53 protein-coding genes and 1 pseudogene (1 of these 54 cut by a window edge) are annotated in these 55,879 nt (G+C 61.7%); 22 read left to right on the top strand and 32 right to left on the bottom strand.

Going from position 1 to position 55,879, the window contains the following annotated elements:
- Positions 1-207 carry the 5' portion of a hypothetical protein gene (locus ACETII_RS12680; RefSeq protein ID WP_472785716.1) on the bottom strand. It extends 204 nt beyond the left edge of the window, so only the first 207 of its 411 coding nucleotides appear in the window; it begins with the start codon at positions 205-207; its stop codon lies off the left edge, out of view.
- A 505-nt stretch (positions 208-712) separates the two neighbouring features.
- Here ACETII_RS12680 and ACETII_RS12675 point away from each other — a divergent pair.
- The 4 genes and pseudogenes from ACETII_RS12675 to ACETII_RS12660 all read left to right on the top strand — a co-directional run bounded on the left by ACETII_RS12675 (position 713) and on the right by ACETII_RS12660 (position 4,826).
- Positions 713-931, top strand: coding sequence for a helix-turn-helix domain-containing protein (locus ACETII_RS12675; protein WP_472788161.1), 219 nt, complete (start codon positions 713-715; stop codon positions 929-931).
- A 158-nt stretch (positions 932-1,089) separates the two neighbouring features.
- The gene (locus ACETII_RS12670) at positions 1,090-2,037 is read left to right on the top strand and encodes a sensor histidine kinase (protein WP_472785715.1); all 948 of its coding nucleotides are present in this window, start codon (positions 1,090-1,092) and stop codon (positions 2,035-2,037) included.
- A gap of 157 nt (positions 2,038-2,194) precedes the next feature.
- A complete protein-coding gene (locus ACETII_RS12665) occupies positions 2,195-3,205 on the top strand; it encodes a sensor histidine kinase (protein ID WP_472785714.1) in 1,011 nt (336 codons plus the stop codon).
- Between the two features lie 371 nt (positions 3,206-3,576).
- A pseudogene (locus ACETII_RS12660) lies at positions 3,577-4,826 on the top strand (IS3 family transposase).
- A 497-nt stretch (positions 4,827-5,323) separates the two neighbouring features.
- Here the strand turns inward: ACETII_RS12660 and ACETII_RS12655 are convergent.
- Both ACETII_RS12655 and ACETII_RS12650 read right to left on the bottom strand, forming a co-directional pair.
- Entirely contained in the window at positions 5,324-6,415 is a 1,092-nt protein-coding gene (locus tag ACETII_RS12655; RefSeq protein ID WP_472785713.1) for a class I SAM-dependent methyltransferase, read from the bottom strand.
- A 40-nt stretch (positions 6,416-6,455) separates the two neighbouring features.
- A complete protein-coding gene (locus tag ACETII_RS12650; RefSeq protein WP_472785712.1) occupies positions 6,456-6,779 on the bottom strand; it encodes a hypothetical protein in 324 nt (107 codons plus the stop codon).
- Between the two features lie 321 nt (positions 6,780-7,100).
- Here ACETII_RS12650 and ACETII_RS12645 point away from each other — a divergent pair, with 321 nt between their 5' ends.
- Positions 7,101-8,351: an amidohydrolase family protein gene (locus ACETII_RS12645; protein WP_472785711.1), complete on the top strand. Its 1,251-nt coding sequence runs from the start codon at positions 7,101-7,103 to the stop codon at positions 8,349-8,351.
- 26 nt (positions 8,352-8,377) lie between these two features.
- Here the strand turns inward: ACETII_RS12645 and ACETII_RS12640 are convergent, their stop codons facing one another.
- Entirely contained in the window at positions 8,378-10,870 is a 2,493-nt protein-coding gene (locus tag ACETII_RS12640; RefSeq protein ID WP_472785710.1) for a TonB-dependent receptor family protein, read from the bottom strand.
- Positions 10,871-11,687: 817 nt separating this feature from the next.
- Here ACETII_RS12640 and ACETII_RS12635 point away from each other — a divergent pair.
- A complete protein-coding gene (locus ACETII_RS12635) occupies positions 11,688-12,212 on the top strand; it encodes a TetR/AcrR family transcriptional regulator (protein ID WP_472785709.1) in 525 nt (174 codons plus the stop codon).
- 100 nt (positions 12,213-12,312) lie between these two features.
- On the opposite strand, the gene ACETII_RS12630 is transcribed toward ACETII_RS12635, so the two are convergent.
- The 4 genes from ACETII_RS12630 to ACETII_RS12615 all read right to left on the bottom strand — a co-directional run bounded on the left by ACETII_RS12630 (position 12,313) and on the right by ACETII_RS12615 (position 16,440).
- The gene (locus tag ACETII_RS12630; protein ID WP_472785708.1) at positions 12,313-14,778 is read right to left on the bottom strand and encodes a TonB-dependent receptor; all 2,466 of its coding nucleotides are present in this window, start codon (positions 14,776-14,778) and stop codon (positions 12,313-12,315) included.
- 77 nt (positions 14,779-14,855) lie between these two features.
- The gene (locus ACETII_RS12625; RefSeq protein WP_472785707.1) at positions 14,856-15,242 is read right to left on the bottom strand and encodes a hypothetical protein; all 387 of its coding nucleotides are present in this window, start codon (positions 15,240-15,242) and stop codon (positions 14,856-14,858) included.
- Positions 15,243-15,405: 163 nt separating this feature from the next.
- Positions 15,406-15,594 carry a hypothetical protein gene (locus tag ACETII_RS12620; protein WP_363346445.1) on the bottom strand — a complete coding sequence of 63 codons (189 nt, stop codon included), beginning with the start codon at positions 15,592-15,594 and terminating at the stop codon, positions 15,406-15,408.
- Positions 15,595-16,059: 465 nt separating this feature from the next.
- The gene (locus ACETII_RS12615) at positions 16,060-16,440 is read right to left on the bottom strand and encodes a response regulator (RefSeq protein ID WP_363346443.1); all 381 of its coding nucleotides are present in this window, start codon (positions 16,438-16,440) and stop codon (positions 16,060-16,062) included.
- A gap of 475 nt (positions 16,441-16,915) precedes the next feature.
- Here ACETII_RS12615 and ACETII_RS12610 point away from each other — a divergent pair, with 475 nt between their 5' ends.
- The 5 genes from ACETII_RS12610 to ACETII_RS12590 all read left to right on the top strand — a co-directional run bounded on the left by ACETII_RS12610 (position 16,916) and on the right by ACETII_RS12590 (position 21,397).
- On the top strand, positions 16,916-17,758 hold the full coding sequence (locus ACETII_RS12610) for a histidine kinase dimerization/phospho-acceptor domain-containing protein (protein WP_472785706.1): 843 nt from the start codon (positions 16,916-16,918) through the stop codon (positions 17,756-17,758).
- Positions 17,755-18,384 carry a response regulator FixJ gene (gene fixJ / locus ACETII_RS12605; protein ID WP_363346439.1) on the top strand — a complete coding sequence of 210 codons (630 nt, stop codon included), beginning with the start codon at positions 17,755-17,757 and terminating at the stop codon, positions 18,382-18,384. The genes ACETII_RS12610 and fixJ overlap by 4 nt, the downstream gene beginning before the upstream one ends.
- A 127-nt stretch (positions 18,385-18,511) precedes the next feature.
- A complete protein-coding gene (locus ACETII_RS12600; protein WP_472785705.1) occupies positions 18,512-19,297 on the top strand; it encodes an SDR family NAD(P)-dependent oxidoreductase in 786 nt (261 codons plus the stop codon).
- A gap of 11 nt (positions 19,298-19,308) precedes the next feature.
- The gene (locus tag ACETII_RS12595; RefSeq protein ID WP_472785704.1) at positions 19,309-20,829 is read left to right on the top strand and encodes an FAD-dependent oxidoreductase; all 1,521 of its coding nucleotides are present in this window, start codon (positions 19,309-19,311) and stop codon (positions 20,827-20,829) included.
- A gap of 1 nt (position 20,830) precedes the next feature.
- Positions 20,831-21,397 carry a diguanylate cyclase gene (locus ACETII_RS12590; RefSeq protein WP_472785703.1) on the top strand — a complete coding sequence of 189 codons (567 nt, stop codon included), beginning with the start codon at positions 20,831-20,833 and terminating at the stop codon, positions 21,395-21,397.
- 39 nt (positions 21,398-21,436) lie between these two features.
- Here the strand turns inward: ACETII_RS12590 and ACETII_RS12585 are convergent, their stop codons facing one another.
- The 6 genes from ACETII_RS12585 to pdhA all read right to left on the bottom strand — a co-directional run bounded on the left by ACETII_RS12585 (position 21,437) and on the right by pdhA (position 27,975).
- Positions 21,437-22,312 (bottom strand): manganese catalase family protein, encoded by an 876-nt coding sequence (locus ACETII_RS12585; protein ID WP_363346431.1) that lies wholly within the window; start codon positions 22,310-22,312, stop codon positions 21,437-21,439.
- A 75-nt stretch (positions 22,313-22,387) separates the two neighbouring features.
- Complete coding sequence (glf, locus tag ACETII_RS12580) at positions 22,388-23,524, bottom strand: UDP-galactopyranose mutase (protein WP_472785702.1); 1,137 nt, start codon at positions 23,522-23,524, stop codon at positions 22,388-22,390.
- Positions 23,517-24,587: a glycosyltransferase gene (locus tag ACETII_RS12575; RefSeq protein WP_472785701.1), complete on the bottom strand. Its 1,071-nt coding sequence runs from the start codon at positions 24,585-24,587 to the stop codon at positions 23,517-23,519. Before ACETII_RS12575 ends, glf begins: the two co-directional genes overlap by 8 nt.
- A 223-nt stretch (positions 24,588-24,810) precedes the next feature.
- Positions 24,811-25,911 (bottom strand): dihydrolipoamide acetyltransferase family protein, encoded by a 1,101-nt coding sequence (locus ACETII_RS12570; RefSeq protein ID WP_472785700.1) that lies wholly within the window; start codon positions 25,909-25,911, stop codon positions 24,811-24,813.
- Positions 25,908-26,888, bottom strand: a complete 981-nt coding sequence (locus tag ACETII_RS12565; RefSeq protein ID WP_472785699.1) for an alpha-ketoacid dehydrogenase subunit beta — start codon at positions 26,886-26,888, stop codon at positions 25,908-25,910. Before ACETII_RS12565 ends, ACETII_RS12570 begins: the two co-directional genes overlap by 4 nt.
- Positions 26,889-26,898: 10 nt before the next feature.
- On the bottom strand, positions 26,899-27,975 hold the full coding sequence (pdhA, locus tag ACETII_RS12560; protein WP_472785698.1) for a pyruvate dehydrogenase (acetyl-transferring) E1 component subunit alpha: 1,077 nt from the start codon (positions 27,973-27,975) through the stop codon (positions 26,899-26,901).
- 190 nt (positions 27,976-28,165) lie between these two features.
- Here pdhA and ACETII_RS12555 point away from each other — a divergent pair, with 190 nt between their 5' ends.
- Complete coding sequence (locus ACETII_RS12555; protein ID WP_472785697.1) at positions 28,166-29,287, top strand: Glu/Leu/Phe/Val family dehydrogenase; 1,122 nt, start codon at positions 28,166-28,168, stop codon at positions 29,285-29,287.
- On the opposite strand, the gene ACETII_RS12550 is transcribed toward ACETII_RS12555, so the two are convergent.
- The 9 genes from ACETII_RS12550 to maiA form a co-directional block, all read right to left on the bottom strand.
- Complete coding sequence (locus tag ACETII_RS12550) at positions 29,284-30,468, bottom strand: acetyl-CoA C-acyltransferase (protein ID WP_472785696.1); 1,185 nt, start codon at positions 30,466-30,468, stop codon at positions 29,284-29,286. The genes ACETII_RS12555 and ACETII_RS12550 overlap by 4 nt on opposite strands.
- A 65-nt stretch (positions 30,469-30,533) precedes the next feature.
- Positions 30,534-31,592: an enoyl-CoA hydratase/isomerase family protein gene (locus ACETII_RS12545; RefSeq protein WP_472785695.1), complete on the bottom strand. Its 1,059-nt coding sequence runs from the start codon at positions 31,590-31,592 to the stop codon at positions 30,534-30,536.
- A complete protein-coding gene (locus ACETII_RS12540) occupies positions 31,589-32,758 on the bottom strand; it encodes an acyl-CoA dehydrogenase family protein (RefSeq protein WP_472785694.1) in 1,170 nt (389 codons plus the stop codon). The genes ACETII_RS12545 and ACETII_RS12540 overlap by 4 nt, the downstream gene beginning before the upstream one ends.
- A gap of 8 nt (positions 32,759-32,766) precedes the next feature.
- Entirely contained in the window at positions 32,767-33,702 is a 936-nt protein-coding gene (locus ACETII_RS12535; protein ID WP_472785693.1) for a hydroxymethylglutaryl-CoA lyase, read from the bottom strand.
- Positions 33,699-35,696, bottom strand: coding sequence for an acetyl/propionyl/methylcrotonyl-CoA carboxylase subunit alpha (locus ACETII_RS12530; protein WP_472785692.1), 1,998 nt, complete (start codon positions 35,694-35,696; stop codon positions 33,699-33,701). The genes ACETII_RS12535 and ACETII_RS12530 overlap by 4 nt, the downstream gene beginning before the upstream one ends.
- A 1-nt stretch (position 35,697) precedes the next feature.
- Positions 35,698-36,489 (bottom strand): enoyl-CoA hydratase-related protein, encoded by a 792-nt coding sequence (locus ACETII_RS12525; protein WP_472785691.1) that lies wholly within the window; start codon positions 36,487-36,489, stop codon positions 35,698-35,700.
- A gap of 7 nt (positions 36,490-36,496) precedes the next feature.
- A complete protein-coding gene (locus ACETII_RS12520; RefSeq protein WP_472785690.1) occupies positions 36,497-38,104 on the bottom strand; it encodes a carboxyl transferase domain-containing protein in 1,608 nt (535 codons plus the stop codon).
- A gap of 16 nt (positions 38,105-38,120) precedes the next feature.
- Positions 38,121-39,290, bottom strand: coding sequence for an isovaleryl-CoA dehydrogenase (locus ACETII_RS12515; RefSeq protein ID WP_363346404.1), 1,170 nt, complete (start codon positions 39,288-39,290; stop codon positions 38,121-38,123).
- Positions 39,291-39,353: 63 nt separating this feature from the next.
- Complete coding sequence (gene maiA / locus ACETII_RS12510; RefSeq protein WP_363346402.1) at positions 39,354-40,007, bottom strand: maleylacetoacetate isomerase; 654 nt, start codon at positions 40,005-40,007, stop codon at positions 39,354-39,356.
- A 103-nt stretch (positions 40,008-40,110) separates the two neighbouring features.
- Here maiA and hppD point away from each other — a divergent pair, with 103 nt between their 5' ends.
- From hppD to ACETII_RS12495, 3 genes are read left to right on the top strand one after another with little or no spacing between them, the layout of a single operon-like run.
- Positions 40,111-41,214, top strand: coding sequence for a 4-hydroxyphenylpyruvate dioxygenase (gene hppD / locus ACETII_RS12505; protein ID WP_363346400.1), 1,104 nt, complete (start codon positions 40,111-40,113; stop codon positions 41,212-41,214).
- A gap of 1 nt (position 41,215) precedes the next feature.
- Positions 41,216-42,523, top strand: coding sequence for a homogentisate 1,2-dioxygenase (gene hmgA / locus ACETII_RS12500; RefSeq protein WP_472785689.1), 1,308 nt, complete (start codon positions 41,216-41,218; stop codon positions 42,521-42,523).
- A complete protein-coding gene (locus ACETII_RS12495) occupies positions 42,520-43,527 on the top strand; it encodes a fumarylacetoacetate hydrolase family protein (RefSeq protein WP_472785688.1) in 1,008 nt (335 codons plus the stop codon). Before hmgA ends, ACETII_RS12495 begins: the two co-directional genes overlap by 4 nt.
- 3 nt (positions 43,528-43,530) lie before the next feature.
- Here the strand turns inward: ACETII_RS12495 and phhA are convergent, their stop codons facing one another.
- Entirely contained in the window at positions 43,531-44,403 is an 873-nt protein-coding gene (phhA, locus tag ACETII_RS12490) for a phenylalanine 4-monooxygenase (RefSeq protein ID WP_472785687.1), read from the bottom strand.
- Positions 44,404-44,589: 186 nt separating this feature from the next.
- Between phhA and ACETII_RS12485 the strand changes: the two genes are divergently transcribed.
- Entirely contained in the window at positions 44,590-46,083 is a 1,494-nt protein-coding gene (locus ACETII_RS12485; protein ID WP_472785686.1) for a CoA-acylating methylmalonate-semialdehyde dehydrogenase, read from the top strand.
- A gap of 17 nt (positions 46,084-46,100) precedes the next feature.
- Positions 46,101-47,027 carry a 3-hydroxyisobutyrate dehydrogenase gene (gene mmsB, locus ACETII_RS12480; RefSeq protein ID WP_363346390.1) on the top strand — a complete coding sequence of 309 codons (927 nt, stop codon included), beginning with the start codon at positions 46,101-46,103 and terminating at the stop codon, positions 47,025-47,027.
- Here the strand turns inward: mmsB and ACETII_RS12475 are convergent.
- From ACETII_RS12475 to ACETII_RS12455, 5 genes are all read right to left on the bottom strand, one after another.
- Entirely contained in the window at positions 47,024-47,290 is a 267-nt protein-coding gene (locus tag ACETII_RS12475) for a hypothetical protein (protein WP_363346388.1), read from the bottom strand. The genes mmsB and ACETII_RS12475 overlap by 4 nt on opposite strands.
- Before the next feature lie 350 nt (positions 47,291-47,640).
- Positions 47,641-47,871, bottom strand: a complete 231-nt coding sequence (locus tag ACETII_RS12470) for a hypothetical protein (RefSeq protein WP_363346386.1) — start codon at positions 47,869-47,871, stop codon at positions 47,641-47,643.
- 80 nt (positions 47,872-47,951) lie between these two features.
- Complete coding sequence (locus tag ACETII_RS12465; protein ID WP_363346384.1) at positions 47,952-48,182, bottom strand: hypothetical protein; 231 nt, start codon at positions 48,180-48,182, stop codon at positions 47,952-47,954.
- Between the two features lie 104 nt (positions 48,183-48,286).
- Entirely contained in the window at positions 48,287-49,114 is an 828-nt protein-coding gene (locus ACETII_RS12460; RefSeq protein WP_472785685.1) for a division plane positioning ATPase MipZ, read from the bottom strand.
- A gap of 246 nt (positions 49,115-49,360) precedes the next feature.
- Entirely contained in the window at positions 49,361-49,939 is a 579-nt protein-coding gene (locus tag ACETII_RS12455) for an HdeD family acid-resistance protein (RefSeq protein ID WP_363346380.1), read from the bottom strand.
- Between the two features lie 281 nt (positions 49,940-50,220).
- Here ACETII_RS12455 and ACETII_RS12450 point away from each other — a divergent pair, with 281 nt between their 5' ends.
- Both ACETII_RS12450 and ACETII_RS12445 read left to right on the top strand, forming a co-directional pair.
- Positions 50,221-50,619 (top strand): hypothetical protein, encoded by a 399-nt coding sequence (locus tag ACETII_RS12450; RefSeq protein WP_363346378.1) that lies wholly within the window; start codon positions 50,221-50,223, stop codon positions 50,617-50,619.
- Between the two features lie 477 nt (positions 50,620-51,096).
- Positions 51,097-51,792 (top strand): extensin-like domain-containing protein, encoded by a 696-nt coding sequence (locus ACETII_RS12445; protein ID WP_472785684.1) that lies wholly within the window; start codon positions 51,097-51,099, stop codon positions 51,790-51,792.
- Here ACETII_RS12445 and ACETII_RS12440 read toward each other — a convergent pair.
- Complete coding sequence (locus tag ACETII_RS12440; protein WP_472785683.1) at positions 51,786-52,973, bottom strand: acetate/propionate family kinase; 1,188 nt, start codon at positions 52,971-52,973, stop codon at positions 51,786-51,788. The two genes, ACETII_RS12445 and ACETII_RS12440, sit on opposite strands and share 7 nt — an antisense overlap.
- 247 nt (positions 52,974-53,220) lie before the next feature.
- Here ACETII_RS12440 and ACETII_RS12435 point away from each other — a divergent pair, with 247 nt between their 5' ends.
- Positions 53,221-53,430: a hypothetical protein gene (locus ACETII_RS12435; RefSeq protein ID WP_472785682.1), complete on the top strand. Its 210-nt coding sequence runs from the start codon at positions 53,221-53,223 to the stop codon at positions 53,428-53,430.
- A gap of 27 nt (positions 53,431-53,457) precedes the next feature.
- On the opposite strand, the gene ACETII_RS12430 is transcribed toward ACETII_RS12435, so the two are convergent.
- Together ACETII_RS12430 and ACETII_RS12425 are read right to left on the bottom strand one after the other, a co-directional pair.
- Positions 53,458-53,985, bottom strand: coding sequence for a hypothetical protein (locus tag ACETII_RS12430; protein WP_363346370.1), 528 nt, complete (start codon positions 53,983-53,985; stop codon positions 53,458-53,460).
- Positions 53,986-54,150: 165 nt separating this feature from the next.
- Positions 54,151-54,570 carry a hypothetical protein gene (locus ACETII_RS12425; RefSeq protein ID WP_472785681.1) on the bottom strand — a complete coding sequence of 140 codons (420 nt, stop codon included), beginning with the start codon at positions 54,568-54,570 and terminating at the stop codon, positions 54,151-54,153.
- A 433-nt stretch (positions 54,571-55,003) separates the two neighbouring features.
- On the opposite strand from ACETII_RS12425, the gene ACETII_RS12420 reads away from it, so the two are divergent.
- Positions 55,004-55,306, top strand: a complete 303-nt coding sequence (locus tag ACETII_RS12420) for a hypothetical protein (RefSeq protein ID WP_363346367.1) — start codon at positions 55,004-55,006, stop codon at positions 55,304-55,306.
- 112 nt (positions 55,307-55,418) lie between these two features.
- A complete protein-coding gene (locus ACETII_RS12415) occupies positions 55,419-55,763 on the top strand; it encodes a hypothetical protein (protein ID WP_363346365.1) in 345 nt (114 codons plus the stop codon).
- Positions 55,764-55,879: the final 116 nt, after the last annotated feature.

The following is a 55,879-nucleotide window of genomic DNA, read 5'->3' as shown; positions in this document are numbered from 1 at the left end:
CATCTCCAGAAACGTCGCGCAGAAGCGAAGTTGAGCGAATGCGCCACTCTTGGTTCGCGCTCTCATCGCCAATATCGCATCGGACTTCGCCACTAGAGCGGCATATGCCGTGAGCTCGGCCCCAGTCTCGCAGTTGGATTTCGCGATGTTATACAGCGACTCTAGTCGTGCCCATTCCCGCAAAGCGGAGAAGATATGTTCATCCATTCGAGGCCCCTACCCCGCGTGAAAGGCGCGGTGACCGCTGCTGTGACATAGAACTCTCGTGAGGGTGTCGAAACATCGGCACACACACACGACTTAGCTTAAAGCTGGACTGTGATCGGGCGCATTGTCAAGGTTCAAGGAGTGGAAAGCTTCCAAATCGTAATCAAACCGGAACCGGCGCCAGCCTCCCAGCCTTAGGGCGCGAGCATGGCTGCGATCAGACCCTTGATTGCCGCGGCCGGCGTTGAGCCTTCCCCATGAAATTCGCCGGGGCCTCGCTAAGCTTTGGCGACGCGGGGGAAACCGATGGCTAATGAATTAGTTGGCTGGCCGGAAGATCGGAAGCAACTATTCTTCTGTCAGGTGCCTGGTGGAGGCTTTCCAATCGGCATGGCTCGCGTTAGCCGGAGAAAGCGGCTGCCGGGCATTGCTCAAGGAGCGGGTGGTGACCCTGTCACTTGTAAAGGCAGCCCAGCGACGACTAGTGAAGCCTGCACAAGTAAGGATGGCTCGTGTAGCTCTTAATTGGTCCTCGGCCGATCTCGCGAAAGCGTCCGGCGTTCACCGCAACACCATTTCAAATATTGAAACGGGCAAATGTGCGGGCAACGATGCTTCGCTTGCCTCCATCCGCTCAGCGCTAGAAGCGGCTGGCGTCGAGTTCATTCCAGAGAACGGCGGGGGCGCGGGAGTACGGCTCAGGGAACCCGACAAGGCTGTCTGATCGCCACCAGACCGATAGCTTGGCGCTTCTTCCTTTTCCAGGTCTAGAGCCGATACTGATCTTCCCTTGAAGCCAGACAGCGCCTCCCCGCGGAACACATTGAAACCAGCTTGGTTTGAAGCATAGAGCCATACGTAGCTTAGCCATGGAGTTGGTCCATGCCTTGGGTGCATCAACTCAACAGGTTTTCAATCAAGCGCCAAGGCCTCTTGTCTTGGACGGTTACCCTCGGCCTTTTCACCACAAGCGTCACAGTCCATGCGCTGTTCAACCCGGCTATGGCCGGGATGAAATTCATGACCTTCTGGCCCTCGATAATCATCGCCACCCTGATATGCGGCTGGCGACAGGGAGGGGCTGTCCTAATCCTGTCGGCTCTCACGGCTAAGTATTTTTTCCTAGAGCCCGCGAATAGTGCTTCAATCGCGAGCTTTCTTGTCGTTGGCGGATTCTTGGTCCTTGTGATGGCGGCGTTGAGGGAGACAGTCAGGCGAGTTGAGTTGGCTAAAGCCGTTCAGGAACTCATGTTCGCTGAGCTTCAGCACCGAGTTGCCAACAATCTGCAGCTGGTTGTGGCCTTGCTTCGACACGCTCAGCGCAACCTTCGCAACCCGGTTCTGGCTGCCGAGACCCTCAACGACGCCGAGGAACGCATTTTGGCGATGGCCCAACTGCACCGTCGATTGAATGACGGAACAGCCTTTGAAAAGGGACTTGAGCCGCTTTTACGAGAGATGGTCGCCAATGCCTTTAGGGACTTGCCGGTCAGTGTACGCATCGATGTTAATGCAGCCTCAAACCTGACCATCGACCAGATGACCGCCATGACCCTCTTGGTGAACGAGGCGGCGCTCAATGCGGCCAAACATGTCTTCTCAAGAGGGCTCGGCACACGCTTCGACGTTTGTTTAGCCAAGGATGAGGAAGGACGCCTACACCTCAACGTGAGCGACGACGGGCCCGGCATGGCTGCTCAAGGAGCCGAGGCGGACGCAGACTCGATGGGTATGGGCATCATGGAGGCGTTTGCGACCCAGCTCGGTGGTTCTTTGGAGGTAGGCCGCAGCGGCGGCATGTCACTGACCGTGGATTTCAAGACTCATTGAGCCGCATCCCGGTAGCCCCCTGGAACCTTGCTGATTTAGCACGTTTCAGGCAGGCCAGTTCGTGGATCCGAATCAGAAAAGCTAGTGAGCCTGTCGCTCGCCGATGGTGACGCTTGCTACCCCCCCCCTCTGATTCTTCGTTTGCGGCGGAAGGGTTATGATGAAGGTTTCCAGCAACAAGGGAATGTCTCTGTTGAGATGGTTTCTTATCGTCTTAGTCTTCATCATCGACATGATGACACCCGCAAACGTGATCATCCCATTCTTTTACATATTCGTCTTGCTCCTGTTCCTCGGCCATGATGGGCGGCGGGAGATGTGGCTGATGGCTCTCGCCAGCGTAGCTCTTGCGTTGCTTGCCGCTGCTATTGGCCCTCCGCCGACAACAGTGGGGCTACATTCTGTCATGTGGCTGAACAGGGCCCTCGTATGCATGAGCATATTGGCCGCCACCTTCGTAATTGATAGGCAGCAACGGACCGACCGACAATTGCGGGAAGCGATACGAGCCAGAGAGATATTCCTTATGACGCTTGCTCATGAACTTCGAAACCCGCTTTCGACTCTCCACAATGGCCTCGCCGTCATGCTGAGGACCGGGGTCAATGCACCCGGAAACTTGCTCGAAATCATGAATCGGCAGGCAAGCCATCTCGTGAGATTGGTCGGTGACTTACTCGACGTCTCTCGCATCAGAGGCGGAAAGATACAGTTGCACCCAGAGCAAGTTGACCTGTCGCAGATTATGCGTACTGCCTTGGAAGGAAATAAGCCCTCAATTGAACGGGCGCGTCAAAGCGTTACATTCACCACCCAGCCAGATACGCCCACGATTCAAGCAGACCCAGTTCGTATGGCCCAAGTCTTCGTCAATCTTCTCGACAACGCCTCGAAGTTCACGCCGGCGGGCGGCGCCATCGCAGTTTCTATCAAGCGCCAAGGTGATTGCCTTGTGACTTCGGTGCGAGACAATGGGCGTGGGATTTCTCCAGAGGATTTGCCAACAATCTTCGAGCTATTCAAGCAGGCGGAAGGCGGTCCTACGGGTTTGGGAATCGGTCTGGCCCTTGCGAAGCAGATTGTCGAACTTCACGATGGAACCGTCGAAGCCCGGAGTGACGGCGTCGATAAAGGCAGTGAGTTTATCGTGCGGCTCCCGATTTTGTGACCTTGCGTTCTCGCCTTTAGGGTCAAGCGGATTATGATCAAGTCTGGACACAAGCCTGTCGCGTTAGCGTTGGTGAACCGTTCCAATTTTAGCAATCGAACAAACCTTTGGGAGCGGCGGGTTTGTCCGTTGCGTCGGCATCGGGGCGGGCTCGGGGATCCGAGCCGTACTCGAAGGCTGCTCTCGCGGCCGCGGCGTTGTCGTCGACGCCACCCTCCCCGGTAGAGCGTGCCACCCGCCTCCGTCTCAATTTGGACCGTTGTTTGGGACCAGATGTTTGTTAGTGGATGTAGATATTGCCGGCTAGTGCTGGGGTGCGGCACGGTTAGGTGAGACAGCCGGCTGCGGTAATTTGAACCGCAACCGGAGATTTGAAAGTGACCAAGGAAGAGAAGGTTAGCGCCAGGGGCCGGCGTTTTTCCGTTCAGCGCAAGATGGCGGTCGTGGCCCGCCTCCTACGCGGAGAGCCGTTGGAACTGGTGGCTCGCGAGACCAATGTCACCATCCAGAAGCTGACCGAATGGCGGGATCGGGCTCTGGCGGGGGCCGCCTCGGCTCTGAAAGAGCGCGAGCGGGATGACCGCGACGATGAGATCGCCCGGCTGAAGGCCAAGGTGGGCGAGATCACCATGGATAACGAGCTTCTCTACGCCAAGATTGACGTCCTGGAAAACAAACGCCCTTTGGCCCGCCGGAGGCCGAGGAAATGAGCCGGGCTCGTTCTCTGTCTTTCGGTCGCATCTATGGATTGTCGCGCGTGACGCGGGTGTGGGGCCTGTCGCGGGCAACCGTGTATCGATCTCGCGTGGAGACGCCTGAAGACACTCCCCGACGTCGACCCGGCCCCATTGGGGCATGTTCGGATGCCGAACTGGCGGATCACATCCGTCGCGAAATCGAGGCCTCTGAATTCCATGGCGAAGGCTACCGGAAGATATGGGCGCGGCTACGAGTCTCCAGCGTGCGCGCCAGTCCCCGACGGGTGCGGCGCGTGATGCGCGAACATGGATTGCTTGCGCCGCATCGAGTGGTGTCGGCGTCGGCCAAGACGCATGACGGCACGATCGTCACCGATCGTGTCAACGAAATGTGGGGAACCGACATGACACAAACGGTTACGACCGATGAAGGCAAGGCTTATGTGTTCGTCGCCGTCGAACACGCCAACTCGGAGGTCGTCGGCGTTCACGCCGCAAAATCAGCCAATCGGTTCGAGGCGCTGGAGCCTGTTCGACAGGGCGTGAAACGCTGCTTCGGCGCGATCGCTCCAGAAATCGCCTGCGGATTGAGACTGCGTCACGATCACGGGTCCAATTACATGTCGGAAGATTTTCAGTCCGAGGTCAAATGCCTGGGAATTGAAGCCTCGCCCTCTTTCGTGCGAGAGCCCGAGGGCAATGGCGTCGCCGAGCGCTTCATCCGGACGCTGAAGGAGAACCTGTTGTGGGTCAGGGCCTTCCGCACGATCGAGGACCTCAGGGTGGCGCTCATCGAATTCGCCGCGCGTTACAACAAAACTTGGCTCGTCGCCAGGCACGGCTACAAAACGCCCGATCAGGTGAGAGCCGAACAGCTTTCGGTTGCCAAGGCAAACATCGCAGAGCTACCCTTGGCCGCCTGAATAAGCGCAGTCGGTTGTCTCAAAACCGGGCCGCAGTACAATTGCCGGCTAGTGCGAGGGCGGCCAGTGCAAAAGCGATTTTCCAAATCGTTGCGGAGCGCTAAGACAAGGCGGTGCCGCAATTTTGCCGGCGTCCGCATTGGGAGAGCTAGCGGTCCGACTTCCGGAAAGAAGTCCGAATGAATTCAAAGGCAGCGTTGAGGGCGGTTCGACTTGCAGGGCATTGATTTCACATGGCCTTCCCCGGCCTGTCACGCCGGAGGTCGCGGGTTCGAGCCCCGTCTCTCTCGCCATAGAAATCAAGCGCGTCCCGTCTGATAATGTCCCAGAGCCGGAGCGGCCCGGCTGAACGTCGGAATTTGTTGCGCACTCGGGCGCCCATTTCCCGCTCTTCGGGGATCCTCTCGCGCTCTGACGGCTCGGCCCCGGCGTGTTTCCATCCGACCCGACATCCAAGCCAAACCTTTTATGCGTTCGGCTGATTCACTCGTTCGCGTTCACGAAACAGGTTTCTCCAAAACCATTCTATGCAGCTTGGCTTCTTCCAGCTGAAAAAACAGCCATGAAACCGGGAAAAAGATCATATAGCGGTTATACGTTCGCAGATCGACCAACTTCAGCGCTTCTTCTTGTTTTCCAGTAAGCCGTTCGTACCACGCTCTCAGGGTGGGTCTATAATCATGAATTGAGTCGCGCCTCACCGTGAAACCGGCCTTCTCTGCGGCTTTGACATGGACGTCGTGCATAACAAGGAGAGATCCTGGAAAAAATAGCTGTGACGCCACCATTGCACTGGGGTATGGCTCGAGCTCCAGCGAGAAGAATTGATGCACCGAGAGACCTCCTGGCCTAAGAGCGTCATAAATCTTCTGATACAAGCCCTCCAGCTCGTCAGGCTTTACATGTTCAATAGCGCCGATCGAGTAGATTCGGTCGTAAGGCGCACCTTCAAATGGATCTGTAACAAAATCCGACAAAGACGCATCAAGGCCGAGCGTGTCTTTGACGTAACTCAGCTGTTCCTTGGATAGTGTGACGCCCTTCAAGTGGCCTCGATGCCCACGGTCGCGCAAGAATTTGAGCATCGAGCCCCAACCACACCCCAGCTCCAGAATTTTTTCGTCTCCTTCCAGATCGAGAAGTGAGCGAATATGTTCAGCTTTTCTCTCTTGCGCCTTCTCTAGCGTGTCTTCACCGTTTTGAAACTCGGCGCAGGTGTAGAACCTGTATTTCTTATCGAGGAATAAAGCGTAAAAATCATTCGAAACATCGTAATGCGCTTCGATTCCCGATGCACGGTCCGCCTTAAGCATCGACGTTAGATATTTCTCTCGTGTGGATTTCAGTGGATAGGAACGAGCGAACCGAAGCCCGACCGGCGACTGTTTCGTCCAAAAATTCCAGTTGGCTTCTCCTCCCAATGGAGCGGCAGAGTCGATCGAATAGGCAATTTGCGCGTAAATCGGTCCGCGAGCTGCGAGATTCGCTGCGAACCGGGACAATCGTTGCAGATTGATCATTGATTTTCCTCTTCTCTTCAAACGATCTTTGTTTCCTGCCACGATATTCATCAAAAATAGTTTTTGCATGACGTTCGATGAGCCGACGCTGGCGTTGCAATATTTTCAATCACGGTGCAATCCCCAGCAAAGGAAGACTCAGCTGCACCAGCCGCAACCACATTCGCAATATGGATACAACGATTGCATCAAAAGACCATTTTGCAAATACCCTGAGAAGACAATATTTCGCTGTTCTCTTGACCGTCAGTATATTGCAATCGTTCAACAGCGACGATCTCTGTATCAAATCGAGCAGAAGCAAACGGCCGATGAGCCACGTCGTCTCGATATTGCGAGCGCCCTCGCGCAGGAGCCGCCGGCTGGACTGCACACCGTTCAGGCAGTCGTAGATGCCGAATGGCAGCTCGGGAGGGAGGGGTCTGATCGGCATCAGTAGCCCAGTCGTCCGGATGGTCGAGGCGGCGGCGAACAAGACGCTGCGGCGTGTTGCTTCGCTCTTCGTTCGCTTCTATTCCTCGAGGTCGAGATGGTCCCCGAACGGGGCAAGCGGCGGTTTGAATCTTGAAAAGAAGCCCGAATGCACTCAAGGCGGAGTTAGAGCGGCTCGCCTTGCTAAAACAGTGGTGGCGCATGGCCGTCTCCGGCCTGTCGCGCCGGTCGCCGCTTCTAGCTCATCTCTCTCGCCATCAGCGAGCCCCGACACGCCGACGTCATTGCACCGCCGGTTTCAAACCCTGAAAGTAAGCGAAGGATGTTCACTTCCAAGAAGCATCAGCATGGCCGCTCGAGCATCAAAGCTCGCCTCTGCTCCCTACTCGCCTTTGCTGCTTTGATCGGCGCCTCCATTCCGGCTCGCGCGGAAGATCAAACGCAGGTCGGCGAACGAATTTTGGTTGTGGGGCGTAGATTGTTCGACGGAGTCGACTTTCAGTCCGAAAAAGCTATTTTGATCGAGGGTCCCGTCATTGTCGATGTCGGCCCCCGCGAAGTTCTCAAAGAGCGCGCGAGCAGGATTATCGATCTCGGCGATGCGACAATCCTGCCGGGGTTCATCGAGCTCCACGCCCATTCCCTCGTCCGAAACCTGCCGCAGGAGGTCATACTCCGGCATGGGATCACAACCTTGCGGGACGTTGGCGGACCGCTCTCGCCGCCTACGGGCGGAACAGGCAGACTTCGAGTCCTGACAGCCGGCCCGATCATCACGGTTCAACAGGGCTATCCTCTCTCCGTGTTCGGGAAGGGCTATCTTGCCGAGACCGTTCAAACGGCTGAGGACGCGAAAGCGCTCGTTCGAAAGCTCGTCCAAGGAGGCGCCGCGGTCATTAAAGTCGCGCTGGAGCCAGGAGGCGAGCCTGGCGCGCCTTGGAGTCACGAACATGATGGAGCCGTCCCGCCTCCCTGGCCCATCGCGTCCGTCGACATCATTGCCGCTGTCGTCGAGGAGGCGCACCGACTCCACAGGATCGTCACGGCTCATGTCAGCGAAAATAAAGGCGCGTCGATTGCACTCGCGGCAGGCGTGGACGAATGGGCGCATGTGCCCTGCTCAGAGCTCGATGAGGCGCTTGTTCGGCAGGCGGTAAAGCAGAAAGTGAAGATCGTCACGACTCTCGACACGCTGTCCTCGTGCCAGGGCGCGTTCGCCAACGCCCGCAAGCTCGCAAAAGCCGGCGCGTCTTTCCTTTACGGCGCCGAAATCGCGCATCTGGAAATTCCCTGGGGCATCGACGCCCGGGAATTGCAGCTCATGCGACATATGGCCGAAATGTCCGATGTGGACATATTGAGGTCCGCCACCTCGGAAGCCGGGAAGGAACTGGGCCTGGCGCCGCTTGGCGCCTTGCGCGCGGGGGCGCCAGCCGATCTCATTGCAGTCAAGGGCGATCCCCGGACGAATTTCAAAGTCCTGGAATATCCCGATCTCGTCATTTCCGGCGGAAGGACAGTCGTCGACAATTTTGCCAGCCCTCGGTCGCCTGCGGATTTGCCGCCGCCTTGAGCGGCGGCGGCTTTGTCTCTCATGGGCTAAAAGCGGTATTTCAGGCCTGAATAGATCGACGCGCCATTCCCCGGATAAAAGGCCTGCGGATTTCCCGCGGGAAAAGCGTTGTCGACCGGCCTCTGGGCGTTCGCCACGCTGATGACGTCGCTGACGTAGTGAACATTGCCGAGATTTCGCGCATCGACATAGACCTCCAGACCGTTGGGGGTCTTTATGCCCGCCTGGAGGCCAATCAACGCATAGCCTGGCGCCCGCAGCGTATTGGCGTAATCCACATATGCCCCCGTGGGAACCCAGTCCACCTGCGGCCCGATATAGAATCCATCGTTGGAGTTATAGCTCACGATGGTGCGCAAGACGTTGCGCGGAATCGCCGGGAGCCAGTTGCCGCCATAGACCCTGTCTCCAAGGAAGGAGAAGAGATTGAGATCCCAGATCTGGGAGATCTTGACATAGTCCCCGGCGTCCGGTCCTCGCAGATTGCGGAGGACCTCGACGCCGCCGCCCAGCTCGACGCCCTGATGAACGGTGTTGGGCGCGTTGAAGGTGGTCGAGAAAACGCCGGACGCAGGATCGACGTTGAACTTCAACAGTTCGTCCCAAATACGGGAATAGTAGTAAGTGATATCCCAGGTGAAGCGGTCCCATGTCCCGCGCGAGCCCACTTCCCAGGTCCATGCCTTTTGCGCCTTGAGCGGGTTCATCTGGTAGCCGAACGTCCCGTTCGGATTTGCGATCCACGGCGGCCGGGGCGGGAAGATCGTTTGAGTGAGGTCGATCAGGTCAGGCACGTCCCTGGCGAAGGTCAGATCGGTAAAGGCCTGGATATCGGGTGCGGCCTCGAGCATCAGGCCGACCTTCGGCATCACGCCATGATACGTGCGCGACGCGTTGCCCGGTATCGGCTCGAACGGGATCCCGCCCAGCGCCGCCGAACTTCTGCGGTCGCTCATATATTTGAGCCCGACCATGCCGACGAGGTTCGGCAGGATATGAAAGCGATCTTCAAAATAAGCCTCGGCGTTGAACGCCCCGAAGACGTTGTTACGCAGCTGCGGATTTTGGCCGACGTTTACAAATCCCGGACAGACCTGATTTCCCGACGGGAACTGGAATGCGCCGGGAATACACGTGTTCAAGACGCCAAGTTGCGACAGGGCGTTCCAGGAAAAAGGCGGAAAACCCAATTGAAAGGGGGTGAAGCCCGGCGGGCCGAAGAGATTGGCGACGCCGCTTGGGCCAAGCGGATTCGCCATAACGCCGTTGATATTCGTCCACCATTTGTCCGTGCCGCTCTCGCCCCAGAATCGGGCGCCGGCGATCAGTTCATTCTTGTGGCCCAGAATGTCGTGCGTCGAGGTGAATCTCGGCGTCACGCCCCAGTTGTCGGTATTTTGCTGAAGCACCACGAAAATGGGGTGATAGAGATACTGTCCGACGTACCAGCTGTTGACGTCGAGTCGGCCGAAGTCGAAATCGAAAGTGGTCTTGTTGGCGATTCGATAGTTTTGCTGATAGCGGCCTTGATTACCGGAAAAGCCGCCTTGCCATGGGCTGGCGATGAAGGGCGGCAGGCTCGTCCAGGGCGCTGTGAGAGTCTGGTTGAGATCGAGCGTTCCCGGGATCTGCTGGCTCGTGTCATACACACCGAAATAAAAGCGCGTTTCGATCCTGTTTCCGAACCGGTAGCCGACATTGCCGTTTACATGAAGGTAATTCGAGCTCGAGTGACCTCGAAATCCAGTCGAATGGGCGTAAGACCCGTTCAAAAGAACGTCGAAGTCGCCAAAAATGCGCGACGCCTGAGCTTGTCCGCGTATCGTATCGAAACTGCCGCCCTCGACATTCAGATAATTGGGCGAAATCGCCGTGTAGGCGGTCGGCGATATGAAATTGATGGCGCCGCCCAAGGTCGAAGATCCATAGGCGAGGCCGTTGCCGCCCTTGTAGATTTCGATTGCGCGATAATAGTGGGGGTCGATGGAATAAGTATCGCCGCCGCCGTCGGCGAAAGTCATCGGAATGCCGTCCTGCAGAAGCTCCAGCCCGCGCATATGGTAGTCGCGCGTGAGATTCGAGCCGCGGATCGACAGACGAAGCTCTTGCCCATAGCGCGACTCAGCGAAAACGCCGGGAGCGTCCTTCAGAGCGTCGCGCAGATCGGAGATGTAGCGCGTCTGCTGTTCCGGGGTATTTGCGTCGATAAAGCCGATCGAGCCGACGTTGCGTCGCAGCTCTGCACGCACTTTCGGGATTGAAGGCGCGACAAGGGAGCCGCCGCCTCTCGTGAAAAGCGGCGCGCCTTCCAGATTGGAGCCCTGCAGTCCGGAGCCCGGTTCCGCCGTGACGCTGGGCGTGGAGGCGGGCGCGTCTCCGGGGCGAGCCGATCGACCGGCCCTCTGTTTCTGTTTTCCAATCTCGATCGTCGGAAGGGTCTCTTGGGCGTCGGCGTGAGACGCTTGGGCAAGGACAAGGGCGATGACGGAGGCGCCGAGCGCCAGGCGATTACGGGGCATCTCATGTTCCAGTGCGAAAAGAATGGACGCGCGCCAAGGCTCGTTCGAGCTACCGGGCCGAATTCGAGCGGACTCGCAAGAGTCCTGCTGCACAATCAGCGCTCGACCGATGCATCGGCTATTGCGGCGATAATCGAGAAAAGCGTCTCAGATCTTTGAGCGCGGCGGCGATGTCGCCGACCAATTTGCGATTAATCCCGGGGCCGGGGCTCTGGCCGTCGCGTCGACGGACCACGCTGGCAGGCTAATGTGCGTTTCTGGAAAGAGATCGAGAATGCGGGCGGCGATGACGACATCGAGAAGCACAGCGTCTCGCGCCCAGGCGCATGAGACGCAGCATGTCGAATGATCTCGCCGCGCCGGGTCCGTCTTTTTGTCGTCGCTGTGACACTTCTCGCCGGCGGTCATTGCGAGAAACGATGCTTTCGCGGATCCGGCTGGACCGGCGGCCAGAGACGCGACCATTTCAATGAAGCCGACGCCCCGCAAAACGAACAGGCACAGCGCGACAACTGCAATGCTCTTGACGAGCAGCGAGCGTCTATGAGCCTTAACGTTGAGCATCGCACTTCGCTTTTCGTCCACGAGCGACGAGGAATCGGCCTCATCCGCCCTTGCTTGACAGGAATGATTGGTAGGTCACCAATTCATCGAATGCAATGGTTCGCTCGGGCGGGAGCTCCGCCTTCGGCATAATTTCGCGCATTGTTGCAAGCATGACACGCTTTGAAGGCTTGGCTGTTCGGCCGTGGCGAAAGCCGGCGGATTTTGTTACTCGTGGCGACGCGGCGGGTGAGGAGAGCCCTTGCGAGAGCCAATGATTGTGCGCGACGAAGTCAACACGGAACAGCGCATCCTGGATGCGGCGATCGAGATCGCGACCAAGAGCGGCATCAAATCGCTGACCCAACCCAAGGTCGCCAAGGCGGCGGGCGTTACGCAATCACACCTGACATATTACTTCCCGCGAAAAGCCGATCTGTTGGCGGCGGTGCTGGAGGCTTCTCACCAACACGGGCAAGCGACCCCTCCGAAAAGCCTCGATGAAGCGTTCGCGTTTCTGGAGGCGCTGATCTTCGACGCCCACCGGATGCGCTTCTTCCTCGCAGCCGTCATCGAAGCTGGAGACGAAGACGAGTTGCGCCGGGTGCTCGCCCGGCACGCCAGCACATTGGCGGATCAAATCGCGCCCTTTTTCGGCAAGAGCCGCGACGATCCAACCGTCTCGTCTTTCATCGATCGACTCCGGGGCTTGGGTATCCGCTTTCTGCTCGAGCCTGAACAACGCGGACGGCGCGGGAAGGACTTGAGGAAGATTGCAAAGGAATGTGGGCTGTTGTGACCGGAGGAGGCGTCCACGGCGCTGTTTCCGGAGCGGGCGACGTCCGTAAACGTCTCGTGGAGAAAAGGCGACGCCAAGGCGCCGCCTCCCATGATCGCCATCAAAACTTGACCGTCAGACCGGCATAAAAATTCCGGCCCATTCCAGGTACGCCAGAGTTGGCGCCAGCTCGCTTGTACCCGGAATAGTAGAAGCCGCCCAAGGGAAGCGTATAGAGCGTATTCGTTACGTTCTGTACCCCGAGGTCGATGCGCAGATTCGACCATTCATAACCGGTGCGCAGATTGAGCAGCACATACCCATTGGTGATCTGCTCATAGCGCGGGATGCTCACGACATTTTTGCCGGCGACGACCTGAACGTCGGCCCCGCTGAACCATCCGCCATACTTATGTTCGAGTCCGACGCGGGTATTGAACGGCATGATATGATAGATGCCGGTATGGCCTTTGACGAACAGGTTCGCATAGGCGTAGCAGGCGTTGTCGAAGAAGGCGCAGTTCTGTACCTGCCCCATCTCCAGGTTCTGGCCATAGGTGTAATTCGCGACGATCGTGCCATCGAAGCGGCCGAACATCGGGTCTTCGAGCAGCTTCAACCGACCGGAGAGGTCGGCGCCGTAGATGATCGCTTTGTAGTTGCGAAATTGCAGCATCTGGAAGACGTAGGGCTGCGTCGGCGTGGGGGTCGGCGAATTGTAGAGACGCGCCGCGTCGATGAAATTCTCGATGTAGCTGAAGTAGGGCGCGATCCGCGCCTCCCAGTCGCCTTTCGGATCCGCGTAGAGCGCAGTCAGGCCGACCGTGTGAGCGACTTCCGGCTTGAGATTGAGGTTGCCGACGTAGCCGTTGGCGTCCCCAAACCAATTGTTCATGAACATCGCCATCGGGGTCGGCGCCCAGGCGTAGAGTTCGTAGAGGTTGGGCGACCGCGTCTTCCGGGAGTAGCCGAACTCATATTTGCTGAAATCGTTCGGCTGATAGCGCACCAGGGCCGTCATATCGAAGTTGACGTTGGTGCGAGACCGGTTCTGGGCGTTGAAGGCGTTGGCCGCGGGCACGTCGGGGTTATTCATCGCCATCATGGCGCTCGGGCCGCAGGGCAGGATTTGTCCCATCATGACGGGACAGATCGTCATCGGCGTCGGGTCTCGCCAATCGTAAGGCGATACGGTCCCGGTGTTGAACCAGACAGTGTCGTTGCGGACGCCGAGCAGCGAGGACCACCGGTCATTCCATTGCGCGTCCCACTCCGCATAATGGCCGAGGCGGTTGCGCTTGCCGTTATTGATGTTCCAGAACGCCCCCGGCCCCATCATGTTCATCGAGGGCATATACGAAACCATGCCCATCATGGACATGAATCGTCCGGGCTGCCAATTGGCCGGCACCGGCTCCCACCAGTCATTCAGTTGGAAGCCGTGGAACTCGCTGCCGATGCGCAGAATGTCCCTTTGAGAGAATTTCTGGAAAGGAATCTCGGCCTTGACCGCATAGCCGTAGTCCGTGCCAATCGTCGCCATCGGCATGTTGGCCGGCTGCTTGTCCTGCAGAAATCCCATCTTGTGGTTGACATTGTTCCAGTAGATGCGCGCGTCGACGGCGCCCCAGTCGAGCAGGCCTTTGTACCTGCCTTCGAAGCTGTAGGCCTGGTTGCGCGTCATATCCATGCGCTGGTTCGGGAACCCCTGATAGGGAATGTTCTGAACGGCGCCCCGCAGCGAGAGGTACTGCCCGTTGTTTTGAAAGGCCAGGGTCGCCGAGTGGTTCTCTGAGATGAAATTGGTCGAAAGGATTTTCTCGCCGACCCCGCCCGCATGGTAGTTGGTCGCGCGCTGCCAGTCGCCGCTATAGAGCAGGCTCCAATTCTTGGTCGCCACATTGGCGACGCCTGAAACGCTGATCCCGTTGTTGTTGCCGCGAAAGAAGCTCGAGATCATGCCCGTGACGAGAACGGCGCCGTTTTCTCCGAAACGGAGTTGTTCGGGCCCGGGCAGATTCAGAATGGGAAGCGGGATAAGCGCTCCTTGCGGGATCGCCAGCTGAGAAGACGGCGGCGCATCCGGCGCGAAGACCGGTCCGCGTGGCTCGGCGATGATCGTGCCGCCGATCGAGTCGCCGCCGCGGCTGACGGGCATGACGCCGGAGTAGACTTCGATCCGCTCGACATTGCTGGGGCCGAGATAGGAAAGTGGCGGATTCATGTGGTTGGCGCAAGCGGACGTCGTCTGGACGCCGCCAACGAGAATCTTGATCCGGTCGTCCGCCATTCCATGGATCGCTGGCAGACTGGAAACGCCGCCAGCCTCGTAGGTGCTGACGCCGGGCACGTCGCGAAGAAGCCGCGCCGTATCGGCCGTTGGCGGCAGTTCGCGAACGATTTGCTTTTCGTCGACGACCTCGGCTTCCTTTTCCGGCGTCGGAACGTCGGTCGGATTTAACGTTTCGCTCGTCCTTTGAGCGGAGATGGTGATCGGTGGCAAGGCCACCTGAGCGTTCGCGCTCGAAAGTACGACCAAGCTCATTGCGCCGGCGCTCGCGCCGCGCATCAGATAAGTGCGAATCATGATTCTCCCCCTCGCGGCGACGAATGCGCGCGCGTTTGGTGACGGTCAGACGTGTCGTTAAGGCTTAGGCTGAGACGTCAGGAGGAAAAGGGAGGCGCCCGCGGCGAATGCGAGGAGAACCATTCGACGCCCGCCATAGGGACCGGCAGGGGCAGATCGAATGTCAGGCTCTTGGGCGCCTGCAGCCGCAGTAGGACTGTGGTCGGCGGATGGCTGATCCATTGCTGAGCGACGGCGAACAGGCAATCCACGCAGGCTGGAATATGCAGCCGCTTTACCGGAAACCCGTCTTCATCGACGTGAAATGATAAGCAATTTTGTAGGGTGAACGCCTGATCGCCCGACAGGAAGACCTGCGTCGGCGCGTGAACCTCATGGGACGCGCGGGCGACGCTCGCCAAGCCAAGCACCGTCGCCAACGCCAAGGCCAGAGAGAGTCTTGCGAGCTTGAAGGACATGCCCATGCGGTCGCCGCTTTGTTCGTCTTCTTATTTTGCGAGTATGAAGGCGGGCTTGCGATAAACAAGGGCTCAGCCTGTCGCACCTCTCTGATTTCGCTTAACCTGTTGCTCCGCCGCAACTTCCTTGATCAAAATTAAAAACCGGCGTCGCGCCCGCCATGCGACATTATCCCTGGCGGGCCTGAACAGAGGGACGCCGCGGCTGACGCCGTGCTTCCAACGCCTTGGCGAGAAAGCGCATGAAAATATGCCTGCTGTGTCCGCCTGGAAACACCAGTTCGATCCGCTCTGTCGAGGTGAGGTAGAACAAGGCGGCCCGCTCGCCTAAGGCGTCGATGCGCGAGATGTCGCGCAAGGCGATTCGCCGTCGCCAAAGCGTCGGAAAGCCTATTCGGGGCAAAAGCCGGCGGGGGAATGAGATGCTGGCGGAGTCGCAGCGAAACCCCAACAACTCGGCGACACAAGCCTGCCCGCAGAAAAGCGCGATCAGACCAGCCAGATCGCGCGCGGCCTCAGCGCCTCGAAACACATAGAGGCTAGCGAGCGCCCCCGCCAGACCGAGCCCCCAGAGGCCTACAGCAAGTAAAGACCGAACCGCGATCGAGGCGCGTTGCGCCCTACCCCCCTGCCCATCCATAACAACCCCAAGGCGAATCCCCAAATATTTCTGCCTCATTACAAGTCAGTGGCCGGAAAATGCAAGCGCCTCGGCGCTCGGCGCTAATTTGGCCCCAGTCTTAATGTAAATGAGCAAGACCCGCCTTAACCGGAGGCGTTTCTTTCGCCCGAGATGCTGCGACGCGCCGCAAAATGCGACGCGTCACGAGAGGGAGTCGAGCATGCGCTGCAGATCCTCGAATGCGGCCGGCTTGGTCAGCTGGAAATCGAAGCCGGCGTCACGCGCGCGGTCGCTGATCTGATCCTGTCCCCATCCCGTGAGCGCCACAAGCTTGACTGTGCGTCCCTCAGGCATGTCGCGCAGCCGCCGTGCGGTTTCGTATCCGTCCATTTTCGGCATGCCGAGATCGAGAAAGACGAGTTCGGGCTTGAATTGACTCAAGGCGTTGAGACCGGCTTCCCCGCCATAGGCCACGCGCACGTCCACGCCGAACGTCTCGAGGAGCATCACCAGACTGTCCGCGACGTCGTGATCGTCGTCGATGACCAGAATGCGATGAGCCGTGGTTTCGGAAGCGGTCATTGAGAGGGGCGCTCCATTTCGACTATCCGCCTCGCATCGAGCCCGTCCTTCGTCCGCGCAAGGCGACGCCCATGCGCACGTCCTGTACGATAACGACCCCCTGAACGCCGGCAAGCATAGCCGTCAAACTCATCGCCCGATGATTCGGACCCTGGCGACGATCTGACGGGTTTATCTCACCCGAATCGGCAGCTCAGCCAAAAACCCACGCGTCCTCACGGCCCCTGCCGCAATGCGCTCAAATACTGCAATAAATCTTCGAGAGATCCCGACGGGTTGCTCTCTAGGGGATTTCACTTAATTTCCTCAAGATCTCTGATCGAACTCGCTTCAGGAGCCGGGGCTTATGCAGGGTCACGCGAACAGGCGGGCCTTTTCGAAGACATTGCGGTCGACTCTTTACTTTTCCTGCGGCAAAATGTCGCTTGACAGGTGAAGCAAGAGCGAGGCCAAAGGGGTCGGCTCGAGGCCAGCAGTGACAATCCCGTTTGCGGCGACGCGGGAAGACGACAAGAACTCCCTAAGGGAGCCGAGGCTTCCCGCCGCGGGAACAGGATGGGATTCGAGTATCGTGTGTAGCGGGCGCCCACCGGTCAAGCTTGCAAACCTCGATGAGGAGCGCCTCCGCCACCGCCTCGAGGCGTTCAGCTATGGCGCTGCGGCTTTCGCCCATGAGATCAACCAACCCCTGGCTGCGACCGCCACCTATCTCAGCGTCGCAGGCCGCATGCTGGGTAAGTCGGGCGACCGGGAGATCGCCCAAATCTTGGAAAAGGCGACGGCCCAGACGCAACGGGCCAGCCGGCTCGTGGCGAACCTGCGCGATCTCCTGCCGTGCGGAGAAGCAGACAAGACGCTGGCGAGCCTGCACGCTTTGCTTGAGGAAAGCCTGGAGTCGCTTCGCGCCGACGGCGCGCCGGACGCGGTCGGCTTCCGCCTGAAGCCCGCCGCCCTGCGCGACAATGTCATGGCCGACAGGTTGCAGATCAGGCTGGCCCTGTGCAATCTGCTACGCGCCGCCGCCGCAGCGACGCGGGCGGCCGGCGGGCGGGACCTTGCCATCCGGACATCCAACCTCGACACGGACGCTATCCGAGTGGAAATGAGTGACGCAGGCTCCAACCACCCGGAACCATTCAGAGAGCCAGATTTTGAAGTGTTGACGCTAAAGAAGGCCAAAGACATCGGGCTCGGGGTATTGTCGAGCCTCATCATACTCGAAGATCACGACGGACGGATTTGGACCGCGCAGACGCGCCAGGGCGGCGCTCTATTTAGTCTCATATTGCCGCTTGAGCACTTGGACGTTACTTCATGAATGATCAGCGCGTTGTGCACCTCATCGACGATGACGCAGCCTTGCGCGACGCGGTCGGGCTCCTGCTGCGCACCGAGGGGTTCAAGGTTAACGCCTACGAATCAGCTTTGTCCTTTTTGAAGGCTGTGTCTCCGAGCGCGGAAGGCTGCGTCGTCACCGACGTGCGCATGCCGGAAATGAACGGGATCGAGCTGATCGCCAAAATGAAGGAGGAGCGCATTTCCATTCCCGTCGTGGTTCTGACCGCCCATGCGGACGTGCCGCTCGCGGTCGAGGCCATGAAGCTCGGGGCCGTCGATCTTCTTGAAAAACCCTTCGAGGACGAAGCGCTCATCACGGCGGTCGGCGCCGCGCTGGATCGCCGCAACGCCGAGGTTCATCGCAGCCGTGAATCACAGGCGATCAAAAGCCGGCTTGCGACCTTGACACGACGCGAAAACGAAATTCTCGCGGGCCTGCTCAAGGGCTTGTCGAACAAGGTGATCGCACACGATCTTGGCATCAGCATTCGCACGGCCGAGGTGCATCGCGCGAATATTATGGCCAAGATGCGGGCGGGCAATCTCGCGGAGCTGGTAAAGATGGCGCTCGCCGCCGAAGCGCCGAGCGCTACCGAAGATAAATAGCGCCCGTCGCCTCGCCAATTTCGACGCGAGGCTGATGGCGGAACATCTTCATCGCCCCCCGGTTCATCCACCGCCCATGGACTCGGTCCATCGGGCGACGCTTTCTGCGCAAGGAAAGAGCCAAGCGATGAACCCGCGTCCTCTCGCCGTGGTGACCGGCGCCTCCACTGGAATCGGCTTCGAACTCGCCAAGCTCTGCGCCGAGCGGGGCTATGACCTCGTCATCGCCGCCGACGAACCAGAGATTGAACAGGCCGCGAACTCCCTGCGCAAGGGCGAAACGCGCGTCGTCGAGATCGAAGCGGATCTCGCAACGGCGGCCGGCGTGGAAGCGCTTTATGACTGTGTAAAACGTGTCGCGCGCCCTGTCGATATCCTCATCGCCAATGCGGGCCGCGGACTCGGCGGCGCTTTCCTCGACCAGGAATTCGAGGGGATCCGGCGCGTGCTCGACACGAATGTTACGGGCACAGTGTATCTCACGCATCTGATCGGCCGCGACATGCGGGCGCGGGGAAGCGGAAAAATCCTTATCGTTGGATCGATCGCCGGCTTCATTTCAGGCTCGTTTCAAGCCGTCTACCATGGCGCGAAGGCGTTTATCTATAATTTCTCCACGGCGCTCGCCGACGAGCTGAAGGGGACGGGCGTCACCATCACCTGCTTGATGCCCGGCGCCACGGAGACCGAGTTTTTCCGCCGGGCGAATATGCTCGACACAGAAGCGGGCCGATCCAAAAAGGCCGACCCCGCCGAAGTGGCGCGCGACGGCTTCGACGCCCTCATGGAAGGCCGCCAGGAGATCGTCAGCGGCTGGCAAAACAAGCTGCTCGCGCTCGTTTCCCATGTCACGCCGGCGTCCATTCTCGCCTGGCGAAATCGCCAATTCTCGGCGCCCGACAAGCGAATGTAGGAGCGCTCGAGATGAATGTCACAGCCGAGCGAACCACACCGATCTGGGGCGCGCCCGCCATCGCTGCGGAACCCTTGCAAGGCGACCTTGAAACCGAGGTCGTCGTCATCGGCTCGGGGATCGCCGGCATGTCCGTCGCTTATGAACTGGCGAGCGCCGGCACGCAGGTGACGGTGCTCGATCGTGGCGTGATTGGCGGCGGGATGACGGCGCGAACGACCGCCCATCTCTCCTCCTATAGTGACGACGGCTTCCAGGAACTCATCAAGATGCGCGGGCTCGATAATGCGAGAGGCTGGCAATACAGCCAGGCCGCGGCGATCTCCCGTATCGAGGCTATTCAACGCGATCTCGGGGCAAACTGTGACTTCCGCCGCATCGACGGCTACCTTTTTCTTGCGCCGGAGACGGACCCCTCCGTGATCGACGCCGAGCTGGTGGCGAGCGCGCAAGTTGGCATGCTCGCCGTACGCCAAGAAGGCCTGCCTTTCGTCGGGGAGGAAGCCACGCCGGCGCTGCGCTTTCCCGATCAGGCGACTTTTCATCCATTGAAATATCTTGCCGCCCTCTCGACCGCAATCAGCAAGGCTGGGGGACGCTTCTTCGCCTTTACGCCCGTTGTGTCCGTGGAAGAAAAGAACGGCGGCGTCGACGTCGCCACGGTTGGCGGCGCGCATATCAAGGCACAGTCCGCCGTTGTGGCCACCAATGCGCCCGTCAACGATCGCTTCTCGATCCACACCAAGCAGGCGCCGTATCGCACCTATGCGGTCGCATTCGAGATTCCGCGGGGCAGCGTTCCAGACGCGCTCTACTGGGATACGCTCGACCCCTACCACTATGTCAGATTGCAGCCCGGCGAGGGCGGCGTCGACCTGCTGATCGTCGGCGGCGAGGACCACAAATCCGGTGAAAGCGACAATGGTCAGGAGCGCATCCTCTCGCTTGCGCGTTGGATGCGGGAGCGCGTGCCCTCTTTGGGCCAGGAAGTGACCCGCTGGTCGGGCCAGGTGCTGGAGCCGATCGATTACATTGGCTTCATCGGGCGCAATCCGGGCGAGAAGAATGTCTATGTCGCCACTGGGGACTCGGGCCAGGGCATGACCCATGGGGCTGTGGCCGGCATGCTGATCGCCGATCTTATTTTGCGTGGCGACAGCGCCTGGGCGCCGATCTACGAGCCGGGCCGCAAGCCGCTCCGCGCCATGGGCGAGTTCCTCAAAGAAAACGCCACGGCTGCGAAGAACTACGCTCAATATCTGACCGGCGCCGGAGAGCGATCCTCTGTCGACGATTTGCTGCCGGGGGAAGGCGCGATCATCCGAAACGGCCTTGCAAAGATCGCCGCCTATCGCGACGAGGACGGCACGCTTTGCCAGCGCTCCGCCGCTTGCACCCATCTCGGATGCCAGGTCCATTGGAACAGCTTCGAGCGATGCTGGGACTGTCCCTGCCATGGCTCGCAGTTCTCACCCCAAGGCGAAGTGCTCAACGGACCCGCAATTTCTCCCCTCGGGAAGATTGAAAGCTAGCATGCCGCAGGACCCGACCGCACTGATACTGATGTATTTCGTCGTGCCCTTATGGCTCTTGGCTGGGCTTTGCGACTACCTTTGCCATCGCGCCACCCACATTGCGTCGACGAGCGGATCGAAGGAGTCCTTTATTCATCTGCTCATGTTCGTCGAACTCGGACTGCCCCTGCTCGCGGCAATCTTTCTCGAGGTGAACGCTCTCATCATCGCCTTCATGATCATCATGTTTTTGCTACACGAAGTTACGGCCTTCTGGGACGTCAGCTACGCGGTTTCTCGGCGACGCGTGACGCCGCTCGAACAGCATGTGCATAGTTTTCTGGAGATCGTCCCGCTGCTCGGCCTGACTCTTATCGCTGCGCGCCACTGGCCGCAGTTTCTCGCTCTGTTCGGCGTTGGCGCCGAATCCGCCAGACTGAGTCTCGGATGGAAGTCGGAGCCGCTGCCGCCTGCCTACGTCGTCGCCGTCCTGACCAGCGCCGCTTTGTTGGGAGCTTTGTACCTCGAGGAACTGGCGCGGTGCCTCCGAGCGGAACGCAAGGCGCCGCTGGCCTTGCATCCATGAAGGTGTCAGGCCGCGCTACATTCGCGCGGCCCCTGGAATTCAAGCCGAGCCCGACTGGCCGAGATCAACGCCCGTCGTCGGATTGGCCGTCGGATTTGACATGGTGCGGGCCGTAAAGCTCGATAAATCGCTTTGCTCAGAGGTCGTCAAGCCCACACTCGCGTCACCCTCGCCGCCATCGACCGGAATGCCGCCGATGACGTCGTCCATCCGCCGCCACTGATCGCCGGAGTTCCACGGGCCCTCCGCATCGCCCTCTCCTTGCGAGGTGTTGACGTAAAGATTGGCGTATTCCGGCATGCCGCGCAGCTTGCCGGGCGGGAAATTCGCTTCGATGGAGTAGAGCGCCTTTTCGAAGGATTTCTGATGCGCGATTTCGCGGGTCATCAAGAAGCCGAGCGCTTCCTTTACGCCCGCGTCGTCCGTGACGTTGATGAGACGTTCGTAGATGATCTTCGCCCGCGCCTCTGCGGCGATGTTGGACCGCAGATCGCAAACCGGATCTCCGATCGTGTCGATATAGGCCGCGGTCCAGGGCACGCCTGAGGAGTTGGTCAGGGCCGGCCCGCCGCCATAAAGAATAGCCTGCGTATGGCTGTCGCCCCCCTGGGTCAGAGAGCGGTAAAGATCCGCCTCCGTCTGGGACGCCTCGGCAAGCTCGCCTTTCACGCCCTTGTTGAGCATGGCGACAATGCTGCCGATCACTTCGAGATGACTTAACTCCTCCGTTGCAATGTCGAGCAGCATGTCCTTGCGGCCCGGGTCGTCTTCGGCAAGCGCCTGGGTGAAATAACGCATGGCGGCGGCGAGCTCGCCCTGCGGCCCGCCGAATTGCTCGAGGATCAGGCTCGCCAGCACGGGGTTGGGTTCGGAGACGCGAACGGTGTATTGAAGCTTCTTGTTGTGGGTGAACATCCTCGACTCCTGTCGTCAAGCGTTAGTCGCTAACGCTTGACGACAGGCGAGGTTCCTCATCGGGCGCGCGGCGCGTTACTCTGCGGCGACCTGCGGCAGGCCCGCGACTTCAGGAAGCGGAACCTCGTGACAGATGCGCCTGAAGGTCGCGAGCGCTTGTCCGACGACCTGATCCATATTGTAATAGCGGTAGGTCGCCAGCCTGCCGACGAACCAGACATTCTCCTGCGCCAGCGCCAATCTTTCGTATTTTTTGTAAAGCTCCATATTTTCCGCACGGGGCACCGGGTAATAAGGATCGCCCGCATCGCTGGGGAATTCATAGGTCACGCTGGTCTTCTCGTGACTCTGGCCGGTAAGATGTTTGTATTCGGTAATCCGCGTGTAGGCTTCTGTCTGCGGATAATTGACGACCGCGACCGGTTGCAGCCATTGCTGGTCGAAGGTCTCGTGTTTGAATTGCAGCGAGCGATATGGCAACTTGCCGAACCGGAATTTGAAGAACTCGTCGATCGGGCCGGTATAGATTACGCGCCGAAAGGCGATTTCCTTGCGGATGTCCTGAAAGCTGGTCTGCAACATCACCCTTATGTTGGGATGCGCCAACATCCGCTCGAAGAGCCGCGTATAGCCGCCCTCGGGCATATATTGGAACGAGTCGGTAAAGTATCGGTCGTCTCTGTCTATGCGCGTCGGAACGCGGGCGGTCACAGACTTGTCGAGTTGAGACGGATCGACCCCCCACTGCTTCCTGGTGTAACCCTTGAAAAACTTCTCGTAGAGTTCGCGACCCACCGCGCTCACGACAACGTCTTCGGACGTTCGAATTTCATCTCTTTTCTCCGCGCGCGCGGCAAACCACGTGGCGAGCTCCTCGGAAGTGAGGTTCAGCCCGAACAGGCGGTTGACCGTATCGAGATTGATCGGGATCGGCACCAGCATGCCGTCGACATCCGCCAGCACGCGGTGTTCATAGGGACGCCAGCGGGTGAATTTCGACAGATAGTCGAATATCGCCTGCGAATTCGTGTGAAAGATGTGCGGGCCGTATTGATGGATTAGGATCCCCGCATCGTCGTAGCGATCATAGGCGTTCCCACCAATATGGGGCCGCTTGTCGATGACGAGGACCCGTTCACCGCGCTGCGACGCGAGTCGCTCCGCGAGCACGCTTCCGGCAAATCCGGCGCCGACAATCAGCCAGTCAAACACGACGCGCCTCCGCATTCATCTGACGAACAGGCATCTTTCGGTCAGGGATGAAGGCGTCCAACTGTCGTCTCATGCCGGCCCAGGTTTCGTCCCACGACATTCCCTCGATGAATGCGTCGACGCGCTTGATCCAGGGCGCCCGCTTGCGGCGCAAAATCATCTCGACGCGCGCGATCACGGCGTTCGCATCGTCGGCGATTTCGACCAGCCCCTGCGCGCCGTATGGCTGCTCGACGTCCCTAATCGGCGTCGAGACGACCGGAACGCCGGCGGCCAAAAACTCCGGGGTCTTTGTGGGGCTGATGAAGCGCGTCGCCTCATTGATCGCAAAGGGCATGAATCCGATGTCCCAGCCCGCCAGATAATGCGGAAGTTCGCGATAATCCTTGCAGCCGAGCCAATGAATGTTATCTGCGCGCGGCAGAGACGCCGGGTCGATCTTCGCCGTCGGGCCGATCATCACCAAATGCCACTGCGGCCTGAGAGCGGCGATACGGCGCACGAGCTCGAGGTTCATGCGTTCGTCGATGACGCCGAAAAATCCCAGTCTCGGGTGAGGAATGCCCGCCTGGTCGGCCGGATCCTCCAAGATCGTCCGCGCCTGGCGGAAGTGCGCGGCGTCGACGCTGCTCGGAAAGACGTGGACGTTTTCGTGCCTGTTGCGTTTGGCCTGATAGAGCGAATGGCCTCCGACATAAACGACGTCGCATCTCGACAGCAGTTGTCGCTCCATTTCCAGGATGCCCGGCGGCGCGCCGACGAAAGTCGAGAGCTCGTCCATATTGTCATAGACGCAACGATGCGGATTGAGGTCGTCCGTGAACCGCAGCGCCATCGGGGTATAGTACCAGGCGATCAGCCGCTTCGGCTCCACTTTCGCCACGAGCCGCGTTAGCATCGACTTAAGCTGCGCAGCCGTGTCGACGTCTTGTCCGCGTGGCAACATTGGCGTCACGACCGAAACGCCGGACTCGTCGCGTTCTATTCTGAGAACGGGCGGGCCTTCGAAATATTCAGGCTCCTCGACGTACCAAGTTCTGAATTCGCGCGCCGCGCGGCTCATGAGATGCTGAGGACGCTGGTAAACGAAGCTCCATCGTAGATGTGAAAAACAGAATAGATGCGTTGAAAACTCGGAACTCCTATTTGCAACATACGCCATCTGCTTACTCCCGGCCGCGTCTTGCTCGCGCCCACGGCTTTTCCCCTTGGCGTAACGGGAATGAACGCGCTTTGTTCCAGCTGTGCTTTTCTGTGTCGCTGGCGCAAGGCAGGTCGGGCCTGCGTTAGGCGGCGCGTTCGAGATCCGCGACGACTGCGGCAAGGAATCTGCCGGCTTCGCCTCCCGAGACGATGCGATGGTCGAAGGTCAAGCTGAGCGGAATGACACGGCCAACGCGAATTTCCCGGTTCTTGACGACGGGCTCTTCGCGCATGCGTCCTGCGCCGAGAATAGCGACCGTCGGCGGCAGGACCACCGGCGCCGCGTAGCGCCCGGAAATCGTGCCGAAATTCGAAAGCGTTATCGTTGCGCCGCGCATTTCCTCCGGAGGGATGCGCCGCGCCGCGACGTCTGCGCGCATGCGGTTGAGCCCGTCTCGAAGATCGGCTGGGCTGCGGTTGGCCACGTCGCGCAGGACGGGGACGAAAAGCCCGTCCGGCGTGTCCACGGCTATGCCGAGATCAATCTTGCTGAGAACCCGACGCGACAGCGTGGCGCTTTCGAACCAGCAATTCAGCACGGGCTCGGCCCGGCATCCTCTCACGAGAGCCTGCACGAGGCGTATCGTGATGTCCTCCCCCGCCGCCCATGCGTCCACAACAGCGTCGTCCATGATGGTTGCGGCCGCGACCTCCGCCTGTGCGAACGCCATGTTCTGCGCCATTGCGCGTCGGAAGCCGCGCAGCGGCTCCGCCGGCTCGGCCTCGCTCAGGACGCGCGCGACGCGTTGAACGTCTTCCGCCGTAATGACGCCGTCCGCGCCCGAGGGCGTGACCATCGACAGATCGACGTTCAATTTGCGGGCGAGCGCGCGAACCGCAGGGACGGCCCGAATGGCGGCGCCGCCGCGCGCAACCGTCGCCGGCGCGTCGCTGACGACGCTCGCCCCCGTTTCCATTGCGCCGACCACCGTGCCGGCGTCATCTTCCTTCTCGCCTTCAAAGGCGAGGAGCGGCGCTCCGACTCGGATGATGTCGCCCGCCTTGCCGAACATGCGCTCGATGACGCCCGCCTGCGGCGAGGGTATTTCCACGACGGCTTTCGCGGTTTCAACCGCCAGAAGCGGCTGATCGGCTGAAACCTCGTCGCCTGGCTTCACACGCCATTCGACGAGCTCGGCTTCCTGAAGACCCTCTCCGAGATCCGGCAAACGAAAGGTTTTCATGCTCCCTCCATCAGCCCCCGCACCGCGTCGACCATGCGCTCCACGCTCGGAATGTATTGCTTCTCGAGTCGTGACAGCGGCACCACCACATCATAAGCCGTGACGCGCTTTACCGGCGCGAGCAGGGAATAAAGCGCGCGCTCGGCGATTTCCGCGGCGATTTCCGCGCCGAATCCAGCCGTGCGCGGGGCCTCGTGGACAATGACGCAGCGTCCCGTCTTTTCGACGGATTGCAAAATCGTTTCGATATCGTAGGGCTTCAAAGTCGCAACATCGACGACTTCGACGTCGATCCCCTCCAGGGCGAGCGCATCGGCCGCACGCATGGCTTCCGGAATCATCGCGCCCCATGCGATCAACGTCGCGTCGCGTCCTTCCCGGCAGATGAAGCACGTGTCGAGCGGCAGGCTTTCGCCATTATCGGCGACCTCCTGCTTGAACAGACGATAGAGTCGCGTCGGCTCGAGGAAGACGACGGGGTCGGGATCGCGGATCGCCGCCAGCAACAGCCCATAGGCGCGCGCCGGCGAAGAAGGGATCACGACGCGCAACCCCGGCATGTGTGCGAAAATCGCCTCGGGACTTTCCGAATGATGTTCGGGCGCATGAATGCCGGCGCCATAGGGCGAACGCAGCACCATCGGGCAGGTAAGTCTACCGCGCGTCCGATTGCGAAGCCGAGACGCATGATTGATCATCTGATCGATTGTCGGGTAGATGAACCCCGTGAACTGTATCTCGGCGATGGGCTTCAAACCCATGGCCGCCATGCCGACTGCAACGCCCGCAATTCCGCCTTCGGCGAGCGGCGTGTCGATCACCCGGCCGCGGCCAAAGCGCGCCTGCAGCCCGATGGTGGCGCGGAAGACGCCGCCGTTGGCGCCAATGTCTTCGCCGAGGAGAAGCACGTTGTCGTCGCGCGCCATCTCGCAAGCGAGGGCGGCGTTAATCGACTCGACGAGATTGAGTTCTGCCATTTGGAAAGCTCTATTTTGCGGGAGCGAAGCGCCGCGCGATTTCGCGCTGATCTTTAAGCAACTGCGGCGGTTCTTCATAAAGATAATCGAACATGGCGTCGCTCGAGGCGACGGGGGTAGAGGTATAGATCGCCACCGCTTCGGCGACTTCCGCCCCGCATTGCTTCAGGAGTTCAGCCTCCTGTTCCTTCGACCAGAGGCCCTTGCAAAGAAGATAGGCGCGCAGACGGGCGATGGGCTCACGCGTCCATTCACGCTGGACGACTTCCGGATCGCGATAGCGCGTCGCGTCGTCGGCCGTCGTATGATCGCCGAGGCGATAGGTCAGCGCCTCGATCAATGTCGGCCCGTCGCCTCCTCGCGCCTTTGCAATAGCCCGTCGGGCGGCTTCAAAAACCGCGACGACGTCATTGCCGTCGACCTGCTGGCAGGCGACGCCGGCCGCGACTCCCTTTTGCGCCAGAGTGGCGGCGGCGCTTTCGAGCGCACGCGGCGTCGAGATGGCCCAGCCGTTGTTGTTGATGACCATGACGACCGGCGCGTTCCAGACGCCCGCCATGTTCAGCGCTTCGTAAAAGGCTCCATTGGAGGTGCCGCCGTCGCCAATGAAGGTCACGGCGACGCGCTCCTCTTTGCGCAGTGAGAAAGCATAGGCCGCGCCGACGGCGTGGGCGACTTGCGTGGCGACCGGGACGCAATTCGGAAAGTCGTCCCTCGAATTCGTGAAATCACTGCCGCGCTCGTCGCCGCCCCAATAGAGCAAGCATTCAGCCATGCTCATGCCTCGCAGAAACTGCGCTGCATGGTCGCGATAAGAAGGAACGAGAACGTCGCGCGCCTCCATGGCGCAAGCCACGCCCACGCCGACTGCTTCCTGGCCAAGCGCCGAGGCAAAGGTTCCGAGCTGCCCGGTCCGCTGCAGCGCGATCGCTTTTCCGTCGAAAGCGCGCGTGCGGGTCATGGCGCGGTAAAAGTGCAGCAAGGCCTCGTCGCTCACCGGCAATGGCGTGTTCTCGCAAAGCTCGCCGTCCGGGGTGAGAAAGCGGATCAGATCAATCCTTGAGTCGATGATGGTGTGCAATCCCATGGAGATACTCCGCGGTCCCGCCGCATGCGGACGCGTCATCAGCGTAGCGAGGCAGTTGGCAGGTAGCGCGCCGTTACCGGAAGTCACGCGGGCGCACCTAAATTAAGCCACGCGCGCTTAAGCCCCGAACGGGCGGCAATCTGGCTGCAGAGAGACTTGAAAGAACGCGAGCGCGTCCAACGTAGCTCTCATGGTCGCTCTGACTTCCTCTGACCCACTCGCTTTTGGCGACGACATCGGCCCCGAGAAAATCGTCTATCTGCGGACCCACTCGGTCGGCCTTCGCGCAATCGTCGTCATCGACAACACAGCCGCAGGACCCGCGATCGGCGGAACGCGTATGGCGCCTGACGTGAGCGCCATCGAATGCTTCCGGCTGGCGCGCGCCATGACTTTGAAAAACGCCACCTGCGGACTGCGTCATGGCGGCGCCAAGTCCGTGATCTTTGGCGAACCCGGAATGCCGGCGGAACAAAAGGAGCAATTGATCCGCGCCTTCGCGACGGCGATTGCGCCGCTTCACGATTATATTCCAGGCCCCGACATGGGCACGGACGAAACGGCGATGGGCTACGTCCACGACGAAATCGGCCGCGCCGTTGGATTGCCGGCGGAAATTGGCGGCATCCCGCTCGACCAGATCGGCGCGACCGGCTTCGGCGTCGCTATCGCCGCAGAGGTCGCTGCGCCTTTCGCCGGGCTGTCGCTTGATGGCGCGAGAATTGTGCTGCAAGGCTTTGGCGCAGTCGGGGAGCACACGGCGCGCTTTCTCGAACGCAGGGGCGCCCGACTCGTCGGCGTCGCCGATATTTCCGGCGCTATTGCAAATCCCGAGGGGCTCGACATAGAGGCGCTTGCGCGGCTCAAGAGAGCTGGAAAAAGCGTCGTTGAATACCCTTATGGGCGCGTCCTCCCCAATGAGGCGCTCGTCGCCGTGCCATGCGATATTTGGATACCGGCGGCAAGACCAGACGCCTTGCGCGCGGACAATGTCGAGCGATTGAATTGCAGGTTAGTGGTCCAGGGCGCGAATGTCCCGGTTACGCCGGAAGCTGAACGCTACATGTTCGAGCGCGGGATCATCAGCGTCCCGGATTTCATCGCGAACGCCGGGGGCGTCATCACGGCCGCTGTGGAATATGACGGCGGCGTCAAAGCCACCGCGTTCGCGGCAATCGAGGAGAAAGTGGGCGGCAATACGCGCCTGACCCTCGAGCGCGCCCGCGATATGAAGGTTTCGCCTCTCGACGCCGCCATGACGTTGGCGACCGACCGGCTGCAAAAGATCATGCAGTTGAGACGCTGGCGCTAATCGAGACGCTCTACGGCGATCGCCGTCGCTTCCCCGCCGCCGATGCAAAGCGATGCGACGCCGCGTTTGAGGTCGTGTTTCCTGAGCGCGGAGAGCAACGTCACGACGATGCGGGCTCCGGATGCGCCAATTGGATGGCCAAGGGCGCAAGCGCCGCCGTGGATATTCACCTTTTCGTGCGGAAGCGAAAGCTCCCGCTCCGCGGCCAAAACAACGACGGCGAAGGCCTCGTTGATTTCGAACAGGTCAACATCCGTTAGTTCCCAGCCGACCTTTTCCATCAGTTTGTTGATGGCGGCGATCGGGGCGGTCGAAAATTTTGCCGGGGCGGCGGCGTGCGTCGCATGGCCGACGATCCTCGCGAGCGGTTGCGAGCCGAGCGCCTCAGCCTTCGAGAGGGTCGCCACCACGAGGGCGGCCGCGCCGTCGGAAATGGCGCTCGAATTGGCCGCGGTGAGCGTCCCGTCTTCACGGAATGCCGGACGCAGCCTCGGAATAGCTTCCGCCTTCGCCTTGCGCGGAAGCTCATCCGCGGAGGCAAGACGTTCTTCTTTTCCTTGCTTTACCTTCACGGGAACGATCTCGGCTGCGAAACTTCCGTCCTGCGTCGCTTGCTGTGCGCGCCGTAGCGACTCGAGGGCGAATTCATCCTGCCGGTCGCGCGTGAACTGGTAGGCTTCGGCGCAATCCTCCGCAAAGGATCCCATCAAGCGACCGTGCTCATAGGCGTCCTCGAGACCGTCTAAAAACATGTGGTCGACGATGCGCCCATGACCGAGGCGATAGCCCGCCCGCGCGCGGTCCAGGAGATAAGGCGCATTGCTCATGCTCTCCATTCCCCCCGCAACGACCACGCCCGACATCTCGGCGCGCAGGCGGTCATGCGCGTCCATAAGGGCCTTCATGCCGGAGCCGCACATTTTATTGACCGTGACGCAGCCGGTCGCCTCGCTCAAGCCGCCGCGGAGCGCCGCCTGACGCGCCGGCGCCTGGCCGAGACCGGCGCTCAACACACAGCCCATGATGCACTCGTCGACATTGTCGACAGGCACGCCGCTTTGCGCCACCGCGGCCTCTATCGCCCATGCGCCCAAGGACGGCGCCGACATCTCTTTCATTTCGCCCAGAAATGCGCCGATCGGGGTCCGCGCGGCGCCGACGATCACCACTTGGTCTTGCATGCGGGCGCCCTTTTGAAATGAATTCTGATTCACTAACTGGCGCAGCGGTGAGAGAGGAAAAGCAGCTATCCCGATCCGGGGAACGCGGGCTCGGGCGACCCGTCGCCGGCGAGAATCTCCGCGACCGCAGTCTGGGAGACCTCCTCGAGCGTCGCCGGCGACCATTTTGGCGACCGATCCTTATCAATGATCGCGGCGCGAATGCCCTCATAGAGATCATGGCCTTCCAAGAGGCGACAGGCCGCGCGATATTCGTTGACGAGGCACGCCTCCAGGCAACTCTCGCGCGATGCGCGCTGCAACAGGGCATGCGTCACCTTCAGGCTCGTGGGCGAATTTTTTCTTATCTCTGTCGCGGCCGAGCGCAGGAACGGCGAGCCGCTCGCGTCGAGCCTCTGCAGCATCTCTTCAACGTCGCCGACGTCTGCGGCTTCATCAAGTTCCCTTCTGTACTGCTCGAGCTGGCCTGGCCCCGGCGAATGATGAAGACTGCCGAGAATTGCAGCGACGTCCGCCGCAACGTCGATGGCGCACAGACGCTCGACGAGCTCCGGGAAACGGCGCGAATCGATCCAGACATCAGCCAAACCAAGGCTCAGAGCGTCGGCGCCTGTCACGGTCGCGCCCGAAAGCGCCATATAGACGCCAGGGCCTTTCGCGCGTGAGAGCAGCCACGTGCCCCCCACGTCTGGAATGAAGCCAATGGCGGTCTCGGGCATCGCAAGCCGTGTTCGCTCGGTGACGACGCGGCAATCGCCATGCGCCGACACCCCAACGCCGCCGCCCATCACGAGTCCATCCATGAGCACGACGTAGGGCTTGCCGAAGGACGCAATGAGAGCGTTGAGCTGATACTCCTCGCGCCAGAACGTCCTGTAATAGCTCTTGTCCCCATCGCGCATTCGATAAAGCGTGCGAATGTCTCCGCCTGCACAAAGCCCGCGCTCCCCCTCTCCGGTCGCCAGAACCGCGGCGATCTCCGGATCGGCCGCAAACTCTTCCAGCGCCCGCGTGAAGCGCCGCACCATGTCGAGCGTCAGGCTGTTCAACGCTTTCGGTCGGTTGAGCCGAATGCATCCAAGCCGCCCAACGCGAGAAACGAGAAGCTCTTCTTCCTCGATCATGCTCTCTGATCCCTGAGGAGTTCACGGGCGACGATGACGCGCATGATTTCATTCGTGCCCTCGAGAATCCGATGCACGCGCAGGTCCCTGAGAAGCTTCTCGATTCCATAGTCGGAGAGATAGCCGTAGCCGCCGAAGAGTTGGAGCGCATTGTCGACGATGGAAAAGCCTGTATCGGTCGCGATGCGCTTCGCCATGGCGCAGAGTCGCGTTGCATCCTGTTCGCCTCGATCCAAGGCGGCGGCGGCGCGCCAAAGCAAGGCGCGCGCCGCCTCCAATTCGGTCGCCATATCAGCCAGGCGAAATTGCAGGGCCTGATATTCAGCGAGCGCGCGGCCGAAGGCCTGGCGTTCGCGCACATAGTCGAGCGCCGCCTCCAGCGCTCGCGCGGCGCCGCCAAGCGAACAGGCCCCGATGTTGAGCCGGCCTCCGTCGAGCGCCGCCATCGCGATCTTGAACCCCTCGCCTTCCCTCCCGAGGAGATTCTCGGCCGGCACCTCGCAGTCGTCGAAGCTCACCGTGCGCGTGGGCTGGGCGTTCCAGCCCATTTTTCTCTCATTGGCGCCAAACGCGACGCCCCTGGCGGCGCCCTCCACGAGAAAGGCCGAAATCCCGCCCGCGCCGCTTTCGCCCGTCCGCGCCATGACGATGTAGAGATGCGCGTCGCCGCCGGCGCCGGCGCCGGATATGAACTGCTTCTGACCGGTCAAATAAAAGCAGTCGCCGCGCCTCGCCGCGCGCGTGCGCAACGCGGCGGCGTCGGAGCCGCAGCCGGGCTCGGTGAGGCAATAACTCGTCAGCCTTTCCATCGTGACGAGGTCCGGCAGCCAGCGCTGCTGTTGAGTCTTTGACCCGAACGCGCCGATCATCCAGCCGCACATATTGTGAATCGAGAGATAAGCGGCGACCGTCGGACATCCGGTCGCCAGCGCCTCGAAGATCAATGCAGCATCGACGCGGGATAGCCCTGAGCCTCCAAGCTCTTCTCCAACGTAGATCGCCGCCATGCCGAGGGCCGCGGCCGACCGGAGGGTGTCGACAGGAAAGATTTTGTCCCTGTCCCAATCGAGGGCATGAGGAGCAAGCGCTTCGCGCGAGAATTTGCTCGCCATGTCTCGAATGGCGATTTGCTCCTCGCTCAACCCGGCATTCGAGCAGACCGACATGACGTCCCCTATCGTTGCCCTGGGACACAGGCGCGCAAAGCGCCTTCCCGCGCCGCACGCGCGAGCGCAACCCTGCCCCGCGGCGGCTGACCCAGAAACTTGCAGATGAAGTCGCCCGCGTCCAGCAAACGGTCGAGGTCGACGCCTGTCTCGACCCCGCAACCATTCAGCATGTAAACGACATCCTCAGTCGAGACATTGCCAGTGGCGCCTGGCGCAAAGGGACAACCCCCGAGCCCCGCGACCGAGCAATCGAAGACGGCGAGACCAGTCTCCAGACAAGCGAAGACATTCGCCAGAGCCTGACCGTAGGTGTCGTGAAAATGCCCCGCGAGCCGCGGCAAGGGAACGTCTTTCGCGACGCGCTCCACAAGTGCGCGCGCCGCGAGCGGCGTTCCCACCCCAATCGTATCGCCAAGCGAAATCTCGTCGCATCCCAGCCTGTGCAGTTCAACCGCGATCTCCGCCACGCGTTCGGCCTCGACATGTCCCTCGAACGGACAACCGAGGACGCAGGAAATGTAGCCGCGCAGGCGAATGTCCGACATACGCGCTGCGGAGGCCAGCGCGCGGGCGCGCTCGAGGCTTTCAGCAATCCCACAATTCATGTTCCGTTGGGAAAAACTCTCGGAAGCAGCGGTCAGCATCGCGATCTCCTTCGCGCCTGCCGCGACCGCGTCTGTGAAGCCGCGCGAGTTGGGCGCAAGAACGGAAATGCGCGCGCGGACGTGCGGCTTTAGGGCCGCCAGAACCGCCCCGGTTTGCGCCATTTGCGGGATGAGCTTTTCGGGAACGAAGCTCCCGGCTTCGATATTTTGTAGTCCGGCTTCCGCCAGCATTTCGATCAACCGCACGCGCACTGCGACAGGCGCCGCAACCGCCTCATTCTGCAAGCCGTCTCGCGGTCCGACTTCGACCAAGCGAACGCGTTGCGGAATCGTCATGCCCCCTCCGCCATCGCGACGAGCCTTTCGCCTTCACGCACGGATTGGCCCTCGCTGCAAAGCACTCTCTCGATGACGCCATTGTGGGGCGCACTCATGGGGATTTCCATCTTCATGGCCTCCAGCAAAAGGATCGGCGCCCCTTTTATCACGCGCTCGCCGCCCTTCACGAAGATCCGCGTGACGCGGGCCGGCAGAGGGGCGAGAAAGCTCCTTTCCTTGTCCGCGGTCCGCGGTGGCGGCGCGAGCGGATCAATCCATTCGAATGCGAAATTGCGTCCTTTGTCGATGATGACAAAGCCGATCGGCCGGCGAATGAGCGAAAACTCCCGCCGTTCGTCATCGACGCAGAGCGCGAGCCTGTGTTCTTCGACGTCCGCCGACACGACCGAGCGCCGGCCCGAGGCCTCCATCCAGAACTGACGAGGGTCGAGAAGACCCATGCGACACGACAGAAGCTCTCCGTCGTGACGGAAGGCAAGCTGCATTTCATGACGCCCCGCCAGTCGCCAGGCGTCGGACGTCGCCCATGGCGACCACTGCTCTCCGAGCTCCGCCGCCGTCGCCCGCGCTTTTTGAGACGCCTGCGCACGCCAGGCGGAAACCGCCGCTGCGAGAAGCCATCGCGTCATTTCCTTGTCCGCAGGCGGCGTTGTCCTCGCTATCGTTTGCACGAGTCGCGTGTCCAGCTGGCCGGATACGAAATGCGGATCAGAGACGATATTGCGCAGGAAGTCGAGATTGGAGGCGACGCCGACGAGCGCCACCTCTTCAAGCGCGCGTTGCATCTTCCGCACGGCGCCCTCCCGCGCCTCGTCCCAGACGATAAGCTTGGCGATAAGAGAGTCGTAGTAAGGCGGGATCTCGTCGCCCGTCCTGACGCCTGTCTCGACTCGCAGCGACCGGCTCTCCGGCGGGAAGGCGAGATGTAAGAGCGATCCCGAGGACGGACGGAAATTTTCCGCGGGATCCTCCGCGCAGATGCGCGCCTCTATCGACGATCCGCGCATGCCGATCTCATCCTGTGTCATTGGAAGCGCTTCGCCAGCGGCGACGCGGAACTGCCACTCGACAAGATCGACCCCGGCGATCATCTCGGTTACAGGATGCTCGACCTGCAAGCGCGCGTTGACTTCCAGGAAATAGAAGACGCCGTCCTTCACCAGGAACTCGACTGTGCCGGCGTTTGCATAGCCAGAAGCGCGCGCGATCTCCGCCGCCGCCATGCGCAGGTCGCGTCGCAAGTCAGGCGAGAGATCCGGCGCCGGCGTCTCTTCGACGAGCTTTTGATGATTTCGCTGAAGCGAGCAATCACGCTCCGGGAAGGTGACGACGTTTCCGAAGCCGTCGGCGATCAGTTGCACCTCGACATGCCGAGGGCGGTCGAGATATTTTTCGATCAGCAAGCGACCGTCGCCAAAGGCGAGCAACGCCTCGCGCGAGGCGCTTTCCATTGCAAGCGGCAGCTCGTCTGCGTTCCAAACAAGCCGCATTCCGCGGCCGCCGCCTCCGGCTGAGGCCTTGACGACGACTGGAAAACCGACGTGCTCGGCGGCGCTCAGAAAAGTCTGCGCATCCTGCGCATCGCCATGGAAGCCAGCAAGCGTTGGAACGCCAATCTGCCCCACGAGTTTCTTGGCGCCCGACTTACTCCCGACCAAGCGCATCGCGTCGGCCGACGGCCCGATAAATACAAGGCCAGCTTCTGCGCATCTTGCCGAGAACTCGGCGGCTTCAGAGAGGAATCCATAGCCTGGATGGATCGCTTCGGCGCCGCTCCGCCGTGCAGCCTCGAGCAGCCGGTCAATCGAAAGATAACTCTCCGACGGTGGGGCCGCCCCGATCGCAAAGGCTTCGTCGGCTAGTCGCACATGCAGGGAGTCTCGATCGGCCTCCGAATAAACCGCAACGGTCTTTACGCCCATCCTCTTTGCCGTTCGGATGATCCGGCAGGCGATCTCGCCACGGTTCGCAATAAGGACCTTGCGGAACATGTCAGGAGGTCCGCAGCGATCGCCAGTCCGGCGGGCGCTTTTCCAGAAACCCGTTCAGCCCCGCGGCGCCTTCGGCAGACGCGCGGCGCTCGGCGAGAAGACGCGCAGTTTCCTTTATCAGCGCCGCGTCGATCTTCCGCTCTTCACATAGCGCGACGAGGCGCTTCGCCTGCGCCTGCGCGCCGGGCGCCCCGAGAAGAAGCGCCTCGACGAGACGATCGCGCACGGCGGTCAACCCGCCGTTGGCCGCGACCTCGTGAACGAGCCCGATTTGCAACGCGCAATCCGCGCCGACGATTTCGGCCGAGAGAAACAGAGCCCTGGCGCGGCGTGCGCCCACGGCCTTGACGACATAGGGTCCGACCACTGCGGGAATGAGTCCCAGCCTGACCTCACTGAGGCAGAATTTCGCGCTTCTCGCGGCAATGGCGATATCGCAGCAGGCGACGAGCCCGACGCCGCCGCCGAACGCAGCGCCCTGAACAAGCGCCATTGTTGGCTTTGAGATCGTGTCGAGCGCCTCGAACATGGCGCCGAGCGCTAGTGCGTCGCGCTCATTGCTTTCCGGCGCCGCGCTCGCCGCTTCGCGCATCCAGTCGATGTCGCCGCCCGCGCAGAAATTCTCCCCCGCCCCGGTCAAAATGACGAGACGCGCGTCGGCGTCCGCATCCAGGCGACGCAATGTTTTGGTCAACAATGCAACCAGCGCGGCGTCGAAGGCGTTGCGCTTATGAGGGCGGTTCAGGGTCAGCGTCACCACGCCGCGCTCGTCCCGGAATTCCATCAGATCCATCGCGCCCTCACATGCGAAAGAGGCCGAAGCGCGTCTGTTGGACAGGCGCATTGAGGCTTGTAGATATGGCGAGCGCCAGCGTGCGGCGCGTATCCAGCGGGTCGATGACTCCGTCGTCCCAGAGCCGCGCGCTCGAATAAAGAGCGCTTCCCTGACGGTCATATTGCGCGCGCATCTCGGCGGCGAAAGCCTGCTCCTCTTCCGCAGACCAGGATTGTCCCCGCGCCGCAATCGCGCTTGCGCGCACGCGGGTCAGCACCGTCGCCGCCTGCTCTCCGCCCATGACGCTGATCCGGGCGTTCGGCCACATCCACAGGAAACGCGGCGAATAGGCGCGCCCGCACATGGCGTAGTTTCCGGCGCCGAAACTTCCACCGATCACAACAGTGAACTTTGGCACCGCGGCGGTGGCCACCGCCGTCACCATCTTTGCGCCCTCCTTGGCGACGCCTTGCGCCTCATATTTCTTGCCAACCATGAAGCCCGTCGTATTCTGCAAAAACACAATCGGCGTCTCGCGCTGGGCGCAAAGCTCTATGAAATGTGCGGCCTTCAAGGCGCTTTCGGGGAAGATGACGCCGTTATTGGCGATAATTCCCACTTCATGGCCCCAGATCCGCGCAAAGCCGGTCACCAGCGTCTGCCCGTAGAGCGCTTTGAATTCGTGGAAATCGCTCGCGTCGACGAGCCGCGCGATGATCTCGCGGACGTCGAACTGCTTACGCAGATCGACGGGAATGATCCCATAAAGTTCTGATTCTGCGAACAGCGGCGCAACAGGCTCTCTCGCCGCGACGTTGCGCGTGCGGGGAAGCGCAAGACGGCCAACGGCGTCTCGCGCAAGCGCCAGCGCATGGGCGTCATTCTCCGCCATATGGTCCGCCACGCCGGAATTCGCGCAATGAACTTGCGCGCCGCCAAGCTCTTCCGCCGATACACGCTCGCCCGTCGCCGCTTCCACGAGGGGCGGACCGGCGAGAAAGATCGTTCCTTGATTGCGAACGATAATCGTTTCGTCGCACATCGCCGGCACATAGGCGCCGCCCGCCGTGCAGGAACCCATAACGACGGCAATTTGAGCGACGCCGTCGGCGGACATCTTCGCCTGATTATAGAAGATGCGGCCGAAATGATCCCGGTCCGGAAACACTTCGTCCTGAGTCGGGAGATTGGCGCCGCCGGAATCTACGAGATAGATGCAAGGGAGGCGATTCTGCGCGGCGATTTCCTGCGCGCGCAGATGCTTTTTCACGGTCATCGGAAAGTAGACGCCGCCCTTCACAGTCGCGTCATTGGCGACGATCATGCACGCGCGGCCATGGATCCGGCCGACGCCAGCGACGACGCCAGCGGAAGCAAGGGCCCCGTCGTACATTCCATGCGCGGCGAAATGCCCAATCTCCAGGAAAGGCGAGAGCGGGTCGACGAGCGCCTCGATGCGCTCACGGGCCAGCATCTTGCCGCGCGACAGATGGCGCGCCCGCGCGGTTTCTCCACCGCCCTGGCGAACGGCGGCCGACGTCTCGCGCAAATTGTCGACAAGCGCCTGCATCGCCTCGCTGTTCTGGCCGAAGGCTACGGCGTGCGCGTCAACCGACGATTCCAAAATCGTCATTCATCCTCACACAAAACTAACGGGTCTCCATGAAAAGCTCTCGCCCGATCAGCATCCGTCTGATTTCGCTCGTGCCGGCGCCGATCTCATAGAGCTTGGCGTCGCGCAGCAGCCGCCCTGCCGGATAGTCGTTGGTGTAACCATTGCCGCCGAGGCACTGGATCGCCTCGAGGGCCATCCATGTCGCGCGTTCGGCTGCGAATAGGATGGCCGCGGCGGCGTCCTTGCGCGTGCTTCGTCCCTGATCGCAGGCCCTGGCCACGGCATAGACATAAGCCCGTGCGGCGTTCAGCGCCGTATACATGTCCGCGAGCTTGCCCTGCATCAGTTCGAATTCGCCGATAGGTCGGCCGAACTGCTTGCGGTCGTGGACATAGGGCAAAACGACATCCATGCAGGCGCGCATGATCCCGATCGGACCGCCGGCGAGCACGGCCCGTTCGTAATCGAGGCCGCTCATCAGAACGGCCACGCCGAGCTCCGGCTGTCCGAGGACGTTCTCCGCGGGAACGACACAGTCTTCGAAAACGAGTTCGCTCGTATTGGAGCCGCGCATGCCGAGCTTGTCGAGCTTTGCGCCCGCCCGAAAGCCCGGAAAGCCGCGCTCGACAAGGAAGGCCGTAATGCCATGCGCGCCCGCCTGTGGGTCCGTCTTGGCGTAGACGATGACGACGTCAGCGTCCGGTCCATTGGTGATCCACATTTTCGCGCCGTTGAGAACATAGGCGTTCCCGCGCTTCTGCGCCGTAAGTCGCATGCTGGTCACATCCGACCCAGCCCCCGGCTCGGACATCGCCAGCGCGCCGACATGTTCCCCGGAAACGAGCTTCGGGAGATAACGGCGCTTCTGTTCAGGCGCGCCGTTACGGTGGATCTGATTGACGCAGAGATTGGAATGTGCGCCGTAAGAAAGGCCGACCGAAGCGGAGGCGCGGCTCAGTTCCTCCATCACAATGACATGCTCGAGATAACCGAGCCCTGCGCCGCCATACTCTTCCGCGACCGTGACGCCGAGCAATCCGAGCGCGCCCATCTTGGCCCAGAGATCGCTCGGAAAGGCGCTGGCCGCGTCCATCTGCGCGGCGCGCGGCGCGATCTCCCTGGCGGCGAAACTCTCGACCTGCTGACGCAGAAGAGTCGCTGTTTCGCCGAGATCGAAGTCCATCACAGGCGTAAAGTGGCGCATCGCGCGCGCTCCAAAACGCCGCAGAGCGGCACAAGCGGCTATATTTGCCAGCGCTTGAGCGTTTCAAGGTCCCGCCGCCGCCTCGGCGGCGTCCGGCTGCGCGGCAGGATGCGCCGCCTGAAAGGCCGGGTGCTCGGCGCAAACGGCGGCGACCGCGCGGATGTTCGGGTAGGGATCAAGACTGACGCCGAAACGCTCTGCGTAGAAAACGTGCGGGGCAAGACAGACGTCGGCGATCGTCGGCGTCACACAGAAGCAGAAGGGCGCGGGTCGTATCAGGGCTTCGACGGCCTCGAGCCCCAAACTTGCCCAATGGCGGCGCCAATCGAGAACGGCGCGCTCGCTCTGACCGAGCTGCTGCTGGAGATAAGAGACAACGCGGAGATTGCCGAGCGGATGCGCGTCGCAAGCGATGGCGAGCGCAGCCGCCCGCGCGCGGGCGGCGCGGATCGGGTCTGCCGGAATGAGCCGCGGCTCGGGCTGGAGCGCTTCCAGATAATCGATAATGGCGAGCGACTGGGTCAGGACCGTCCCATCGTCGAGCTCGAGCGCGGGCACGAGGCCCTGCGGGTTCTTCGCGAGATACGCCGGCTGCTTCTGTTCGCCGCCGTCGCGCAGGAGATGCACGAAGCGACGTTCGACGGGGACGCCCTTGAGCGCCAGCGCAATTCGAACGCGGTAGGCCGCCGACGAACGAAAATAATCGTAAAGCAGCATGACGTCCTCCTGATGCAAAAGTTTTGCGCGCTGAAGATTGAGATAGGGCTACCCGCAGGGCTCGGCCGCAATATCTTCCGCCTAACGACAAGGTAGATCGGCGATGACGGCGCTTGTTTCCGACCCTGCCGCCCATGGGTCGCTCGACAACCCGATGGGAACGGACGGCTTTGAGTTTGTCGAGTTCGCGCATCCCGAGCCGGCGCGGCTCGCCGACCTCTTTGGGACCATGGGCTTCGCCGCTGTTGCGCGTCACCGCTCGAAGGATGTGACGCTCTATCGGCAGGGCGACATCAACTATGTCCTCAACGCCGAGCCCGACAGTTTCGCGGCGCAATTCGCGCGTGAGCACGGGCCCTCGGTTTGCGCCCTGGGTTTCCGCGTGAAAGACTCGGGCGTGGCTTTCCGCCGTGCGGAAGAGTTCGGTGCGAGGCTCGTTCCGTCGCGCGCGGGCCCCATGGAATTGCATATCCCCGCGATCGAGGGCGTGGGCGGCGCGCTGATCTATCTCGTCGATCGCTATGGCGAGAAGGGCTCCATCTGGGATATCGACTTCCGTTGGACAGGCGCGCCAGATCCGCGGCCGGAGGGCGTGGGGCTCACCACGATCGACCATTTGACCCATAATGTTCGGCGCGGCCGCATGGACGCGCTCGCGGACTGGTATGCGCGCCTCTTCAACTTCCGCCAAATCCGCTATTTCGACATCGAAGGCCGATTCACCGGTCTCTATTCCCGGGCAATGACGAGCCCGTGCGGGAAAATTCGTATTCCGATCAATGAAAGCGCCGACGAGACGAGCCAGATAGAGGAATTTCTCGAGGCCTATAACGGCGAGGGCGTCCAGCACATCGCCTGCGCCTGCGGCGATATTTACGCGACTGTCCGAAGGCTGCGCGAACGCGGCCTCGACTTCATGCCGGCGCCGCCCGACAGTTATTATGACGCCATCGAGAAACGCCTCCCTGGCAATGGCGAGCCTGTCGACAGGCTGAAAGACCTCGGCGTTCTTATCGACGGCGCGAGCGACGGCGGCAAGCCGCGGCTGTTGCTACAGATATTTTCAAAGACCGTGGTCGGTCCGATCTTCTTCGAATTCATCCAACGCAAGGGCGACGAAGGCTTCGGAGAGGGCAATTTCCGCGCTCTCTTCGAGTCGATCGAAGAGGATCAGCTGAGGCGCGGCGTTCTGAAGCCGGCAGGTTGACATGACAGGGTACATGAGCGGCTTCGGCAATGAGTTCGAGACCGAAGCCTTGCCGGGCGCGCTGCCCAAAGGACGCAACTCGCCGCAACGCTGTCCCTATGGCCTCTATGCCGAACAGCTTTCGGGATCGGCTTTCACCGCGCCCCCCGGCGCCAACAAAAGGTCCTGGCTTTACCGTATCCGCCCGTCCGTGCTGCACGCGCGGCGCTTCTCTCTCGCGGACGCGCCCTTGTGGAAAACCGCGCCCGCGCGGGCGGAGACGGAACGGCCCCTCGCGCCGTTGAGATGGGGAGCGATTCCGCTGACCGAGGAAAGGCTCTGTTTTGTCGATGGCGTGAGGACCATGACGACTTGCGGCGACGCGGACGCCCGCGTCGGCATGTCGGCAGGGGTCTTTGTCGTTACAGAATCGAAAGGCGACCAGTATTTCTACGACGCTGACGGCGAACTTCTCATCCTTCCCCAGCAGGGCGCGGTCCTCTTCGAAACCGAGTTCGGCGCAATCGATCTCGCGCCGGGAGAAATCGGCGTCATCCCGCGCGGGGTGAAGTTCAGGACGCGACTTCGCGACAGCCCCGCACGTGGATATTATTGTGAAAACTACGGCGCGCCCTTTACTTTGCCGAACCGCGGCGTCATCGGCGCGAACGGCCTCGCCAATCCGAGGGATTTCCTTACGCCGACGGCCGCCTTCGAGGATGACGCCCACCCCTGCCGCCTCACGGTGAAATGGGGCGGACGCTTCTACGACTGCGATCTCGATCATTCGCCGCTTGACGTTGTCGCCTGGCACGGCAATTACGCGCCCTACAAATATGATCTCCGCCGCTTCTCGCCGATGGGCGCCCTCCTCTTCGATCATCCGGACCCGTCGATCTTCTGCGTGCTCACCTCGCCTTCGACACAGCCGGGCGTTGGCGACATCGACTTCGTTATCTTCCCTGAGCGCTGGCAGGTCGCCGAGGACACGTTTCGGCCGCCCTGGTTTCATCTGAATGTGATGAGCGAGTTCATGGGACTGATCTTCGGCGCCTATGACGCCAAGCCCGAAGGCTTCGCTCCCGGCGGCGTGTCGCTTCATAACGCCATGCTGCCGCACGGCCCGGACGCGGACGCTGTCGCAGCCGCGACGCAGACCCCCTCGACTCCCGCCAAAATGGAGAACACCCTCGCTTTCATGTTCGAGACGCGCCTGCCGCAGCACCCCACGGATTATGCGCTCACCCTCGATGCGCTCGATGAAGATTATGCCGAGTGCTGGTCGGCGTTGCCGAAACGCTTCGATGGGACGCCCGGAGGCGCATCATGAAACTTGCATCGCTGAAGGGCGGCCGCGACGGGCGGCTCGCGGTCGTTTCGCGGGATCTCACGCGCGCGGCTTACGCAGACGATATTGCGCCGACGTTGCAGGCGGCGCTCGACGACTGGGCGAAGGCCGCGCCGCAACTCGAACTGCTCGCCGAACGGGTGGAAGCCGAGACGACGACGACGTTCCGGTTTCGCGAAAGGGATTGCGGCTCTCCCCTGCCCCGCGCCTTTCAGTGGGCGGACGGCTCCGCCTATGTCAATCACGTTGCGCTGGTGCGGCGCGCACGCGGCGCCGAGGCGCCGGCGTCGTTTTGGAGCGATCCGCTGATGTATCAGGGCGGCTCCGACAATTTCCTGGGGCCACGCGATCCGATCCCCCTGCACGACCCGGCCCATGGGCTGGACCTCGAAGCAGAGGTCGCCGTGATCACGGACGACGTGCCGATGAATGTCACGCCGCAGGCCGCGCGCCAGCACATCAAGCTTGTGATGCTGGCAAACGACGTGACGCTGCGCGGGCTCGTTCCTGACGAGCTTGCAAAAGGCTTTGGATTCTTTCAGTCCAAGCCCGCCTCCGCTTTCTCGCCGGTCGCGGCGACGCCCGATGAGCTGGGCTCCGCCTGGGACGGGGCGAAACTGTCGCTGCCGCTGCTCTCGTCGATCAACGGCGCCCCGCTCGGCCGTCCCGACGCCGGCATAGACATGACGTTCGACTTCGGCCAACTCGTCGCTCATGCTGCGCGCACGCGGCGGCTCGCGGCCGGAACGATCATCGGCTCGGGCACAGTCTCCAATCGCTCGGCCGACGGCGGGCCCGGTCTGCCCGTTGCGCAAGGCGGCGTCGGCTATTCCTGCATCGCCGAACAGCGAACGGTCGAGACGCTTGTCAGCGGCGAACCCCGTACTCGCTTTCTCGAAGCTGGCGACGTCGTGCGCATCGAAATGCTCGACGTCAATCGGCATTCGATCTTCGGCGCCATCGAACAGACCGTAAGGTCTGGTTGAGGGTCAGGCCGCAAGGCCCTTGGCGCGGAAATAATGCAGGTCTCCCCTGGTAAGGATCCGATCGCCAGGACGAAGCTGGTGCGCCTCGATATCGGGTTGCGTCAGCAGATCGTCATAGAGCGCGCCGAAGTCCTGATAACACTCCTCAAGCAGTTGCTCGAAATTCTCGATGACGAAATACGTCTGCTGATAATCGCTGATGATGTATTTGGTTTGCATGATGCGCTCGAGATCGAAGGCGACGCGGTTCGGAGACGAATCCTCGAGCGCAAAGACGCTCTCGCCGGGCGAGGACAAAATGCCAGCCCCGAAGATGCGAAGACCCTCGGGCGTCTCGATAAGCCCGAATTCCACCGTATACCAATAGAGCCGCGCGAGATTGTGAAGCTGGTTCCTGTGCAGCGCCCGCTGACCGCCCTTGCCGTACGCTTCGAGAAATTGCGCGTAGATGGGGTCTGCAAGAAGCGGCACATGCCCGAAAACATCGTGGAAAACATCCGGCTCGGAGAGATAATCGAGCTCATGCTCGGGCCGGATGAAGGCTCCGGCGGGAAAGCGGCGATTGGCCAGATGATCGAAGAAGGCGTCGTCAGGGATCAGGCCCGCCACGGGAACGACGCGCCAGCCGGTGAGGCCGGACAGGCGTTCGCTCAATTCGGCGAAATCGGGAATGCCGCCGCGCGACAATTCGAGCTTCTGCTTCGCCGCAAGGAAAGCTTCACAGGCGCGACCCGGCAGAACCTTCGCTTGCCGAGCATAAAGCCTGTTCCATCGGTCGTGCTCTTCGGGCGTATAAGAAGGCCAATCCTGGTCAATCGTCCAATCCGCATTGCGGCGCGCATGGGCGTAGCGGTTCTTCTCCAAAGCTTCGGTCATAACGGACCTCGCTTGCAACCCCCATCCACCGTTTGCGGTCTCCCCTGAGATCGCGCGTTGCGCCAGCGGGGGCCGGATGAGGGCGATGCTCGTCTGATATTATAAGTCACGCCGTCACCGCTTGAAGGCGCGCCGGGAGGCCGCGCCAGCCTGTGCCGCGCGGCGCCGCGCCCTAGATGGGAAATCATGTCTGAGCTCGCCCATTTCATCGGCGGCCGGCGCGTGCAGGGCGCCGGGCGCCACGTCGACGTTTATGAGCCCATGACCGGCGCGATGGCCGGGCGCGCGCCAATGGCCACTCCCGCGGAAGTTCGCGCCGCGGTCGAGAATGCTCGCGACGCGCAGCCCGCCTGGGCCGCGACCAATCCGCAGCGGCGCGCGCGTGTGTTCTTGAAGTTTCTCGAACTGGCGTCGCGCGAGATGGACGAGCTCGCGACGATTCTCGCGCGCGAGCATGGCAAGACTGTCGCCGACGCGCGCGGCGATCTTCAGCGCGGTCTCGAAGTCGTCGAGTTTTGCGTCGGCGCGCCTTATCTGCTGCGCGGCGGATTCACCGACTCGGCGGGACCGGGAATAGACACCTATTCCATGCGGCAGCCGCTCGGCGTCGCCGCCGGAATCACCCCGTTCAATTTCCCCGCGATGATTCCGCTCTGGATGTCGGCCCCGGCCATCGCCTGTGGCAACGCCTTCGTGCTCAAGCCGTCGGAACGCGATCCTTCGACGCCGCTGCGTCTCGCCGAGCTGATGATCGAGGCTGGACTGCCGCCCGGCGTCTTCAATGTCGTCAATGGCGACAAGGAAGCGGTCGACGCGCTGCTCGACGACGGCGACGTGAAGTCGATCGCCTTCGTCGGGTCGAGCCAGATCGCCGAATATGTTTACGCCCGCGCCTGCGCCCACGGAAAGCGCGCGCAATGTTTTGGCGCTGCAAAGAACCACATGGTCATCATGCCCGACGCCGACATGGGCCAGGCGGTCGATGCGCTGGTCGGCGCGGGATACGGCTCGGCGGGCGAACGCTGCATGGCGGTTTCCGTCGCGGTTCCGGTCGGCGAGGGGACCGCGCAAAAACTCATGGAGCAGCTCGTCCCGCGGGTCGAAAGCCTGAAAATCGGCCTCTCTACCGATCCTTCGGCGGATTTCGGGCCGTTGATCTCCAAGGCGCATCTCGCGCGCGTCAACGATTACGTCGCTCTCGGCGTCGAGGAAGGGGCGAAGCTTCTCGTCGACGGCCGCGGTTTCAAGATGCAGGGCTATGAGGAAGGCTTCTTCATGGGCGGCTGCCTGTTCGACGAAGTGACGCCCCAGATGCGCATCTACCGGGAGGAAATTTTCGGCCCTGTCCTGAGCGTCGTGCGGACGAACGCTTATGAAGAGGCGCTCGGCCTGGTCGATTCCCATGAATATGGCAATGGCGTCGCGATCTTCACCCGCGACGGCGACGCGGCGCGCGACTTTGCGTCACGCGTTCAGGTCGGCATGGTCGGCGTCAACGTGCCCATCCCAACGCCGCTCGCCTATTACACATTCGGCGGCTGGAAGCGCTCGGCCTTTGGCGATCTCAACCAGCACGGCGACGACGCCTTCCGCTTCTACACGAAGACCAAGACCGTCACCTCCCGATGGCCGAGCGGCGTAAAGGAAGGGGCGAGTTTCGTCATCCCGACGATGTCCTGACGCGAAAGGAAGCCGCAATGGCCCGCATCGCCTTCATCGGATTGGGCGCGATGGGCGCTCCCATGGCCGCCAGTCTCGCCGCCGCCGGCGAAGCGGTGATGGGCTTCGACCGGCTTGATGGAGCGGGCGCCGCCGCGGCGGCGCTGGGCGTGCCCGTCGCCGCCGCGGCGGAAGAGGCGGCGACGCAGGCTGAGGTCGTCGTCACCATGCTGCAAACCGGCGAGCAGGTGCTCGACGTCTGGCGCACGCTGCTGCCGGTCGCAGCCAAGGGGGCGCTCTTCGTGGATTGCTCGACGATCGATCTGGAAAGCGCCCGCAGCGCCCATCTGATTGCCCGAGCATCGCAGGCGATGGCGATCGACGCGCCAGTTTCCGGCGGCGTCGTGGGCGCGCGCGGGCGCAGCCTCACCTTCATGTGCGGCGCGGAGGCTGACGCCTACGCACGGGCTAAACCCTTGCTCGAAACGATGGGCGCGCGGATTTTCCATTGCGGCGGGCCTGGCCTGGGCCAGGCGGCCAAGCTTTGCAATAATCTGATGCTGGGCGTGACGATGATCGCCACTGCGGAAGCCTTTGGGCTGGCGTCGCGGATTGGTTTACAGCCCGAAGCGCTGTTCGAAGTCGCCGCCGTGTCTTCCGGACAATCCTGGTCGTTGACGAGCTACTGCCCCGTCCCGGGGCCCGTGCCGAGCGCGCCCGCCAACAGAGATTACCGGCCCGGCTTCGCCACCAGGCTCATGCTGAAGGATTTGCGTCTCGCCGAAGCCGCCGCCGGAAAAGCCGGGGCCGTCACGCCGCTCTGCGCGGCCGCCGCGCAGCTTTACGCGCTTTACGAAGCACAGGGCGGCGGCGCAAACGACTTTTCAGGCGTGTACGAAATGATCGCCGGCGCGCATGGAGAAAGAGGCGCGGGCCCACGCCCGCGCCGCTCTGTTCCGGCTTAGTGCTTACGCTTCTTGCCGCCGGTCGGAGGGGTTTCGGCCGAGGCGGCGGTCGCCATGCCGAGCTCGGCGCGGCACGCCGGCGAAATGGAGGCCACGCTGGCCCTCAGGCATTTTTCAATGGCGATCGCGTCCGGCACCTGAGCCTGACAGAAACGATAGGCGTCGTCCTCGCAGGCGGCGCGTTGGGCGGCGGTGCCCTGAGCCATGGCCGGCGCGGCGACACACAACGCCAGCAGAGCCGAGAGGCGGATAAAGATGCGCATTCACACGTCCCTTCATAAATGGCCGTCGATTTCCTGCGAGATTTGCGCGCAGGCTCAGAGGAGCATACGCGATCGCCGCGCGCCGAAAAACCGCCGGGATTACGGTTTGCCTCTAATCCGCCTCGCAGAACAGTGTTTTAGGCAAGTTCTCCACAGGCCAAAACACCAGCGCCCGCGCGCGGACAAAAAAGGAGCCGCTGGTTGGCCAGCGGCCCAAGTTCAGGGAGGAAATGCCCAAGGAGAGCACGCATGAATTGGAGGCGCGAGCTGTGGCAAAACTGTGTTCAACCATCGGATGAGGACACGAAGCGCCGCAGCTGTGGCGCCCAGGACACAACCGAGGGTGTGGATCAGCGCGCCTTATTCCCTTCGATACTCCTCAATTCGGCCGTCGACGGGGCCTTGATGCTGGCGTTCAGCTTGCGCAGCATCGTGAGGCACAGGTCCTTCACCGCCTCGTCCTGAACCGTGTCGGTGAGTCGGGCGACATGGTAGAAGGCCATCGCCCGCTGGGAGACGAGATCCTCGTAGCTAAAGGGGTCGGACAGGCCGTCCATGTCGTCATTTGTGTTGTCTGTCATCAAGGAACCCCTTCCGTCGTGGCCTGCATATCGGGTCTAGGGCCCGAGAATTAAAGCCCTTCGCGCGGCGCCCGCCGCGCTCAAGGCTCCCCGCCGTAGACCGTCTGTCGCGCTTGCTCATGGGGGCTTACAGCATAGAGGAAAAATGACCCGAGCGCGGCGACGCTCGCCGCGACAATAAGTCCCGCGAGAGCGCCCCTCATCGTGGTGGAGCCGCGGGCCTGCGGGCTGGCGAAAGCCAGGAACGCCACAATGCCGATAAAGGCGCTCAGCAGGGCGGTCAGAAAAAGCGTCTCGACGGCGACGATCATCTCACTCCCTCCTGCCCCCGGCGGCGCGGGGGTCGCGAGCCAACAGCAAATAAACGCTGGGGACGAAAAGAAGGTCCGCGCGCCGGGACCCTCCGAGAAGGTCGTCAGCTGCGACGGCGCGGTCGGACGGCCTCCTCCTCCTCTTCGTCACCCGCGGCCCTGCCGGGCCGCTGCTGAGCAAGGGGCAACATGGCCCTGAAGAAATCCGTGTACAGATCGCCGACTCTGGCCGCTTGGTCGAAGATTTCGCGGTAGGAGGCAAGGACGGGGTTGGATGCGATGACCCGATCGTCCAGCCTCTGCCTTTCGCGCTCCTCCAGCCGCGTTTTCACCCCTGCCCAGAGGGTCGCCATCTCTCGCGCGGCCGCCCCTCTGGGTCTCAACTCGCAGGCCCCGAGACCCAGCAGAACAGCCTCCTGGTAATCGACGCGCGTCGAGATCATCGGCGCGAGCAGGGCGCCCAACTCTTGCAGCACCTGCGCGCCGCGCGCGACGCGCCCGCTCTGTTGGGCGGGCGGACATTGGTTGAGCAGAAAGGCGAAGTCCTTGCGGGCGGCCTTGATCGTGGCGACGGTTTCCTCGCTCGCCCAGATATCGAGAATATTCGGCCGCGCCGGGACGATGCAAAAATCGGCCACGCGAACGGCTCGCAGCGACCCCTCAGAATGGGCGCCCGGCGTGTCGATCACGGCGACGGTCACGCCGTCCCTGCCGAGGGAATGAAGCGCGAGCTCGAGCTTGTGAGCGGGAATGTGCTCGACAGGAATATCGACGGCCTTGCGCAGCCTCGACCATTTCACCAGAGACTGGAGCGGATCCAGATCGCAAATGAAGACGCGCTCGCCCGCGAGATGGGCCGCGACGGCGAGATTGCTCGCGAGCGTGCTTTTTCCCGCTCCGCCCTTCTGCGTCACGAATGCGACGATATGCATGCTTTCGCCTGCCTGGCTCGGACCCGAATTCGCGCACGCGCGGATAATGAACGGCCGTCGACGAGACGCGGCCGTTGGCATTTGAAAAAACATACAGGCGCAGCCGCCCGCTCGGAAGGCAAAAAACGGTAGAGCAAGCTCGCTTGCAGCGCAGTGGCGCGGCCGTAGCCAGAGCGAACGGGGACAGCCCGGCCTCATTTTCGGGGACGCCGGATGCTCGCAAACCGGCGTCCCGTTTTTTGACGCTCAGAAAAGCGGCCCCTCGGAGATCGCGCGCAGGCCCAGCGCCAGTGCGATGATGGACCAGCTCTTAAAGAGCAGATCAATCCCCACGAAGGTCCCGATCGCCCAGTCGCCCGTAAACGGCCATCCGGTCAGGAGGAGCAGGCCGAGGAGCAGATCCACGCCGCCCTGCAGCAAATAAACCCACAGCCCGTCGAGATGCGCTGAAAAGGCGTAGCCGATCGTCGAGAAGCCGCTGATGAGGAAATAAAAGGCGATCATCAGCGTGAGCGCCTCGGCGCTGAGCATCGGCCGCGTCAGCAGAATGACGCCGACGACGCCGACGAGAACGCCCCAAAGGACGTGCACGAAGAAGTCGCTCCACAGGCCGGCGACGGAAACGCTGAACAGCAGAATGGCGGCCGCGGAGGTGATGAGCAGAATGCCTAGAAAACCGACCGCGATCTTGGTCGCTGCGGTCGCCCGAATGATCGCCAGAATGCCGAGGACCCCGATGGCGACGCCCAGCGCGAGCGCCCAACCCCAATGCACGGCGAGCGCGTCAGGCGCTTCCAAGACAAAAACATCAAAAGGCTTCTGCATATCCTGAACTCCTTCATGCCCAGCGTGGGCACGGGCGAGGCTATAACGCAAGCGCCTCGGCTTCGAGAAGTTTTTATCCGGACAGGCCTTTGCGCTCTTCCAACTGCCTGTGGCGAGAACTCTGCCAACCAAACGCGACGGTTTTTTTGCCGCTTCGCTTGACATGACGGCAGGCAGCCCAACTTGCCCGCGATATCGACCGCCTGTCAGTCGCGGCGCCAAGCGAAAGGCAGACCGATTGCGGGGGCGCTGGCCGCGGTCTTTTCAAGCAGGAGGGCACTATGAATCTCAAATGCATCAAGACGATCGCTTTGGCGACCGCCATCGCCGCGGGCGCGGGGCTCACTTTCACCAGTACAGCCCAGGCGGGTCATCGGCACTTTGGCTGGCACGCAGGATGGCACAAGGATTGGCATCGTCACGCCGGCATCCATCGCCATTGGGGCTACGCAGGCCGGGCCGTTTATGGTTATGCCGCTCCCGCCGTTTATGGTTACGGGGCGCCGGCGGCCTATGGCTACGGCGGAGGATGCTGCGCCGGTTGCGGCACTTATGGCTATGCCGGCGACGTCTACGGGGCGGCTTCGCCTTGCGGAACTTATGGCTATGGCGGCGGCGGCCTGTTCGGGCTCGGATTCGCTGGCGGCGGCTTGTTAGGGCTGGGCCTTGGTCCGTTCTGAGCAGGTTCCTGACACTCTGGAACGCCCCACGCGGTCGCCGCGTGGGGCGTCTTACTATAGGATTAGTTCAATCGGCGTCATGGCGTCTTCGAGTGCAAGCGTCTCTCCGTCAACCACGAATCGACCGCGGCTTTGACCGCTTCCAGACCGAAAAGACAGTAGTCGACATCGCGTCCGGAGCAATTGTCGATTGCAACGACGCTCTCAGCGAGCCTGACGTCGGGTATCGCGCTGACGCACTCTTTCTCGTCCGTAGCGCTGTAACGCTGTGATCGCGGTCGCTCACGACGCAGGCGATCAGGGCCGGCTCGAATTCAGAATCGCGCGCGTCGTTGCGCCAAAATCTGGCGCCTCGCAACGGGAGGCCCCGTTTCGAGCAGGGGCGGGCGTCGCCGCCGCTCCGCTTGAAGCGCCAACCGCCCGCGAGAATTAGCGCAGAAGCGACATGTTCAAGATGACAACAAGAAAGACGGGCGAATGACGCCATGCGCAGCGAGGACCTTTGCGGCCGCCCTCGTTTTCACAGGCGCCGCCGCCTCGCAGCCATTGCCGCCCAGGGCGCCGAACGATTTGTATTCCCCACCCTCCAAGCCTGAGGGAGCCGATGAGGATCGAAGGGCCTGCCTTGCGCGACTGACCGCGTTGGGGGTCGAGTATGAGTCTTTGACGCGGCATGAGGAGGGTGCTTGCGTCATCGACGCCCCGATCCGGTTAGAGGCCGTAGCCGCCGGCCGCGGCGCCGGGACGCCAATAACTTTTCCGCAACGCCCCATGATCGAGTGTCGGCTTGCTGAGCGCTTGGCCGATTGGCTGCGAGACGCCGTGGCGCCCCTGTTTCACGCCGAATTCGGCGCCGCCCTGACGTCTGTCGTCACCGGTCCGGGCTATGAGTGCCGCACCCGCAATCGCGCGCCCGACTCCAAAATGAGTGCGCACGCTCTTGGTCTGGCGCTGGACATTTCCGCTTTCAAACTCTCCAATAGACGCAGCGTCTACGCCGACGAGCCAGACGATCAGCGGTCAAAAAACATCTTCGACGTTGTCCGTCGCACAGCCTGTGGCTGGTTTACGACTGTGCTGGGGCCCGGCTCCCCCGATGGGTTTCATGAAGACCACCTGCACGTCGATCTGCAGCCGCACGGCGCTCGCGATAGCTACAGAATCTGTCAGTAGCGCCCCGCCGCGTCGCGGCCGAACTCCCACGCGCTCCGCGCGATCTCCACCTCTTCGTCTGTGGGAATGACCAGCACGGCGACCGCAGAGCCCTCAGTGGAAATGCGCAACGCATGGCGCCTGTTGGCCTCATCGTCCAAAGAGACGCCCAGCCAAGCGCAGCCGGCCGCGACCGCCGCCCGAGTCTCCTGATCGTTTTCACCAATTCCACCGGTAAACACGAGGGCGTCGAGGCCGCCGAGCGCCGCCGCAAGCGAGCCGATCTCGCGCAAAATCCGATAGACAAAAAGTGCGATCGCCTCCTTCGCCTCGGGTGCGCCGGCGGCGCGCAAGCTTCGCATATCCGATGAAAGGCCCGATACGCCGAGCAGGCCGGATTGTCGATAGATCAAATCCTCGAGATCGCGAGCGCCCATCCGATAATGATCCATCATATAAATAAGGACGCCCGGGTCCAGCGCGCCGCAACGCGTGCCCATCATCAGGCCGTCGACGGCCGTAAAACCCATCGTGCTTGCGACGCTGCGGCCGGCGCTGAGCGCACAAAGACTCGCGCCATTGCCAAGATGGCCGACGATGACCCGGCCCATCGCGAGATCCGGGGCCGCCTCCTTCAAGCGTCTGGCGACATACCGATAGGAAATGCCGTGGAACCCGTAGCGCCTGACGCCTTCTTCTGAATATTTCCGCGGGATGGCGAAAGCTTGCGCGATTTGCGGCTGGCTGCGGTGAAAAGCCGTATCGAAACAGGCGATCTGCGGCAGGTCAGGATAGGCGGCGAACATGGCGCGGATCACCGCGAGGTTGTGAGGCTGGTGGAGCGGCGCGAGCGGAATGAACGTCATGAGACGGTCGACGATGTCCGGCGTGAGCCGCAGCGGCGCCGAGAATTCGGGGCCGCCGTGAACGACGCGATGACCGACGGCGACGATGTCTCCTTCGTCGAGCCAGGGCGCCGCCATGCGCATCATCGCCTGCGTCGCGGCGGCGTGATCGAAGCCCTCCGGCGGCGGCTCCTCTCTCAGCAGCGTCTCCCCTTTGGCGTCGGAGAGACTCGCGCGCGGCGTCGCGCCAATTCCCTCGATCAGCCCTCTCAGCCTCAAATTGGGGGTCGGCGCAGCGCCGAAAACAGCGAATTTGATGCTGGAGGAGCCCGCATTGACGACGGCGATGCTGGTCATGTCGAGATTCCGTCTGGCGAGGTTAGGCTTGGGCTCTGTCTGTCATATTCTGGGAGAGCCGGCCGCTCAAGTTCGGCGCGGCCGAAGGTGATTTTGGAAAAACGCCGCTTGCATGGCTGCGATTTCGCCATGCAAGCGCCCTATTGCGGGTCGATCGTGCCTTCCAGTTCGTTTGCGCGTGAGCCGGGGTCTCTTAATGCGTTTCAGTCAAACATCTCCGCGGCGGCAGATTGAACCCGGCGTCGCTGTGAGGACTTGGCCCGACCCCGCGTTTAGCCTCTCCACAAGCTTGCGCGCCCAGACCGCCGCCTATGGCGGTTTCGCCCTTGCGGAGATCAGCAAGGGGATCATCATCCTCTGGATCGGCGACTTCGCAACCGCGGACGCGGTGGGCGATCTGGTGGGCGCGCTCGCTTATCCCACTGTGGCGTTATGTCAGGCAGCTTCGACGATCTGACGCTTCAATTTTTTCGGTCTGTCAGGGTTAGCGATGCGCATAATGCGCATGCGTCGCATGCACCGCTTCTTCGAGTTTCGCAAGCGCGCTTCGCTTGCTCTTCGACAGATCGGCGGCTCCAGGCGTGATGAAATCTCGCGCCGTATGCGGGCAGGCCCCGTGGCCTTCGAAGACCAATATCCCCGCCTCCGTTACGACAATGTCGCCGGAACGCAGCGTCTTGTCGTTCAGCAATTGGCGAGACCTCGGCGCGTCTTTGAGCATGCGACCGCAAAACGCCGGCCTGACGGGGCTGCTTCCCGTCGCGGCCTCGCCGCCGGGCTCGCCATTGCGGCGATTTGGCTCATAGGCGATTTGAGGTTTTCTCAGCCGCTCGTGAAAGATCGGCGCATAGCTGACACGGGATTTTATCCGAGAGCTTTGCCAATGGCCGAGCGACCTTGGCGGACGCCGAGCCATTCGCGGGGCGATCGGCTGACGCACATAAGCGTCGAAGCCAAAAAGCTCATCGAAGAAATCAGCCCTGGTCGGCGGCGCGCACAAAACAGCGCCCATGAGCGAGCCCGCGAAGGAGGCCAGCAGTAAAAGCCGGTTGCCCAAGACATCGCAAGGCATCTGAGTGACTCGTCACGCACGAAAGGGCTAACTTGCTCACATGTTGAGCCCCGTCCGTTCGTCAAGCCCTCCCGCGCGCTCTTGCTCCAGCAAAGCTACGCCGGATCAAGCCACCGCTTGCAGCGGGCGTGGCGTCTTTGGAGAGGGCGAGCGACGGTCGCAAGCGTCGATCGCCTCGGCAAGCTGGGGGGCGATGCGGCGCAAACTCAACTTGGCTCGGTCGCTGTCGAAGCGAAGCGTCCGGTCGCCCTTGAGCGCCTTGGCTAACCCCATCGACCGAATAAAGGCGGCGAGCGTCGCATAGCTCTCGTCGACCTTGCTGTGCGGCGTCGGCGACGCGACGAGCCTCGCCTGCAACTCCGTCAAACGACCTTCGACGTAGCCGACGAGTTGCCTTCGGGGCACGTCGTGGAGCGCCTGGCAGGCGACGAGCGCAGCAAGAGCGTAGCGCTTATCCTGGCTGAGACCATACCGCAGAACGCATATGACCAGAATGTCAAACAGCCTTCGCCTCTGCTCGGTCATATGCTGACGCCCCTATGGATGGTCGGCGGTTCGAATGAGGCGGCAAGGATCGGTCGTTATGGTTAATGAAAACTAAAAATTATGACCGCGGCCTCGCAGATGGAGCATCGTTTCGCGCACGGATGAATATCGGGCGGATGTCGCCGTCACGTAAGATCGCAGCAGTTAAGCGCGGCATTATGCGAAGGGCTCTGCATCGTCTCGGGCGACAACAAGGACCGCAGACCTCTCGATCCCACACGCGAGCGATCGGCGAGGCGTTGAGCCGACGAATCACCAAAGGGAGCGCGGAAGGCTAGCGACTTTGCCCAAAGAGGTCTCCTCACCCATTTGGACAGATTCGATGGCCAAACTGGCGTCTATTCCGGACGCAGCTTCCGAAGGTAGACAGGTTTCGAAGCTGAAATCAACGCTTCACCTTCGGAGAATAGATATGAAGAAGCTGCTTCTCGTTTCGGCCGCTCTGGCCCTTTCCACCACCTACGCTCTGGCTGGCGGCCTCGATATCGCCCAGTCGCTGAAGCTCAACCAGACGATCGGCGACACCTCCAAGGGCGGCTTCGCTCTCAACAAGGCTTTCGTCCTGCAGGCGCAGGTTCCGGTCAACGCCAACGGCGACGTTTCGCAGAAGTTGGAGCTCGGGCAGACGATCGGCGACACCTCGAAGGGTGGCGCGGCCATCAACAAGGCGACCGTGATCCAGGCTCAGGTTCCGCTGAACTTCGGCGCTCCGTGATCCTTGCGCTAAGCCGGATGGTTTAGACAGATCGCGGCCGTCATCGGCCGCGATCTTATCTCGGGCCATAGCGTCCGTTGTTGACAAAGCCTCTAAAGATCGGAGCCGACAAATGAAATATTGGCTTATCCCAGTTCTGGTCTGCATTGGCGGCGCTCAGGCGCAGGCGCAAGCGCTCGGAGGCTTCATCAGCGTCAGCCCGAGCTTCATCGGCGTCAACATTAATAACCCGCTGCTGAGCGCCGTCGCGGGCGTGCAGTTCGGCCAGCATAACGACCTCGACGTCAAGCAGAACAGCCTGACCAATTTTGTCGGCGTGCAGCAGGTCTCCATCGGCAAGGCCGGCAGCTCGCAGTCGAACAACGCCGGCGTCACCCAGGTCGGCAATCAAAGCTACACGGGTCTGGGCCAGCACATCGAATCCCTGCCGCCCATGCCGGGCTTGGGCCAGCCCTGACGGGCTGAACATAGGCGGTCGACGCCACGAAAAGACAGCGTGCTGACGGCGTGTGGGATGAGCCGTGTTTAGATCTTACTGGGGTCGCAACGACCGAGAATGGCGCAGTTCCAAGC

Source organism: Methylocystis sp. NC52PC (assembly GCF_055698645.1).
This window is presented reverse-complemented; position numbering and strand designations above follow the sequence as displayed.

Excerpts from the sequence above, each read along its gene's own strand:
- ACETII_RS12675 (WP_472788161.1), top strand. The coding sequence starts at position 713 with ATGGCTCGTGTAGCTCTTAATTGGTCCTCGGCCGATCTCGCGAAAGCG.
- ACETII_RS12670 (WP_472785715.1), top strand. The coding sequence starts at position 1,090 with ATGCCTTGGGTGCATCAACTCAACAGGTTTTCAATCAAGCGCCAAGGC.
- ACETII_RS12665 (WP_472785714.1), top strand. The coding sequence starts at position 2,195 with ATGATGAAGGTTTCCAGCAACAAGGGAATGTCTCTGTTGAGATGGTTT.
- ACETII_RS12655 (WP_472785713.1), bottom strand. The coding sequence starts at position 6,415 with ATGCAAAAACTATTTTTGATGAATATCGTGGCAGGAAACAAAGATCGT.
- ACETII_RS12650 (WP_472785712.1), bottom strand. The coding sequence starts at position 6,779 with ATGCCGATCAGACCCCTCCCTCCCGAGCTGCCATTCGGCATCTACGAC.
- ACETII_RS12645 (WP_472785711.1), top strand. The coding sequence starts at position 7,101 with ATGTTCACTTCCAAGAAGCATCAGCATGGCCGCTCGAGCATCAAAGCT.
- ACETII_RS12640 (WP_472785710.1), bottom strand. The coding sequence starts at position 10,870 with ATGCCCCGTAATCGCCTGGCGCTCGGCGCCTCCGTCATCGCCCTTGTC.
- ACETII_RS12635 (WP_472785709.1), top strand. The coding sequence starts at position 11,688 with ATGATTGTGCGCGACGAAGTCAACACGGAACAGCGCATCCTGGATGCG.
- ACETII_RS12630 (WP_472785708.1), bottom strand. The coding sequence starts at position 14,778 with ATGATTCGCACTTATCTGATGCGCGGCGCGAGCGCCGGCGCAATGAGC.
- ACETII_RS12625 (WP_472785707.1), bottom strand. The coding sequence starts at position 15,242 with ATGGGCATGTCCTTCAAGCTCGCAAGACTCTCTCTGGCCTTGGCGTTG.
- ACETII_RS12615 (WP_363346443.1), bottom strand. The coding sequence starts at position 16,440 with ATGACCGCTTCCGAAACCACGGCTCATCGCATTCTGGTCATCGACGAC.
- fixJ (WP_363346439.1), top strand. The coding sequence starts at position 17,755 with ATGAATGATCAGCGCGTTGTGCACCTCATCGACGATGACGCAGCCTTG.
- ACETII_RS12600 (WP_472785705.1), top strand. The coding sequence starts at position 18,512 with ATGAACCCGCGTCCTCTCGCCGTGGTGACCGGCGCCTCCACTGGAATC.
- ACETII_RS12595 (WP_472785704.1), top strand. The coding sequence starts at position 19,309 with ATGAATGTCACAGCCGAGCGAACCACACCGATCTGGGGCGCGCCCGCC.
- ACETII_RS12590 (WP_472785703.1), top strand. The coding sequence starts at position 20,831 with ATGCCGCAGGACCCGACCGCACTGATACTGATGTATTTCGTCGTGCCC.
- ACETII_RS12585 (WP_363346431.1), bottom strand. The coding sequence starts at position 22,312 with ATGTTCACCCACAACAAGAAGCTTCAATACACCGTTCGCGTCTCCGAA.
- ACETII_RS12575 (WP_472785701.1), bottom strand. The coding sequence starts at position 24,587 with ATGAGCCGCGCGGCGCGCGAATTCAGAACTTGGTACGTCGAGGAGCCT.
- ACETII_RS12570 (WP_472785700.1), bottom strand. The coding sequence starts at position 25,911 with ATGAAAACCTTTCGTTTGCCGGATCTCGGAGAGGGTCTTCAGGAAGCC.
- ACETII_RS12565 (WP_472785699.1), bottom strand. The coding sequence starts at position 26,888 with ATGGCAGAACTCAATCTCGTCGAGTCGATTAACGCCGCCCTCGCTTGC.
- pdhA (WP_472785698.1), bottom strand. The coding sequence starts at position 27,975 with ATGGGATTGCACACCATCATCGACTCAAGGATTGATCTGATCCGCTTT.
- ACETII_RS12555 (WP_472785697.1), top strand. The coding sequence starts at position 28,166 with ATGGTCGCTCTGACTTCCTCTGACCCACTCGCTTTTGGCGACGACATC.
- ACETII_RS12550 (WP_472785696.1), bottom strand. The coding sequence starts at position 30,468 with ATGCAAGACCAAGTGGTGATCGTCGGCGCCGCGCGGACCCCGATCGGC.
- ACETII_RS12545 (WP_472785695.1), bottom strand. The coding sequence starts at position 31,592 with ATGATCGAGGAAGAAGAGCTTCTCGTTTCTCGCGTTGGGCGGCTTGGA.
- ACETII_RS12540 (WP_472785694.1), bottom strand. The coding sequence starts at position 32,758 with ATGTCGGTCTGCTCGAATGCCGGGTTGAGCGAGGAGCAAATCGCCATT.
- ACETII_RS12535 (WP_472785693.1), bottom strand. The coding sequence starts at position 33,702 with ATGACGATTCCGCAACGCGTTCGCTTGGTCGAAGTCGGACCGCGAGAC.
- ACETII_RS12530 (WP_472785692.1), bottom strand. The coding sequence starts at position 35,696 with ATGTTCCGCAAGGTCCTTATTGCGAACCGTGGCGAGATCGCCTGCCGG.
- ACETII_RS12525 (WP_472785691.1), bottom strand. The coding sequence starts at position 36,489 with ATGGATCTGATGGAATTCCGGGACGAGCGCGGCGTGGTGACGCTGACC.
- ACETII_RS12520 (WP_472785690.1), bottom strand. The coding sequence starts at position 38,104 with ATGACGATTTTGGAATCGTCGGTTGACGCGCACGCCGTAGCCTTCGGC.
- ACETII_RS12515 (WP_363346404.1), bottom strand. The coding sequence starts at position 39,290 with ATGCGCCACTTTACGCCTGTGATGGACTTCGATCTCGGCGAAACAGCG.
- maiA (WP_363346402.1), bottom strand. The coding sequence starts at position 40,007 with ATGCTGCTTTACGATTATTTTCGTTCGTCGGCGGCCTACCGCGTTCGA.
- hppD (WP_363346400.1), top strand. The coding sequence starts at position 40,111 with ATGACGGCGCTTGTTTCCGACCCTGCCGCCCATGGGTCGCTCGACAAC.
- hmgA (WP_472785689.1), top strand. The coding sequence starts at position 41,216 with ATGACAGGGTACATGAGCGGCTTCGGCAATGAGTTCGAGACCGAAGCC.
- ACETII_RS12495 (WP_472785688.1), top strand. The coding sequence starts at position 42,520 with ATGAAACTTGCATCGCTGAAGGGCGGCCGCGACGGGCGGCTCGCGGTC.
- phhA (WP_472785687.1), bottom strand. The coding sequence starts at position 44,403 with ATGACCGAAGCTTTGGAGAAGAACCGCTACGCCCATGCGCGCCGCAAT.
- ACETII_RS12485 (WP_472785686.1), top strand. The coding sequence starts at position 44,590 with ATGTCTGAGCTCGCCCATTTCATCGGCGGCCGGCGCGTGCAGGGCGCC.
- mmsB (WP_363346390.1), top strand. The coding sequence starts at position 46,101 with ATGGCCCGCATCGCCTTCATCGGATTGGGCGCGATGGGCGCTCCCATG.
- ACETII_RS12475 (WP_363346388.1), bottom strand. The coding sequence starts at position 47,290 with ATGCGCATCTTTATCCGCCTCTCGGCTCTGCTGGCGTTGTGTGTCGCC.
- ACETII_RS12470 (WP_363346386.1), bottom strand. The coding sequence starts at position 47,871 with ATGACAGACAACACAAATGACGACATGGACGGCCTGTCCGACCCCTTT.
- ACETII_RS12465 (WP_363346384.1), bottom strand. The coding sequence starts at position 48,182 with ATGATCGTCGCCGTCGAGACGCTTTTTCTGACCGCCCTGCTGAGCGCC.
- ACETII_RS12460 (WP_472785685.1), bottom strand. The coding sequence starts at position 49,114 with ATGCATATCGTCGCATTCGTGACGCAGAAGGGCGGAGCGGGAAAAAGC.
- ACETII_RS12455 (WP_363346380.1), bottom strand. The coding sequence starts at position 49,939 with ATGCAGAAGCCTTTTGATGTTTTTGTCTTGGAAGCGCCTGACGCGCTC.
- ACETII_RS12450 (WP_363346378.1), top strand. The coding sequence starts at position 50,221 with ATGAATCTCAAATGCATCAAGACGATCGCTTTGGCGACCGCCATCGCC.
- ACETII_RS12445 (WP_472785684.1), top strand. The coding sequence starts at position 51,097 with ATGACGCCATGCGCAGCGAGGACCTTTGCGGCCGCCCTCGTTTTCACA.
- ACETII_RS12440 (WP_472785683.1), bottom strand. The coding sequence starts at position 52,973 with ATGACCAGCATCGCCGTCGTCAATGCGGGCTCCTCCAGCATCAAATTC.
- ACETII_RS12430 (WP_363346370.1), bottom strand. The coding sequence starts at position 53,985 with ATGGGCGCTGTTTTGTGCGCGCCGCCGACCAGGGCTGATTTCTTCGAT.
- ACETII_RS12425 (WP_472785681.1), bottom strand. The coding sequence starts at position 54,570 with ATGACCGAGCAGAGGCGAAGGCTGTTTGACATTCTGGTCATATGCGTT.
- ACETII_RS12420 (WP_363346367.1), top strand. The coding sequence starts at position 55,004 with ATGAAGAAGCTGCTTCTCGTTTCGGCCGCTCTGGCCCTTTCCACCACC.
- ACETII_RS12415 (WP_363346365.1), top strand. The coding sequence starts at position 55,419 with ATGAAATATTGGCTTATCCCAGTTCTGGTCTGCATTGGCGGCGCTCAG.